Annotated in this window: 48 protein-coding genes, 1 other RNA gene and 2 pseudogenes (1 of these 51 only partly in view); 29 read left to right on the top strand and 22 right to left on the bottom strand. The window is 71.2% G+C overall.

Annotated features, from left to right (window positions below; all coding sequences use genetic code 11):
* The 3 genes in view from ACFVXA_RS26590 to ACFVXA_RS26580 are tightly spaced (each overlapping or abutting the next) and all read left to right on the top strand, a layout consistent with a single transcriptional unit that may run on beyond the window.
* A protein-coding gene (locus ACFVXA_RS26590; protein ID WP_390026972.1) for a glycosyltransferase family 4 protein crosses the window boundary here: on the top strand, positions 1 to 1453 show its 3' portion. The gene continues 89 nt to the left of window position 1, outside the view; only the last 1453 of its 1542 coding nucleotides appear in the window; its start codon lies beyond the left edge, outside the window; its stop codon occupies positions 1451 to 1453.
* Positions 1447 to 2181 (top strand): class I SAM-dependent methyltransferase, encoded by a 735-nt coding sequence (locus tag ACFVXA_RS26585; protein ID WP_362028946.1) that lies wholly within the window; start codon positions 1447 to 1449, stop codon positions 2179 to 2181. Before ACFVXA_RS26590 ends, ACFVXA_RS26585 begins: the two co-directional genes overlap by 7 nt.
* Entirely contained in the window at positions 2178 to 3248 is a 1071-nt protein-coding gene (locus ACFVXA_RS26580) for a prenyltransferase/squalene oxidase repeat-containing protein (protein ID WP_362028949.1), read from the top strand. Before ACFVXA_RS26585 ends, ACFVXA_RS26580 begins: the two co-directional genes overlap by 4 nt.
* Before the next feature lie 79 nt (positions 3249 to 3327).
* Here the strand turns inward: ACFVXA_RS26580 and ACFVXA_RS26575 are convergent, their stop codons facing one another.
* On the bottom strand, positions 3328 to 3621 hold the full coding sequence (locus ACFVXA_RS26575; protein ID WP_362028952.1) for a hypothetical protein: 294 nt from the start codon (positions 3619 to 3621) through the stop codon (positions 3328 to 3330).
* A gap of 206 nt (positions 3622 to 3827) precedes the next feature.
* On the opposite strand from ACFVXA_RS26575, the gene ACFVXA_RS26570 reads away from it, so the two are divergent.
* From ACFVXA_RS26570 to dhaK, 5 genes are all read left to right on the top strand, one after another.
* Positions 3828 to 4409: a hypothetical protein gene (locus tag ACFVXA_RS26570; protein ID WP_383908967.1), complete on the top strand. Its 582-nt coding sequence runs from the start codon at positions 3828 to 3830 to the stop codon at positions 4407 to 4409.
* 206 nt (positions 4410 to 4615) lie between these two features.
* Entirely contained in the window at positions 4616 to 5476 is an 861-nt protein-coding gene (locus ACFVXA_RS26565; protein WP_362028957.1) for a class II fructose-bisphosphate aldolase, read from the top strand.
* Between the two features lie 4 nt (positions 5477 to 5480).
* The gene (locus ACFVXA_RS26560; protein WP_390026970.1) at positions 5481 to 6545 is read left to right on the top strand and encodes an HAD-IA family hydrolase; all 1065 of its coding nucleotides are present in this window, start codon (positions 5481 to 5483) and stop codon (positions 6543 to 6545) included.
* Between the two features lie 22 nt (positions 6546 to 6567).
* Positions 6568 to 7224, top strand: coding sequence for a dihydroxyacetone kinase subunit DhaL (gene dhaL / locus ACFVXA_RS26555; RefSeq protein WP_362028963.1), 657 nt, complete (start codon positions 6568 to 6570; stop codon positions 7222 to 7224).
* A gap of 73 nt (positions 7225 to 7297) precedes the next feature.
* Positions 7298 to 8293, top strand: a complete 996-nt coding sequence (gene dhaK / locus ACFVXA_RS26550) for a dihydroxyacetone kinase subunit DhaK (protein ID WP_383908972.1) — start codon at positions 7298 to 7300, stop codon at positions 8291 to 8293.
* Positions 8294 to 8327: 34 nt separating this feature from the next.
* Here dhaK and ACFVXA_RS26545 read toward each other — a convergent pair whose 3' ends face one another.
* The 5 genes from ACFVXA_RS26545 to ACFVXA_RS26525 all read right to left on the bottom strand — a co-directional run bounded on the left by ACFVXA_RS26545 (position 8328) and on the right by ACFVXA_RS26525 (position 13995).
* Complete coding sequence (locus tag ACFVXA_RS26545) at positions 8328 to 9338, bottom strand: LLM class F420-dependent oxidoreductase (protein ID WP_362028969.1); 1011 nt, start codon at positions 9336 to 9338, stop codon at positions 8328 to 8330.
* 113 nt (positions 9339 to 9451) lie between these two features.
* A complete protein-coding gene (locus ACFVXA_RS26540; RefSeq protein ID WP_362028972.1) occupies positions 9452 to 10270 on the bottom strand; it encodes a hypothetical protein in 819 nt (272 codons plus the stop codon).
* Between the two features lie 158 nt (positions 10271 to 10428).
* Positions 10429 to 11391: an N-acetylmuramoyl-L-alanine amidase gene (locus ACFVXA_RS26535; protein WP_390026967.1), complete on the bottom strand. Its 963-nt coding sequence runs from the start codon at positions 11389 to 11391 to the stop codon at positions 10429 to 10431.
* A gap of 22 nt (positions 11392 to 11413) precedes the next feature.
* Complete coding sequence (locus ACFVXA_RS26530) at positions 11414 to 12064, bottom strand: class I SAM-dependent methyltransferase (protein WP_362028977.1); 651 nt, start codon at positions 12062 to 12064, stop codon at positions 11414 to 11416.
* Positions 12065 to 12255: 191 nt separating this feature from the next.
* A complete protein-coding gene (locus ACFVXA_RS26525; RefSeq protein ID WP_390026965.1) occupies positions 12256 to 13995 on the bottom strand; it encodes an MFS transporter in 1740 nt (579 codons plus the stop codon).
* Positions 13996 to 14242: 247 nt separating this feature from the next.
* On the opposite strand from ACFVXA_RS26525, the gene ACFVXA_RS26520 reads away from it, so the two are divergent.
* From ACFVXA_RS26520 to ACFVXA_RS26500, 5 genes are all read left to right on the top strand, one after another.
* Positions 14243 to 16732, top strand: a complete 2490-nt coding sequence (locus tag ACFVXA_RS26520) for an acyl-CoA dehydrogenase (protein WP_390026963.1) — start codon at positions 14243 to 14245, stop codon at positions 16730 to 16732.
* An 11-nt stretch (positions 16733 to 16743) separates the two neighbouring features.
* Entirely contained in the window at positions 16744 to 17937 is a 1194-nt protein-coding gene (locus ACFVXA_RS26515) for a lipid-transfer protein (protein WP_390026960.1), read from the top strand.
* A 167-nt stretch (positions 17938 to 18104) separates the two neighbouring features.
* Positions 18105 to 19532: an MFS transporter gene (locus ACFVXA_RS26510; protein ID WP_384023091.1), complete on the top strand. Its 1428-nt coding sequence runs from the start codon at positions 18105 to 18107 to the stop codon at positions 19530 to 19532.
* 51 nt (positions 19533 to 19583) lie between these two features.
* Positions 19584 to 20123, top strand: a complete 540-nt coding sequence (locus ACFVXA_RS26505; RefSeq protein WP_390026958.1) for a SigE family RNA polymerase sigma factor — start codon at positions 19584 to 19586, stop codon at positions 20121 to 20123.
* Positions 20123 to 20947 carry a hypothetical protein gene (locus ACFVXA_RS26500; protein ID WP_384023094.1) on the top strand — a complete coding sequence of 275 codons (825 nt, stop codon included), beginning with the start codon at positions 20123 to 20125 and terminating at the stop codon, positions 20945 to 20947. Before ACFVXA_RS26505 ends, ACFVXA_RS26500 begins: the two co-directional genes overlap by 1 nt.
* A 95-nt stretch (positions 20948 to 21042) precedes the next feature.
* On the opposite strand, the gene ACFVXA_RS26495 is transcribed toward ACFVXA_RS26500, so the two are convergent.
* The 3 genes and pseudogenes from ACFVXA_RS26495 to ACFVXA_RS26485 form a co-directional block, all read right to left on the bottom strand.
* Positions 21043 to 21675: a response regulator transcription factor gene (locus ACFVXA_RS26495; protein WP_362029110.1), complete on the bottom strand. Its 633-nt coding sequence runs from the start codon at positions 21673 to 21675 to the stop codon at positions 21043 to 21045.
* Between the two features lie 103 nt (positions 21676 to 21778).
* Positions 21779 to 23155, bottom strand: coding sequence for a sensor histidine kinase (locus ACFVXA_RS26490; RefSeq protein ID WP_390026956.1), 1377 nt, complete (start codon positions 23153 to 23155; stop codon positions 21779 to 21781).
* Positions 23156 to 23172: 17 nt separating this feature from the next.
* A pseudogene (locus tag ACFVXA_RS26485) lies at positions 23173 to 23310 on the bottom strand (ABC transporter permease); the annotation flags it as partial.
* Between the two features lie 414 nt (positions 23311 to 23724).
* On the opposite strand from ACFVXA_RS26485, the gene ACFVXA_RS26480 reads away from it, so the two are divergent.
* Genes ACFVXA_RS26480 through ACFVXA_RS26470 form a run of 3 tightly spaced genes read left to right on the top strand, consistent with a single transcriptional unit; the run spans position 23725 to position 26671 of the window.
* Entirely contained in the window at positions 23725 to 24582 is an 858-nt protein-coding gene (locus ACFVXA_RS26480; protein WP_383739366.1) for a MaoC/PaaZ C-terminal domain-containing protein, read from the top strand.
* Between the two features lie 34 nt (positions 24583 to 24616).
* On the top strand, positions 24617 to 25693 hold the full coding sequence (locus ACFVXA_RS26475) for a Zn-dependent alcohol dehydrogenase (RefSeq protein ID WP_390026954.1): 1077 nt from the start codon (positions 24617 to 24619) through the stop codon (positions 25691 to 25693).
* 39 nt (positions 25694 to 25732) lie between these two features.
* Positions 25733 to 26671: a 3-oxoacyl-ACP reductase gene (locus ACFVXA_RS26470; protein ID WP_384401710.1), complete on the top strand. Its 939-nt coding sequence runs from the start codon at positions 25733 to 25735 to the stop codon at positions 26669 to 26671.
* A 166-nt stretch (positions 26672 to 26837) separates the two neighbouring features.
* Here ACFVXA_RS26470 and ACFVXA_RS26465 read toward each other — a convergent pair whose 3' ends face one another.
* The 3 genes from ACFVXA_RS26465 to ACFVXA_RS26455 form a co-directional block, all read right to left on the bottom strand.
* Complete coding sequence (locus ACFVXA_RS26465; protein ID WP_390026951.1) at positions 26838 to 27953, bottom strand: helix-turn-helix transcriptional regulator; 1116 nt, start codon at positions 27951 to 27953, stop codon at positions 26838 to 26840.
* 336 nt (positions 27954 to 28289) lie between these two features.
* Positions 28290 to 28457: a hypothetical protein gene (locus ACFVXA_RS26460; protein ID WP_362029011.1), complete on the bottom strand. Its 168-nt coding sequence runs from the start codon at positions 28455 to 28457 to the stop codon at positions 28290 to 28292.
* A 50-nt stretch (positions 28458 to 28507) separates the two neighbouring features.
* Positions 28508 to 29926 carry a hypothetical protein gene (locus ACFVXA_RS26455; protein WP_390026949.1) on the bottom strand — a complete coding sequence of 473 codons (1419 nt, stop codon included), beginning with the start codon at positions 29924 to 29926 and terminating at the stop codon, positions 28508 to 28510.
* Positions 29927 to 30191: 265 nt separating this feature from the next.
* On the opposite strand from ACFVXA_RS26455, the gene ACFVXA_RS26450 reads away from it, so the two are divergent.
* Genes ACFVXA_RS26450 through ACFVXA_RS26440 form a run of 3 tightly spaced genes read left to right on the top strand, consistent with a single transcriptional unit; the run spans position 30192 to position 33346 of the window.
* Positions 30192 to 31052, top strand: coding sequence for a Nif3-like dinuclear metal center hexameric protein (locus ACFVXA_RS26450; RefSeq protein ID WP_362029016.1), 861 nt, complete (start codon positions 30192 to 30194; stop codon positions 31050 to 31052).
* The gene (locus ACFVXA_RS26445; RefSeq protein WP_390027002.1) at positions 31049 to 31792 is read left to right on the top strand and encodes a zinc ribbon domain-containing protein; all 744 of its coding nucleotides are present in this window, start codon (positions 31049 to 31051) and stop codon (positions 31790 to 31792) included. The genes ACFVXA_RS26450 and ACFVXA_RS26445 overlap by 4 nt, the downstream gene beginning before the upstream one ends.
* Positions 31793 to 31825: 33 nt before the next feature.
* Entirely contained in the window at positions 31826 to 33346 is a 1521-nt protein-coding gene (locus tag ACFVXA_RS26440) for a bifunctional RNase H/acid phosphatase (RefSeq protein WP_390026947.1), read from the top strand.
* Positions 33347 to 33466: 120 nt separating this feature from the next.
* Here the strand turns inward: ACFVXA_RS26440 and eda are convergent, their stop codons facing one another.
* Positions 33467 to 34117, bottom strand: coding sequence for a bifunctional 4-hydroxy-2-oxoglutarate aldolase/2-dehydro-3-deoxy-phosphogluconate aldolase (gene eda, locus ACFVXA_RS26435; protein WP_362029021.1), 651 nt, complete (start codon positions 34115 to 34117; stop codon positions 33467 to 33469).
* 207 nt (positions 34118 to 34324) lie between these two features.
* Positions 34325 to 35125: a peroxide stress protein YaaA gene (gene yaaA / locus ACFVXA_RS26430; RefSeq protein WP_390026944.1), complete on the bottom strand. Its 801-nt coding sequence runs from the start codon at positions 35123 to 35125 to the stop codon at positions 34325 to 34327.
* Between the two features lie 333 nt (positions 35126 to 35458).
* Here yaaA and ACFVXA_RS26425 point away from each other — a divergent pair, with 333 nt between their 5' ends.
* The 5 genes and pseudogenes from ACFVXA_RS26425 to rnpB all read left to right on the top strand — a co-directional run bounded on the left by ACFVXA_RS26425 (position 35459) and on the right by rnpB (position 39940).
* Entirely contained in the window at positions 35459 to 36889 is a 1431-nt protein-coding gene (locus ACFVXA_RS26425; protein WP_390026942.1) for an RNB domain-containing ribonuclease, read from the top strand.
* Positions 36890 to 37017: 128 nt separating this feature from the next.
* On the top strand, positions 37018 to 37596 hold the full coding sequence (locus ACFVXA_RS26420; protein WP_383909009.1) for a Uma2 family endonuclease: 579 nt from the start codon (positions 37018 to 37020) through the stop codon (positions 37594 to 37596).
* 130 nt (positions 37597 to 37726) lie between these two features.
* Entirely contained in the window at positions 37727 to 38557 is an 831-nt protein-coding gene (locus ACFVXA_RS26415; protein WP_390026939.1) for an AraC family ligand binding domain-containing protein, read from the top strand.
* 49 nt (positions 38558 to 38606) lie between these two features.
* Positions 38607 to 39386: pseudogene (locus ACFVXA_RS26410) on the top strand (DMT family transporter); the annotation flags it as partial.
* Positions 39387 to 39534: 148 nt separating this feature from the next.
* Positions 39535 to 39940: RNase P RNA component class A (gene rnpB / locus ACFVXA_RS26405), an RNA gene on the top strand.
* A gap of 22 nt (positions 39941 to 39962) precedes the next feature.
* On the opposite strand, the gene ACFVXA_RS26400 is transcribed toward rnpB, so the two are convergent.
* Positions 39963 to 40421: an ATP-binding protein gene (locus ACFVXA_RS26400; RefSeq protein ID WP_390026937.1), complete on the bottom strand. Its 459-nt coding sequence runs from the start codon at positions 40419 to 40421 to the stop codon at positions 39963 to 39965.
* 136 nt (positions 40422 to 40557) lie between these two features.
* Here ACFVXA_RS26400 and ACFVXA_RS26395 point away from each other — a divergent pair, with 136 nt between their 5' ends.
* Together ACFVXA_RS26395 and ACFVXA_RS26390 are read left to right on the top strand one after the other, a co-directional pair.
* Positions 40558 to 41415: a Scr1 family TA system antitoxin-like transcriptional regulator gene (locus ACFVXA_RS26395; protein ID WP_390026934.1), complete on the top strand. Its 858-nt coding sequence runs from the start codon at positions 40558 to 40560 to the stop codon at positions 41413 to 41415.
* Entirely contained in the window at positions 41412 to 41609 is a 198-nt protein-coding gene (locus ACFVXA_RS26390) for a DUF397 domain-containing protein (RefSeq protein ID WP_390026932.1), read from the top strand. Before ACFVXA_RS26395 ends, ACFVXA_RS26390 begins: the two co-directional genes overlap by 4 nt.
* Positions 41610 to 41853: 244 nt before the next feature.
* Here ACFVXA_RS26390 and ACFVXA_RS26385 read toward each other — a convergent pair whose 3' ends face one another.
* On the bottom strand, positions 41854 to 43758 hold the full coding sequence (locus tag ACFVXA_RS26385) for a DNA/RNA helicase domain-containing protein (protein ID WP_390026930.1): 1905 nt from the start codon (positions 43756 to 43758) through the stop codon (positions 41854 to 41856).
* A 335-nt stretch (positions 43759 to 44093) separates the two neighbouring features.
* Here ACFVXA_RS26385 and ACFVXA_RS26380 point away from each other — a divergent pair, with 335 nt between their 5' ends.
* The 3 genes from ACFVXA_RS26380 to ACFVXA_RS26370 all read left to right on the top strand — a co-directional run bounded on the left by ACFVXA_RS26380 (position 44094) and on the right by ACFVXA_RS26370 (position 50428).
* Complete coding sequence (locus tag ACFVXA_RS26380; protein WP_390026928.1) at positions 44094 to 47828, top strand: S8 family serine peptidase; 3735 nt, start codon at positions 44094 to 44096, stop codon at positions 47826 to 47828.
* 137 nt (positions 47829 to 47965) lie between these two features.
* A complete protein-coding gene (locus ACFVXA_RS26375) occupies positions 47966 to 48973 on the top strand; it encodes a helix-turn-helix domain-containing protein (RefSeq protein WP_362029039.1) in 1008 nt (335 codons plus the stop codon).
* A 582-nt stretch (positions 48974 to 49555) separates the two neighbouring features.
* Positions 49556 to 50428 (top strand): trypsin-like serine protease, encoded by an 873-nt coding sequence (locus ACFVXA_RS26370; protein WP_362029042.1) that lies wholly within the window; start codon positions 49556 to 49558, stop codon positions 50426 to 50428.
* 81 nt (positions 50429 to 50509) lie between these two features.
* Here ACFVXA_RS26370 and ACFVXA_RS26365 read toward each other — a convergent pair whose 3' ends face one another.
* From ACFVXA_RS26365 to ACFVXA_RS26340, 6 genes are read right to left on the bottom strand one after another with little or no spacing between them, the layout of a single operon-like run.
* Positions 50510 to 51331, bottom strand: coding sequence for a hypothetical protein (locus ACFVXA_RS26365; RefSeq protein ID WP_384023124.1), 822 nt, complete (start codon positions 51329 to 51331; stop codon positions 50510 to 50512).
* 47 nt (positions 51332 to 51378) lie between these two features.
* Entirely contained in the window at positions 51379 to 51951 is a 573-nt protein-coding gene (locus tag ACFVXA_RS26360) for a hypothetical protein (RefSeq protein ID WP_390026925.1), read from the bottom strand.
* An 8-nt stretch (positions 51952 to 51959) separates the two neighbouring features.
* Positions 51960 to 53267 carry an MlaD family protein gene (locus ACFVXA_RS26355; protein ID WP_362029051.1) on the bottom strand — a complete coding sequence of 436 codons (1308 nt, stop codon included), beginning with the start codon at positions 53265 to 53267 and terminating at the stop codon, positions 51960 to 51962.
* Entirely contained in the window at positions 53264 to 54571 is a 1308-nt protein-coding gene (locus ACFVXA_RS26350) for an MCE family protein (protein WP_383747543.1), read from the bottom strand. The genes ACFVXA_RS26355 and ACFVXA_RS26350 overlap by 4 nt, the downstream gene beginning before the upstream one ends.
* A complete protein-coding gene (locus ACFVXA_RS26345) occupies positions 54568 to 55689 on the bottom strand; it encodes an MCE family protein (RefSeq protein ID WP_390027000.1) in 1122 nt (373 codons plus the stop codon). Before ACFVXA_RS26345 ends, ACFVXA_RS26350 begins: the two co-directional genes overlap by 4 nt.
* A gap of 17 nt (positions 55690 to 55706) precedes the next feature.
* Positions 55707 to 56687, bottom strand: coding sequence for an MCE family protein (locus tag ACFVXA_RS26340; RefSeq protein WP_389936492.1), 981 nt, complete (start codon positions 56685 to 56687; stop codon positions 55707 to 55709).
* Positions 56688 to 56862: the final 175 nt, after the last annotated feature.

Here is a 56862-nt window from a genome sequence, read left to right as displayed (position 1 = left end):
GGGAAACCCGTTCTGCGGCGGTCAGGGTGTGTACGTACGACACCTCTCGCGCGAACTCGCCCGCCTCGGCCACCGGGTCGAGGTCATCGGCTCCCAGCCCTATCCCGTGTTGGACGAAGGACTCCCCGAGCTGAGCCTCACCGAGCTGGCCAGCCTCGACCTGTACCGCCAGCCCGACCCCTTTCGCACCCCCGGGCGCGAGGAGTTCCGGGACTGGATCGACGCGGTCGAGGTCGGCACGATGTGGACTGGCGGCTTCCCCGAGCCGCTGACCTTCTCGCTGCGCGCCCGGCGCCATCTGCGCGCCCGCCGCGGCGAGTTCGACGTCATCCACGACAACCAGACCCTCGGATACGGCCTGTTGGGGGATGTCGGGGCCCCGCTGGTGACCACCATCCACCACCCCATCACCGTCGACCGGCAGCTGGAGCTGGACGCCGCCGAGGGCTGGAAGCGCCGCGCCTCGGTACGCCGTTGGTACGCCTTCACGCGCATGCAGAAGCGCGTCGCGCGCCGGCTGCCGTCCGTGCTCACCGTCTCCGGCACCTCACGCCAGGAGATCGTCGACCACCTGGGCGTCCGCGACGACCGCATCCACGTGGTGCACATCGGCGCGGACACCGACCTCTTCTCGCCGGATCCGGCGGTACGGCAGGTGCCGGGCCGCATCGTCACCACCTCCAGCGCGGACGTGCCGCTCAAGGGGCTCGTCTTCCTCGTCGAGGCGCTCGCGAAGGTGCGTACCGAACACCCGGGCGCGCACCTCGTCGTCGTCGGCAAGCGCGCCGAGGACGGGCCCGTCGCCCAGGCCATCGAGCGGTACGGGCTCGAAGGCGCCGTCGAGTTCGTCAAGGGGATCTCCGACGCGGAACTGGTCGACCTGGTCCGCTCGGCCGAGGTCGCGTGCGTGCCTTCCCTGTACGAGGGGTTCTCTCTCCCGGCGGCGGAGGCCATGGCGACCGGCACGCCGCTGGTGGCCACGACCGGCGGAGCGATCCCGGAGGTCGCCGGACCCGACGGCGAGACCTGCCTCGCGGTGCCGCCCGGCGACTCGGGGGCACTGGCCGTGGGCCTGAGCCGGCTCCTCGGCGACCCGGAACTGCGGGCCCGGCTCGGCTCCGCCGGGCGCGCGCGGGTACTGGAGCGCTTCACCTGGGCCCGAGCCGCCCAGGGCACGGTGGCCCACTACCGCGAGGCCATGGCCCGCTCCGCGGGCACCCACGCGGACTCCCGCCGCTCCGCGCCGACCCCCGACCGCTCCGCGGCAGCAGCTCCCGACCGCTCCGCGGCAGCCCTCGACCGCTCCGCGGCCACGCTTCCCGACCGCTCCGCGGCCACGACGGGTGCCGAAGCGCCCTCCACGGGCGTTGCCGCGACGGGTGCCGAAGCGCCCTCCACGGACGCTGCCAAAGAACTAGTTGTAGCCAATCGCGAAAGCAGGGCCACGTGCTGACCGTCGACTTCTCCCGGTTCCCGCTCGCCCCGGGCGACCGTGTCCTGGATCTCGGCTGCGGTGCCGGCCGGCACGCGTTCGAGTGCTACCGGCGCGGCGCCCAGGTCGTCGCCCTGGACCAGAACGCCGAGGAGATCCGCGAGGTCGCCAAGTGGTTCGCGGCGATGAAGGAGGCGGGTGAGGCCCCCGCCGGCGCCACCGCGACGGCGATGGAGGGCGACGCGCTGGCGCTGCCCTTCCCCGACGAGTCCTTCGACGTGGTGATCATCTCCGAGGTCATGGAGCACATCCCGGACGACAAGGGCGTCCTCGCGGAGATGGTCCGGGTGCTGAGGCCGGGCGGCCGTATCGCGATCACCGTGCCGCGCTACGGCCCGGAGAAGGTCTGCTGGACGCTCTCCGACGCCTACCACGAGGTCGAGGGCGGCCACATCCGCATCTACAAGGCGGACGAACTGCTGCGCAAGATCAAGGAAGCCGGGCTCAAGCCGTACGGCACCCACCACGCGCACGCGCTGCACTCGCCGTACTGGTGGCTGAAGTGCGCGTTCGGCGTCGACAACGACAAGGCGCTGCCCGTGCGGGCGTACCACAAGCTCCTGGTCTGGGACATCATGAAGAAGCCGCTGGCCACCCGCGTCGCCGAACAGGCGCTGAACCCGCTGATCGGCAAGAGCTTCGTGGCGTACGCGACCAAGCCGCACCTCCCCCTGGCGGACGCCGCGTGACCACCCCCCGGACAGAACACCTCGTCCTGCCCGGGGTCCTCACCGCCGAGCAGGCTGCCGCCACGGTGCGCGGGATCCTCGGGGTGCAGCGCCCGGACGGTGCCATACCGTGGTTCCGCGGTCACCACCTCGACCCGTGGGACCACACCGAGGCCGCGATGGCCCTCGACGCGGCGGGCGAGCACGAGGCGGCGGAGCGCGCGTACGAGTGGCTGGTCAGGCACCAGAACGCGGACGGTTCCTGGTACGCGGCGTATGCCGACGGGGACTTCGAGGATGTCACCGACCGGGGGCGGGAGACCAACTTCTGCGCGTACATCGCCGTCGGCGTCTGGCACCACTACCTGGCCACCGGTGACGACACCTTCCTGGACCGGATGTGGCCGGCCGTCTACGCGGCCATGGAGTTCGTGCTGCGGCTGCAGCAGCCGGGCGGCCAGATCGGCTGGAAGCGTGAGGACGACGGGACGGCCGTCAACGACGCGTTGCTGACCGGGAGTTCGTCGATCCACCACGCGCTGCGCTGTGCGCTCGCCATCGCCGAACAGCGTGAAGAGCCGCAGCCCGACTGGGAGTTGGCGGTCGGCGCGCTGCGCCACGCGATCCGGCTGCACCCCGAGCGGTTCCTCGACAAGGACCGCTACTCGATGGACTGGTACTACCCGGTGCTCGGCGGCGCGTTGACGGGCGCCGAGGCCAAGTCCCGTATCGAGGAGGGCTGGGACCGCTTCGTGGTCCCCGGGTCCGGTGTCCGCTGTGTGGTTCCCAACCCGTGGGTGACCGGCGGGGAATCGGCCGAACTCGCCCTCGCCCTCTGGGTGGTGGGCGAGTCCGACCGTGCCCTGGAGATCCTCCAGTCCATCCAGCACTTGCGCGACCCGAAGAGCGGCTTGTACTGGACGGGCTATGTCTTCGAGGACCAGGCCGTCTGGCCCGAGGAACTCACCACGTGGACCGCCGGCTCGCTCCTGCTGGCCGTCGCCGCGCTGGGCGGCGACGAGCCCACCTGTGCGGTGTTCGGCGGCGAGCGGCTGCCGAGGGGCCTGGACCCCGACTGCTGCGGTTAGGGACCGTCCGCGGCAGGTCGGTGTCCAGGGACTGTCCGCGGCAGGTCGCTGTCCAGCGTCTGTCCGCGGCAGGCCGATGTCAGTGGCGGTGCATGCGGTTGGCGATCGCGTGGCCGATGAAGAGGTACACGACGGCCGCCAGGCCGTAGCCCGCGACGACGCGTGCCCATGCCTTGTCGAAGGTGAACAGGTCGCGTGACCAGCCTGCCAGCCAGGCTGCCACATTGTGGACGAACTGCACCAGATCGTTGGCGCGGTTGGCGTCCAGCAGATACATCAGGATCCAGAGACCGAGGATGACGGCCATCACGTCCGCGACGATCGCGATGACCGTCCCAGCCTGATTCGATCCGTTGCGATATCGAGGGGACATGTCCTGCGAGTTGCCGCTCAATCCTGGATGAAACCCGAACGGATTCGCTCGGGTGGCGCGGTCGCGGACACCGGGTGAGGCTGGGAGTTGAGCCGTGTTCTCCCGTCACCGGGAGAACCATCTCCCTGTCCAGGGAGAACTGTGCCCCTGCCCAGGGAGAAGTGCGCCCCTGCCCAGGGAGAACCGTTCCTTTCCCGGAGGACCCCGTGGCTGTACCGATACGGCGCCTGATCATGGCGCTGACCCTCTGCTGCGCCCTGATCGGCGGCGCCGCCGCGTGTGGCAGCGGCACCACCACTCAGGACACCGCGGCCGCGATGCCTGCGGCTGCCACTCCGACCCCGACCGCCACTCCGCTCCCGTCCACCACCGTCGAGAAACAGAAGCTCGCGAAAACGCGGTTCGTGGCGAACGCGGGGCTCGCGGCCGGAGCCACCTATCAGTGGATCGTGAAGCCCTGGAAGGCCGGCAAGTTCAAGAAGGGCGCCAAGGGACGCAAACTCGCCCTGGTCAAGGCCGGCGTCGCGGGCGCGTTCGCGTACAACCGGCTGAAGGCCGCGAGCAGGAACGCCCAGGGCGACCCCACGCTCTCCAAGGCCCTCGCGCCGCTCACCGCGGGCATCGACGCGCTCAAGGACCTGCCCTCCAAGCTGCGCAAGGGCGACTCGACCGACTCCGTCGCGGGCACCTTCGACAGCCTCATCAACCAGGTGAAGGACGCCGGTAAGAGCGCGGGCGCCGAGGTCAAGGACCAGGTCCCGTCGGCCTCCCAGCTGTCCGGCGGCTAGCAGGCGTCTGAAAGCCCGTCACCGGGGCTGGGGTCACGGCCGGCCGCAGCCGTTCACGTTCCTCCCTGTCGGGCCGGTGGGGTCGGCCAGCCGGCTGGTGGGGTCGGCCGACCGACCGGTGGGGTCGGCCGGCCCGGGCCCAAAAGTGGCGGGGCGTGGTGCGCGGGCGTGGAATGGAGGGGCGGGGGCGGAAACATGGAGGCGACGTGGGTGTTGCACCGCTGACCGAGATCCTCTCCGGGCCCTTCCGCGAGCGCTACGCCGTACCGGCCATCAACGTGTTCAACGACCTCACGCTGGAGGCCGTGCTGGCGGCCGCGGTGGAGAACGCGTCGCCGCTGATCGTGCAGACTTCCGTGAAGACGGTCAAGTCCATCGGCAGCGACGTGCTCTACGCGATGTGGACCTCGATGACCGCCGGTATCGAGGTGCCCGTCGCCCTGCACCTGGATCACTGTCCGGAACGCGAGGTCATCACCGAGTGCCTGCGGCGGGGCTGGAACTCGGTGCTCTTCGACGCCTCCAAACTGCCGGTCGAGGAGAACATGCGGCAGACCGTCGAGGTCGTCGCGGAGGCCCGTGCGTACGGGGCCGCGGTCGAGGGCGAGATCGAGTCGATCACCGGCGTGGAGGACGGCATCGGCAGCGACACCGCCGCCGAGCAGCAGGACCTCTCGGTGGCGCTGGAGTTCCTGCGGACCACGCAGGTCGACGTCTTCGCGCCGGCGATCGGGAACGCCCACGGGTCGTACAAGCAGGCGCCGGTGCTCGACGCCCAGCGCGTGTCCGACCTGGTGGCGGCCTATCCGGTGCCGATCGCGCTGCACGGTGGCAGCGGACTGTCCGACGAGCAGTTCCACGACCTGATCTCCCGGGGGTGCGCGAAGGTCAACATCTCGACCGCCCTCAAGGAGAAGTTCATGAAGTCGAATCTGGCCTTCCTCGAAACGGCGGCGGAGCGGCAGAAATGGGATCCGCCGTCGCTCTTCCGGGCCGTCCGCCAGGACGTCATCGACATGACCGGTTCCCTGATGACGCTCTTCGGCAGCGCAGGCCGGGCGGGATGAGACCGTGCCCGCGCTGATCTTCGACTGCGACGGCGTCCTCGCCGATACCGAGCGCTACGGGCACCTGCCCGCGTTCAACGAGACGTTCGAGGAATTCGGCCTGCCGGTGCGGTGGAGCGACGAGGAGTACGCGGAGAAGGTGAAGGTCGGCGGCGGCAAGGAGCGGATGCGGACGCTGCTGACGCCCGACTTCGTCGCCGCCGCCGGTCTGCCCGCCGACCCGGCCGCGCTCGACGAACAGGTCGCCCGCTGGCACCGGCGCAAGACCGAGATCTACACCGGGATCATCCGCAGCGGGGCCATTCCGCCCCGGGACGGTGTACGGCGGATCGCCGCGGCGGCGCAGGAGGCCGGGTGGACGCTCGCGGTCGCCTCCACCTCCGCGGAGGCGTCCGTCCGCAGCGTGCTCGAACTCGCCATGGGCCCCGAACTGGCCGCGCGCTTCAGCGTGTTCGCCGGAGACGTGGTACAGCGGAAGAAGCCCGCCCCGGACATCTACGCGTTCGCCGTGCGCCGGCTCGGCCTCGATCCGGCGGCCGTCGTCGCGATCGAGGACAGTCGCAACGGGATGCTGGCCGCGCTCGGCGCCGGGCTGGCCTGCGCCGTCACCATCAGCGCCTACACCGGCCAGGAGGACTTCACCGGGGCCTCCCTGGTGGTCACCTCGCTCGGCGACCCGCCACCGGAGGAGACCGTCACCCAGGTGCTGAGCGATCCGCTCGGCGCGCACCCGGGGCCCTGGGTGGAGCTCGCGGACCTGGCCGTCCTGCTCACCACCGACGGCAACACCACCGACTCCACCCCATCCGGACCGCCCGCATCCGGACCACCCGCATCCGGGCCGCATCTTGCATCTGGGCCGCCTGGATCCGATCCGCCCGCATCCGGGCCGCCCGCATCCGGACCGCCTGGAACCGATCCGGCCGCATCCGGACCGCCTGCATCCGGACCGCCTGCATCCGGACCGCCTGCATCCGGGCCGCCCGCATCCGGGCCGCCCGCATCCCATCCACCCGCATCCGGGCCGCTCGACTCCGGGCCGCTCGGTCCTGGATCTCGTCGGAACTGACGTCGCGCCAGTCAGGAGAGTCATGTCATCGCCATCGACACCCGCCGGCGACCTCGCCTTCGTCGTCCGGACCATCGCCCGGACCGCGGTCGACAACGAAGGGGCCTTCGGTGACCTCGACGCCGTCGCGGGGGACGGGGACTTCGGGTACTCGCTCGCCCGCGGCTTCGAGATCGTGCTCGCCGACTGGGACACCCTCGACCCGGGCACGCCGGACGAGTTCCTGAAGAAGGTCGCCCTGGTGATCTCCAAGCGGGTCGGCGGCACGTCGGGGCCACTGTGGGGCACCGCCTTCCTGAGGGCCGCCGGGGCGGTGAAGGACCGGACGGAGTTGGACGCCGCGGACGCGGTGGCCATGCTGCGGGCCGCGGCCGAGGGGATCAAGGCGCGCGGCAAGTCCGACCTCGGCGACAAGACGCTGCTGGACGCGCTGATCCCGATGACCGACGCCCTGGAGCAGCGGCTGGCCGAAGGCGGTCCGGGGGCCGGCCCGGCGGAACTCGCCGCCCTGGCCGCCTCGACTGCCCGTACCGCGGCCGACGCGACGACGTCCATGCAGGCCAGACGCGGCCGCCAGAGCTACACCGGTGAGCGCAGCATCGGCTCGCCGGACCCGGGCGCGGTGGCGGTCGCGGTCATGGCGGAGCGCGTCGCCGCCGAGTGGGACGTACGCGACTGACAGCACGCGACGGGCTCGGCGCCCCGACCGTCTCCAGCACCCCGGACCGACGAGACCAGAAGGAGTCACCGGCATGAAGAAGTTCGTCAACGACCCGAAGGACTACGTCTCGGAGATGCTGGAGGGGCTGGCCCTGGCCAACCCCGACACGCTGAAGTACGTCCCCGAGTACAACCTGATCATGCGCGCCGACGCCCCGCAGGAGAACAAGGTCTCCCTCGTGCAGGGCTCCGGTTCCGGTCACGAGCCGGCGCATGTGATGACGGTCGGCAAGGGGATGCTCGACGCCGCCTGTCCCGGCGACGTGTTCGCCGCGCCGCCGGCCGACTTCGTCTACGAGACGGTCAAGCTGGTCGCCTCCCCGAAGGGTGTTCTGCTGCTGGTCAACAACTACACCGGGGACCGGATGGCCTTCGAGATGGCCGAGGAGCTGTCCCAGGCCGAGGGGTTGACCGTCCGTACCCTCTTCATCGACGACGACGTGGCCGTGCAGGACTCGACGTACACCGTCGGCCGGCGCGGAGTGGCCGGCAACTTCTTCGTGATGAAGGCCGTCGGCGCGGCCGCCGAGCGGGGTGCGGACCTCGACGAGGTGTACCGGATCGGCGAGAAGGTCAACTCCGTCACCCGCACCATGGGCATGGCCCTCACCGCCTGCACGCCGCCGGCGAAGGGCTCGCCGCTGTTCGACCTGCCCGAAGACGCGGTCGAGATGGGCGTGGGCATCCACGGCGAGCCGGGCCGCAAGCGGGAGAAGCTCCGGTCGGCGGACGCGATGGTGAGTGAGCTCGTCAGCGCGGTCGTGGACGACCTGCCGTACGTCTCCGGTGACTCCGTCGCATTGATGGTCAACGGCCTCGGCGGCACACCGATCGGCGAGCTCTACCTGGTGTACGGGCGGGCCCACAAGCAGCTGGCCGAGCGCGGTATCGAGATCCAGCGCAGCTACGTGGGTGAGTACTGCACCTCGCTCGACATGGCCGGTGCCTCCGTCACTCTGGTCCGCCTTGACGACGAGATCTCCGATCTGCTCGCCGCCCCCGCCGAGATCCCGATCCGCGTGTTCTGACGGGACGGCGACGCCGCACGCGCGCCGCCCCTTCCTAGGAGTTGAGCTCCGCCAGGACCCGTAGCGTGTGGGGGTCAGGGGACAGGACCAGCAGGTCGGTCACCGGGCCCTTGCGCCACAACTCCAGCCGCTCGGCGATGCGTTCGCGGGGGCCGACGAGCGAGATCTCGTCGGCGAAGGCGTCGGGAACGGCGAGGACGGCCTCTTGGCGGCGTCCGGCGAGGAACAGCTCCTGAATGCGGCGCGCCTCCTCCTCGTAGCCCATGCGTGCCATCAGATCGGCGTGGAAGTTGCGGGCCGCGTGCCCCATCCCGCCGATGTAGAAGCCGAGCATCGCTTTGACGGGCAGCAGCCCTTCGGCGATGTCGTCGCAGACGCGGGCGCGGGCCATGGGCGCGACCAGGAAGCCTTCTCGCAGGTCGGCAAGCGACGCCTCGTACGCCTGGGGGCGGGTCGGCGACCAGTACAGCGGCAGCCAGCCGTCCGCGATCCGGGTCGTCTGCGCGATGTTCTTCGGGCCCTCGGCGCCCAGCAGGACCGGCAGTTCGGCGCGCAGGGGGTGGGTGATGGGCCTGAGCGCCTTGCCGAGACCGGTGCCGTCGGCGCCACGATAGGGGTGGGAGTGGAAGCGGCCGTCCAGCTCGACGGGGCCTTCGCGCCTGAGGACTTGGCGGACGACATCGACGTACTCCCGGGTCGCGGTCAGCGGCGACTTCGGGAACGGCCGCCCGTACCAGCCCTCGACGACCTGCGGCCCCGACAGTCCGAGGCCGAGCATCATGCGCCCGCCCGAGAGGTGGTCGAGCGTGAGCGCGTGCATCGCGGTCGTGGTGGGGGAGCGGGCCGCCATCTGCGCGACGGCCGTGCCGAGTTGGATACGGGAGGTCCGTGCGGCGATCCAGGCGAGCGGGGTGAAGGCGTCGGAGCCCCAGGACTCGGCGGTCCACACGGAGTGGTAGCCGAGTCGCTCCGCCTCCTGGGCGAGCGGCACATGGTCCGCCGAGGGGCCGCGCCCCCAGTAGCCGAGTGCGAGACCGAGTCGCATGTCCCCTCCAGAAGCCGGTGCCTGACGAACCGTCAGTTATGTGCCGGCTGGCGACTGTACGACAACGGCCCCCCGCCCGGAAGGGCGAGGGGCCGTACGGGAAGCGTGGGGCGTCAGCCGCGCTGGATCCCCGACGTGTCCTGAAGCACACCACGACGGCCGTCCTGCGTCTGCGCCACCAGGGTGGCACCGCGCTGCTCGACGGCCAGGTACCAGGTGCCCGGCGCCAGTTCGGCGATCGGCGACGGCGAACCGTCCTCCCCGAACAGCGGACGCGGCACCGGCACGGCGAACCAGAACGGTGAGAAGTCCGCGGCGGGCTGCTGCGACTGCGGGGCCTGCGGCTGCGGCTGGCTGGGCTGCGCGCCGAACGGCTGACCCTGCGGCTGCGCGCCGTAGGGCTGGCCGGGCTGGCCCGGCTGGGCGCCCGGGTAGCCGTAACCACCCTGCGGCTGGGCGCCGTAGGGCTGCGGGGCGATGGGCTTGGGGGCGCCGACGAGGGCCGCGTTCAGGGCCGGGACCAGCGGGGTGGCGATCGCGGCGGCGGCCAGCACCAGGGCGGCGATCAGGCCGAGGATCAGGCCCGAGCCCGCGCCGACGTTCGCGCTGCCGAAGCTGTCGCTGAACGCGCCCAGCGGATCGATGATGGTCCAGAACGAGGTCCACAGGGCGAAGAGCGTCAGGGCCACCCCGAGCTGGCCGAGGTCGAGCCCGATGACCTTGCGCGGCTGCGGGAGCGCGCGGGCGACAACGATCAGGGCCGCACCGACGATGCCGCCGATGTACATGCTCATCACAAGGCCCAGGTTGTCCCAGGCGTTGAGGGAGTTGCTGCCCGACGGGTCGTATGTGCTGAGGAACGACGCGATGAACAGCAATACCGCTGCTCCGATCACCACGCCGTCGCCTCGAGTGAGGGAGCGGATATTCACTTCAGGTCCTTCGTCAGTCGTCTCGTCATCGGTGGAGGCGTCGCTGTCACCATGTCGCCGTCAAGCCCTGGTGTGAAGCGCGGGGGTGGCCCCTCATCGTACGGATGACACTATCGCCCGTCCGACCAGGGTGTCCGTCGGGATCAACCCGCCGATCCCTACCCGCGCAGGAAACTCACGATTCCCTCAGAGATCCCACGCGCCGCCTTCTGCCGCCACGCGCCGCTGGTCAGCAGCGCCGCGTCCTTGCTATCGCGCATGTTGCCGCACTCGATGAACACTTTCGGAACCGTTGACAGATTGAGACCGCCGAGATCCTTTCGGACCACGAGACCGGTGCCGTCGCCGATGTAGTTGGAGGGCGCGCTGCCCGTCTCGCGGACGAACAGGCCCGCGATGCGCTCGCCCAGACCGCGGGAGGAGGTGACGATCGGACGGGTGTCCGCGGCACCCGCGTGCACCGCTGCCGGCAGGATCACATGGAATCCGCGGTTGCCGGCCGCCGAGCCGTCCGCGTGCACGGAGACGACGGCGTCGGCGTGCGCCGCGTTGCCGATCCGCGCCCGCTCGTCGACGCACGGCCCCCAGGACCGGTCGCCGTCCTGGGTGAACTTCACCGTGGCGCCCTGCTGTTCGAGGATCGTGCGCATCCGGCGCGCGACGTCGAGCGTGAACTGGGCCTCCGTGTACCCCGCGTTGGTCGACGTGCCGGTGGTGTCGCACTCCTTCCAGTTCGTCCCGATGTCCACCTTGCGGTTGATCTCGGACGCGTGCTGGAAGTTGTGCGGGTTGTGCCCCGGGTCGATGACGACCACCTTGCCCTTGAGCGGGCCGGAGGCTGCGGGCCGGGACGAGGAGGGTGTCGGGGCCGGTGACGAGGCGCCCGGTTTGCCGTCGTCCGTGGCGGAGGCGGATGCCGTGGGCGAGGTGGGCGCGGACGCGGAGGTCGGTGCCGCTCCCGCCTTGTCGGACCCGCCCCCCGAGCCGCCGCCGTCCACCGCCTGCCACACCAGCCAGCCGGCCAGCGCCCCCGGTACGAGCGCGGCGATCGCGACGGTGAGCGGACCGCGCAGGGAGCGGCGCGGCTGGGGCGGATCGAAGTCAGGGCCTACGTACGACACGTCAGCGACTCTAACCGTGCCCTCAGATCCCCGCTCCCGTTCGCCGCAGGACGCGCAGCGAGTCGGTCACCGAGACCTCGGTGAAGGCGCCGGACTCCAGAGCCCTGAGGTAGACGCGGTACGGGGCCTGGCCGGTGAACTCGTCGGCCGGGTCCGGGAACACGTCGTGGATCAGCAGCAGGCCGCCCTCGGCGACGTGCGGTGCCCAGCCCTCGTAGTCGCCGTTCGCGTGCTCGTCGGTGTGGCCGCCGTCGATGAAGACGAAGCCGAGGGGCGTCCGCCAGAAGGCGGCGATCTGCGGGGAGCGGCCGACGACCGCGACCACGTGGTCCTCCAGGCCCGCGTTGTGCAGGGTGCGGCGGAAGGTGGGAAGCGTGTCCATCCGGCCGATCTCCGGGTCGACCGTGGCCGGGTCGTGGTACTCCCAGCCGGGCTGCTGCTCCTCGCTGCCCCGGTGGTGGTCGACCGTGATCGCGGTGACCCCGGCCTCGCGCGCCGCGTCGGCGAGCAGGATCGTGGAGCGCCCGCAGTACGTGCCGACCTCCAGCAGCGGCAGCCCGAGCCGGCCCGCCTCGACGGCGGCCTCGTACAGCGCGAGCCCCTCACGGAGCGGCATGAACCCCTTGGCGGACTCGAAGGCGGCGAGAATGTCCGGCTTGGGTGCCGCGGGCATGGGGTTTCCTCCAGCTTGTACGGGTGCTTGTACGGGTGCGCGCGGGTGCTTGTACGGGCGCTGTACGGGTCCCGGAGCTCGTGCGTGTGCTCGTGCAGCGCGTGCGCGTGCTCGTGCGGGTCCCCGGGCGCCCCATGGTGCACCACACCCCCGCCGCGCGGGCGACGGGGGTGTGACGGACGGCGGGGGTGTTACGCCCGGACGGTCTCGCCCGGCAGGGCGAGGTCCACCTCGACCGGGCGGTCGTCGCCGGCGTGCGTCGCCGAGGAGGCGAGCGGGCCGTGGCCCATGGCCTTGGCGGCCAGGACGTACGCGCCCTCGGCGGGCACGGCCAGTACGTATCTGCCGTCCTCGGCGGAGAGCGTGGCGCCCGCCTGGCGGCCGCGACGGTCGATCAGGGTGACCTTGGCGCGGGCGACCGGGGCGCCGTCGGCGTTCAGGACGCGGCCGTGGAACCCGCCGAGCAGCTCGTGCGCCCGCTCCAGGGCGGCGTCCTCCTCGCTGCTGGCGCGCAGCTGGGGCTTGGTCGCCTGGGGACGGCGCGGCAGGAAGAGGGCCATGAGCAGGCCGACGGCCACCGCGCCCGTCGCGATCAGGAAGGAGACGCGGAAGCCGTGCATGGTCGGGACGGCGACGCCGCCGACGTGGTTCGCGGTGTTGGCGAGCACCATGCCGATCACGGCGCTGGACACCGAGGTACCGATGGAACGCATCAGGGTGTTCAGACCGTTGGCCGCGCCCGTCTCCGAGGCCGGGACCGCGCCGATGATCAGCGCGGGCAGCGAGGAGTACGCGAGCCCGATGCCCGCGCCCAGGACCACCGCGATGACGAGGCTCTGCCAGGCGGCGCTCATCAGGCCGAGCCCCGCGCCGTAGCCGATCGCGATGATCAGCATGCCGAGAATCAGCGTGACCTTGGGGCCGTACTTCGCCGACAGCCGGGCGTAGACCGGCGCGGTGACCATCATCGTCAGGCCGAGCGGCGCCACGAGCAGACCGGCGGTGACCATCGACTGGCCGAGGCCGTAGCCGGTGGCCTTCGGCAGCTGGAGCAGCTGCGGCAGGACCAGCGAGACGACGTAGAAGGAGACGCCGACCATGATCGAGGCGAGGTTGGTGAAGAGCACCGCCGGGCGGGCCGTGGTGCGCAGGTCGACCAGCGGAGCCTTCAGGCGCAGCTCCATCACGCCCCACAGGAGGAGCGCGACGGCCGACGCGGCGAACAGCCCGAGCGTGGTGACCGAGGTCCAGCCCCAGTCGCTGCCCTTGGTGATCGGCAGCAGGAAGAGGACGAGGCCCACCGAGAGGCCTATCGCGCCGAGCACGTCGAAGGTGCCCTCGGCGCGCATCGGGGACTCCGGTACGACGAGGAGGGTGAGGACGATCGAGAGGACGCCGAGGCCGGCGGCGCCGTAGAACAGGGCGTGCCAGTTCGCGTGCTGCGCCACCAGGGCCGCGGCGGGCAGCGCGAGTCCGCCGCCGACGCCGATCGAGGAGCTCATCAGGGCCATCGCCGAGCCGAGCTTCTCGCGGGGCAGCATGTCGCGCATCAGACCGATGCCCAGCGGGATCGCGCCCATCGCGAAGCCCTGGAGCGTACGGCCCACGATCATCGGCAGCAGGGTGCTGGTCAAGGCGCTGACCAGGGCGCCGACCACCATCACGGCCAGGCTGGTGAGCAGCATGCGCCGCTTGCCGAAGAGGTCGCCGAGGCGTCCCATGATCGGCGTGGCCACGGCACCCGAGAGCAGGGTCGAGGTCAGGACCCACGTGGCGTTGCTGGGCGCGGTGCTCAGCAGCGTCGGCAGGTCCTTGATGACCGGGACGAGCAGGGTCTGCATCACCGCGACAACGATGCCCGCGAAGGCGAGCACCGGCACGGTCGCGCCGCTCGGCCTCCGCGTGGGCTGGTCGGGCGTCGTGTGCGTCATCGCGTGGGGCCTCCAGGCCGGAAGAAGAGGGGGCGTCCGCGGGGTGTGCGGAGAGGGAGTCGGTGATCCGTGCGGGATGTTCGGTGATCCGTGCGGGATACGTGTCATGCGAACCCGTGCGCCTGGGCAACTATTCCGATGCTTCGGCGTACTAACGAATTCTTGACCTTCCCATGAGTATCTGACCTACCGTCAGAATGGAACGTGTTCTAGTCTGGCGCGGACCTTGGGGCTTGGGGAGGCGCGCATGGGCATCGGGACCACGCCGGAGCAGCGGGAACTGGCTGAGGCCGTACGCGGCTGGATCGCGCGAGCCGTGCCACCCGAGGAGGTCCGCAAACTGCTCGACGCGCCGGGCGGCGGCAGACCGGCGTACTGGGACGCGCTCGCCGCGCAGGGGCTGCTCGCCGTGCACCTCCCGGAGGGGTACGGCGGCGGCGACCTCGTCGACCTCGCGGTCGTCGTGGAGGAGGCCGCGCGGGGCGCGTTACCGGGGCCGTATCTCGGGAGCGTGCTGGCGTCGGCGGTCCTGGTGAGGGCGGGAACAGGGGCGGGAGCGGGCGATCGTGTGCTCGCGACGGGGGCGAGCGACGGTGCGCTCCCGGCGGGGGCCGGCGATCGCGTGGTCCCTGCGGGGGTGGGCGATCGCGTGGTCCCGGCGGGGGTGGGCGATCGCGCGGTCCCTGCGGGGGTGGGTGATTCCGTGCTTCCGGCGGGGGCGGGCGATCTCGTGCGGGGCCTGGGGAGCGGGGAGTGCGTCGGGGCCGTCGCGTTCGGCGCGGGGTCGCTGACCGCCGTGGAGGTGGACGGCGGGTATGTGATCGACGGGATGGCGCCGCCCGTGCTGTCGGGGGCCGACGCGGATGTGCTCGTACTGGCGGCGACGGTGTCGGGGTCGGGCTCGGAGGCCGCGTCGGGGTCCGGGCCGGCGTTGAGGTCGGGGTCGGGGTCGGGGGCGGAGGCCGCGTCGGGGTCCGGGCCGGCGTTGAGGTCGGGGTCGGGGTCCGGGCCGGCGACGGGGGCGGGGGCGGGGTCGGCGTCGGGGTCGGCGTCCGGGGTGGACGGCGGCATCGTGTGGCTGGCCGTCGACGCCGTCGATCTCGTCGTACGGCCGCACGAGGGCGCCGATCCGACGCGGGGGACCGCCGAGGTCCGGGCGGAGGGAGTTCGGGTCCCCTCCGTCCGTGTCCTCTCCGTCGACTCCGCCCTGGTCGGCGACCTGGCCGCCGTGCTCCTCGCGGCGGACGCCTGTGGCACCGCCGCGTGGGCGGTGGAGACCGCCGCCGAGTACGCCAAGGTGCGAGAACAGTTCGGCCGGCCCATCGGCCACTTCCAGGGCGTGAAGCACCTGTGTGCCGACATGCTCGTACGGCTCGAACAGGCGCGGGCGCTCACGTGGGACGCCGCCCGGTCCGCCGAAGCGGTGCCCGCTGTACGGGAGTTGGTGTCATCCCTCGCCGCCGGGGCCGCGCTCGACGCCGCGTACTCGTGCGCCAAGGACTGCGTCCAGATCCTCGGTGGCATCGGATTCACCTGGGAGCACGACGCCCATCTGTATCTGCGCCGGGCGGTGGTGGCACGGCAGTTGCTCGGGGCCGGGGACGTACATCTGCGGCGGGCCGCGCGGCTCGCGCGAGACGGCGTACGGCGGGAGCTGCGCCTGGAACTGCCGGAGGAGGCGTCCGTACACCGGGCGCGGGCCCGTGAGGTGATCGAGGGCGCGCGCGGGCTCGATCCGGCGGCCGTACGCCGGCTGCTGGCGCCCACGGGGTACGCCGCCCCGCATCTGCCCCCGCCGTACGGGCTCGGCGCCGGCCCCGTCCAACAGCTCGCCGTGCAACAGGAGTTGGCGGCGGCGGACGTACGGATCAGTGATCTCGGGATCGCCACCTGGGTCGTACCGTCCCTCCTCGCCCACGGAACCGACCGGCAGCGGGAGCGCTATCTGCCGCCCACCCTGCGCGGAGACCTGCTGTGGTGCCAGCTCTTCTCGGAGCCGGGCGCCGGGTCCGACCTCGCCTCGCTGCGGACGCGCGCCGAGCGGACCGCCGACGGGCGCTGGCGCGTCAACGGGCAGAAGGTGTGGACGAGCGCGGCGCAGTGGGCCGACCACGGGATCCTCCTGGCGCGCACGAATCCGGCGGCGCCCAAGCACAAGGGGCTCACGTACTTCGTCGTCGACATGAAGAACACGGACGGCATCGACATCCGCCCCCTGAAGGAGATCACCGGGGACTCCCTCTTCAACGAGGTCTACTTCACCGACGTGTTGCTGCCCGCGGACGCGGTCGTCGGCGAGGTCGACGACGGCTGGCGCGTCGCCCGCGACACGCTCGGCAACGAACGCGTGCACATGGCCGACCAAGTGACCTTCGACACGGGCCTGGAGGCGTTGATCGCTCGGGCGGACGAGATCGACAGAGCGCGTCTGGGAGCGCTGCTCGCCGAGGCACACGCACTGGCCTGTCTCGGGTTGCGCTCCACCTTGCGGCAGGTGTCCGGTGTCGAACCGGGCGCGGGCGCCTCCGTGCGGAAGCTGGTGCAGACCGTCCACCAGCAGAAGATCGCCGAGCTGGGTCTCGAACTCCTCGGCCCCACAGGCGCGTTGTGCGAGGAAGCCGGCGAACGCGCCCTGCACGGCTTCCTGCTCTCCCGCTGTCTGACCATCGCGGGCGGCACCACCCAGGTCCAGCTCAATGTCGTCGCCGAGCGCATCCTCGGCCTGCCCAGGGACTGAAGAGGGACACGATGAAGACGTACGTCGTCGGGGTCGGCATGACGAAGTTCGAGAAGCCCGAGACCCGGGAGTGGCAGTACTGGGACATGGTGAGGGAGGCGGGGACCCACGCCCTCACGGACGCGGGCATTTCCTACTCCGCCGTGCAGCAGGTGCCCGTCGGCTACTGCTTCCAGGCCTCCACCGCAGGCCAGCGCGCCGCCTACGAACTGGGCCTGACCGGTGTGCCCGTCTACAACCTCAACAACAACTGCGCGACCGGGTCGAGCGCGTTGATGCTGGCGCGCCAGTTCGTCGAGGGCGGCATCGCGGACTGCGTACTGGCGTTGGGCTTCGAGAAGATGAAGCGGGGCGCGCTGGGCGGGGGATCCGACGGCGGTGACTTCGCCACCTCCCCCGTCGCCCGGCACTACGGCATCATGGCCGCCCGGCACGGCTTCGAGATGTCCCCGCCCACCGCGCAGATCTTCGGCGACGCGGCACGTGAGCACATGGAGGCGTACGGGACGACGGAGGCGCAGTTGGCGGCCGTCGGCGCCAAGAACCACCGCCACTCGGCGCACAACCCGTACGCCCAGTTCCAGGACGTGTACTCCGTGGACGAGATCCTCGCCGCCCGCGTCGTGCACCGGCCGCTCACCAAACTCCAGTGCTCGCCGACCTCGGACGGAGCGGCGGCGGCCGTCGTCGTGTCCGAACGCTTCGTCGAGCGGCACGGGCTGGCGGACAAGGCGGTCGAGATCGTCGCCCAGGCGATGACCACTGACACCGAGGAGTCCTTCGCCTCCGGCTCCTGCCTCGACGTCGTCGGCCGCCCGATGTCGCGGGAGGCCGCGCGCCAGGTCTACGAGCGCTCCGGACTCGGCATCGACGACGTGGACGTCATAGAGCTCCACGACTGCTTCTCCATCAACGAACTCCTGACGTACGAGGCCCTCGGCATGTGCGAAGAGGGCGAGTCAGGCAAGCTCGTCGAGTCCGGCGCCACGACGTACGGCGGACGCTGGGTCGTGAACCCGTCCGGCGGTCTGATCTCCAAGGGGCATCCCCTGGGAGCCACGGGGATCGCGCAGGTGGCGGAGCTGGTGTGGCAACTGAGGGGCGAGGCGGGCGCCCGGCAGGTGGCCGACGCGCGCGTGGGGCTCGCGCACAACATCGGCCTGGGCGGAGCGGCGGTGGTGACGTTGCTGCGGGGCGTCGAGTGAGGAACCAGGCCGCGGCCTGGCTGCTCAGCGGCCGGTCGTCGTACGTGACCGGCACGGTTCTCCGGGTGGACGGCGGGATCCGGACCTGGGTCTGAGGTCCTCGGTCGCCGGACGCGGGCAGGCGTAGGGCGAAATCCCGATGCCAGGGACGTAGGCCGGTTGAGAGCATGACACCCATGCTCCGAGCCGCAGAAGACACCCGAATATCCGGACGTAGCGCGCCTCCCACGTGGGTGGTGGTCGCGCTCGTGTGCGCCGGGCAGTTCCTGGTCGTCCTTGACGTGTCCGTCGTCAACGTGGCGTTGCCCTCCATGCGGACCGACCTGGGGCTGAGCGCGCCGGGGCTCCAGTGGGTCGTGAACGCGTACGCGATCGCCTTCGCCGGGTTCATGCTGCTCGGCGGGCGGGCCGGCGATCTGTACGGACGCAAGCGGATGTTCCTGGTGGGGCTGGCCCTCTTCACACTGGCCTCGCTGGGCGGCGGGCTCGCGCAGGAGGGCCGGCAGCTGCTGGTCGCGCGGGCCGTGCAGGGCCTGGGAGCCGCGGTGCTCGCGCCCTCGACGCTGACCATCCTGACATCGGCCGTCCCGGAGGGCGCCGCACGCGCGCGAGCCATCGCGACCTGGACGGCGGTCGGCGCCGGGGGCGGCGCGGCGGGCGGACTCGTCGGCGGACTGCTCGTCGACGGGCTGTCGTGGCGGTGGGTGCTCCTCATCAACGTGCCGATCGGCGCCGTGCTCCTCGCCGGGTCCGCGCGGTGGCTGGTCGAGAGCCGCGCCGGTGACGGGCGACGCCTCGACCTGCCGGGCGCGCTGCTGGTGACAGCGGGGCTCGCGACCCTGGCGTACGGGATCGTGCAGACGGAAGCAGAGGGGTGGACGGCGGCCGCGACGCTGGTGCCGCTGCTCACCGGTCTCGCCCTCATCGGGCTCTTCCTGGTCGTCGAGGCACGCACAAAGGCGCCCCTGATGCCGTTGAAGCTGCTGCGGCTGCGGTCCGTGTCGTCGGCGAACGCGGCCATGTTCATCTCCGGCTCCGCGATGTTCTGCATGTGGTTCTTCATGACGCTGTACGAGCAGAACGTGCTCGGCTACTCGCCGCTGGGCGCCGGGCTCGCGCTGGTGCCCAGCTCACTCGCGGTGGTCATCGGCTCGAAGCTCGCGCCGCGGTTCATGCCGGTGGTCGGGGCGCGCAACGTGGCGTCGCTCGGCACGCTGATCGCCGCGGCGGGCTTCGGCTGGCAGTCCACGATGACGGCGGACGGCTCCTACCTGACGGCGATCATGTTCCCGGGGATCCTGATGATGGCGGGCGCGGGCCTGGCCGCGACACCGCTCGCCGCCCTCGCGACCTCGGGCGCGGCGCCGGGGGACGCCGGGCTGGTGTCGGGGCTGGTCAACACCTCGCGGGTGATGGGCGGATCACTCGGACTCGCGATCATGTCCACGATCGCCGCGGCCCGCACGGGGAGCGGCTCGTCGGCGGCGGCCATGACCGCCGGGTACGCGCTGGCGTTCCGTACGAGCGGGGTACTGCTGCTGGTCGGGGCGGTGTTGATGCTGGTGTGGCTGCCGAAAAAGATTTCTCGGGCGTGAGGCAACGAAATCCGGTCCTCGTGGACTCCTTCAGACATCTTGGAGGTGCCCATGGGGGATCGGAAACAGGCTCGGGACGAGGAGTTCCAGAGCTTCGTCATCGGCCGCTGGCCGCGGCTGATGCGTACGGCATTTCTCCTGACGGGGGAGCAGCACGCCGCGGAGGACCTGGTCCAGTCGACGCTGGAGCAGGTCTACGTGGCCTGGCGCAGAGTGGGCGCGGCCGACGACCCGGAGGCGTATGTACGGCACGTGATGATCAACGCGCACGCCCGCAAACACCGCAGAAAGCTCAAGGAGTTTCTCGCCCCGAAGGACGATTCGGGCCTTACGTACGAGCTGCCCGACAGCGGTGACCGGATCGCCCAGGCCGACGACCGCAGCGCGCTGCTGAAGGCGCTCTCCGAACTGCCCGCGCGACAGCGCGAAGCGGTGGTCCTTCGCTACTGGGAGGACCTGAGCGAGAGCCAGACGGCGGAGGCGATGGGCTGCTCGGTGGGCGCGGTGAAGAGCAACGCGGCCAAGGGGATCGCGAAGCTCCGCGCCATACCGGGCCTGGCCGAGATGGTGACGCACGGAGGGCAGAAGTGATGAGCGCGGACCGGGAGACGAACCACGACATGGCGACACACAGGGACATCGCCCTCCTGCTGGCCGAGGCCGCGGACGAGGTCGAGATCGGTATAGCCCCCTACCAAGCGGTGGTCCGCGGCGGCCGGCGCCGCAAGGCCCGCCGCTGGGCGATCGCGGCCGCCGCGGCACTGGTGATCGCCGGCTCGACGGGGACGTTGGCGCTGGCCGGCGGACCGGGCGGTGACGGGGGGCGGGTCGCGCCGGCGGCGACGCAGCCCGCGACGGCCAAGGAGCGGCATGTGTACGCGCCGCAGCGCAGCACCCTGGCCATGGGAACCGACCACGGAAAGAACTGGCAGGTGAGCATCGATGTCTGGGGAGCGCCGCGGGACGGGTCCGAGGCACGTCGCCAACTGGACAGGATGCGCGAGTACGGAGCCCACCCGCCGGGCGTCCGCGCCGCCTCGGACCTGATCGGCGCGAGCTGGTTCTTCGTGCACCGGTTGGTGGGCGACACAGATCTGACGACGGTCATGGAGGGGGAGGGCGAGTCGCTGTCGGGCACGGACATGCAGGCGGCCGCGATGTCCTTCGGAAGCGGTACGTCCGCCAAGAAAGGCGCCTCCCGCCTCGTGGTCGGACAGGTCGCCCCGACCGCCCAGCGTGTCACGTGCACCTGGGACGACGGCACGACCTCCGTCGCCCGCAGGGGACTCGAGGGCGATGGCCTCCTGGACTACCGCGAGCCCAAGATCCTCCCGGTCAAGGGCTCCCGGTCCGACTGGTTCGTCTGCCTGGCACCGGAGGGGAAGAGCAACCAGTCGGCGAAGGTGACGAAGTGACGGGAGAGGCGGCGGGGCGGACTCTCGGAGCCGGCCCCGGGTGCGTCGAGTCACCCCTGCCGGGGACGAGCTGCCGCGGGACGGCCGGGGTCCGGCTACAGCCACCCCTGTTGGCGGGCCTCCCGCATCGCCTCCATGCGGTTGCGGGTGCCCGTCTTGCCGATGGCGGAGGAGAGGTAGTTGCGGACGGTCGACTCGGAGAGGTGGAGCTTGCCGGCGATGTCGGCGACGGTGGCACCGTCCACGGAGGCCTTCAGCACGTCGCACTCGCGGGCGGTGAGCGGATTGGGCCCGGCGCTCAGCGCCGCCGCGGCGAGCGCCGGGTCGATGACGGTCTCCCCGGTCAGCACCCGCCGGACCGCCTCGGCCAGCTCCTCCACGGGCCCGTCCTTGACCAGGAACCCCGCGGCCCCCGCCTCCATGGCCCGTCGCAGATACCCGGGCCGCCCGAAGGTGGTGAGGATCAGCACCCGGCAGTCGGGCGCCTGTTCGCGCAGTTCGGCGGCGGCGTCCAGGCCGCTCATGCCGGGCAACTCGATGTCCAGCAGCGCCACATCAGGCCGGTGCAGCAACGCCGCGTCCACGATCGCGTCCCCCGCGGACACCTGCGCGACCACCTCGATGTCGGCCTCCATCCCGAGCAGCAGAGCGAGCGCCCCTCGCATCATTCCCTGATCCTCGGCGAGCAGGACACGAATGGACTTGGCGGGCCGGTGGTCCCGGGGCATCTCGTTCACGGGGCAAGGGTATGAGCAAACCGAACCCGCCCGATGTGCGCGGGCGGCGCGACTCCGGGGACCTGCCTCCCGAGCCGGGCCACCCCGGCCACGCTCACGTCAGACGTGCCACTCGGCCCGCTCGGGTTCCAGGGAAGCCTGGTGTTCTCCGCAGGTCGGTGGCTTCCGCCAAGTCACCGGAGTCCACCGGGAGTTCGGCCCGCACCCGGAAGCCGCCGCCGGCGGTCGGGCCCGCCGACAGTGAGCCGCCCGCTGTCGCCAGGCGTTCGGTGAGGCCCTTGAGGCCGGTGCCGCCTGTGCCGGGTGCGGGTGCGGGTGCGGGCCCGGACGGGGGCGCGGAGCCGGCCGCCGTGAACGCGGGGGCGGGCGCGGACGCGGGGTCGGGGATGGACGCGCCCGGGCCGTTGTCGGTGACGGTCAGGCTGACGCGTTCGGGAGTGCCGTCGACCGTGATGTCGCAGCGGGTCGCGCCGCTGTGGCGTACGACATTGGTGACGGCCTCACGGACCACCCAGCCGAGCAGGGCCTCGGTCTGGGGCACGAGGGGTGTCCCCGACTGCCGTACGAGCGGCTCGACGCCCGCGGCGGACAGCGCGGAGCGGGCGCGGTCCAGTTCCGTGGCGAGGCTGCCCTCGCGGTAGCCGGTGACCGCCTCGCGGATCTCCGTGAGGGCCTGGCGGCCGACCGACTCGATGTCCGTGACCTGGACGAGGGCCGCGTCCAGGTCACGGTGGGCCAGCCGGCGCGCCGCCTCCGACTTCACCACGATGACGGAGAGCGTGTGGCCCAGCAGGTCGTGCAGGTCGCGGGAGAAGCGCAGCCGTTCCTTCTCGACGGCGCGGCGCGCCAACTCCTCCCGGGCGGCGCGCAGTTCTCGTACGGCCTCGGAGAGGGAGAGGATCGCGGCCGTCACCATCGTGGACAGGAAGGTGCCGTACGCGACGTTCACCGCGTCCCAGCCCGCCCGGAAGAAGGAGACCACCGCCGCGAGCGCGGTCACGCCGAGGCCGATCTGGCCGAGCCACGGGCCCCGCAGGACGGCCCCGGTGGCCAGGCCGAGCAGCGGGAAGAAGTACAGCCAGCTGCCGCCGTACCCGATGGCGAGCCCGCAGGTGAGCAGGCCCATCACGGCGAGCGCCACCCGTGTGGAGCGGGACTCGCGCTTCTCCTTCACGAACGCCCGGAACGTCACATAGATGTAGAGCGAGTTGAAGGCGAGCAGGCCCACGCCGCCGATCCACGGATTCGGGGTCTTGCCCTGGAAGATGTTGGAGAAGGCACCCATGCCCATCAGCAGCCACGGCAGCAGGGCGAAGCCGGTGGGCGGCGGCCCCGGGTTCTCGGGCATCCTGCCGCCGCTCTTGCGGGCGGCCCGCTGCTCGGTCTTGAACCGCTCCATGTCGGCCTTCCAGCGCGCCCGCTCCGCCTGCCACTCGCGCACCCGGCAGGTCACCCCGCTCATCCAGGACATGTCCCGCTCCCCCCGGCTCAGACGGTCCGTGCGGACCGACGGTACGAGACCACAGCGTACGAACCGAACGCCGGCAGCCAGGCCGTCAGGACGGCCACCGCGCCGAGCCCCGGAGCATGGCCGTCCGCGACGGACACACCCAGTTGACCAGGCCGCCGGCCGCCAGCACCGCCGGCAGTGTGCGGCGATCGCGCTGTTGCTCTTGTCCCCGTCGTCCGTGTCCGGTGGATCCTGCGGGTCCCGTCTGCCCTGTCAGCCCCGTCAGCCCCGTCAGCCCTGCGTGTCATGAGTGCGCCCCCGTCGTCCGTCCCATGACCATCACGCTATGAGCCGCGAGCCCGGCCCGGCAGATGCATATGTCAGCAATGGGCCGGGACAAATGTCACGGCCGACGGATCTGACATGGTGTCAGTAGTCTTCACAAGTGCTGGACGCTGGGCTATACAGGGGTTCGCCGGACTGGAACGCGTTCTAGAACGGGCGGGTTCCGCGGCCCAGTGTCGACCTCGGTGCGGCCGACGGTGCGGACGGCCGCACCGAGGTCTCAGGCCCTAGTGATCAGGAGCCCCATGCCCATTGACGCCGCCAAGGCCGTCGCCGCCGAGCCCCGGACCGCGGAGATCGCCTGGAGTCACAAGGACGTCCAGCTCTACCACCTGGGCGTGGGCGCGGGCGTCCCCGCGACCGACCCCGACGAGCTGCGCTACACCCTGGAATCCCGGCTGCATGTCCTGCCGAGCTTCGCCACCGTCGCCGGCGCGGGCTCACCAGGCGTGATCAGCGGCCTCTCCATGCCGGGCGTCGACGTCGACCTCACGCACGTCCTGCACGGCGGCCAGACCGTCGCACTGCACCGCCCGATCCCCGCCGAGGGCACGGCGCTCGCCACCGGGCGCATCGCGGCGGTGTACGACAAGGGCAAGGCCGCGATCCTCGTCATGCGCACCGAAGTCGCCGACGCCGAGGGCCCGCTCTGGACCAACGACGCCCAGATCTTCGTACGGGGAGAGGGCGGCTGGGGCGGCGACCGCGGCCCCTCCACCCGCCTCGACGCTCCCTCCGGGCCGCCCGACAAGACCGTCGAGCGGCCGATCCGCGAGGACCAGGCCCTGCTCTACCGGCTCTCCGGCGACTGGAATCCGCTGCACGCCGACCCCGAGTTCGCCAAGCTCGCCGGGTTCGACCGGCCGATCCTGCACGGGCTGTGCACCTACGGCATCACGCTCAAGGCGGTCGTCGACACGCTGCTCGGCGGGGACGTGGCCCGCGTCCGCTCGTACACCACCCGCTTCGCCGGTGTCGTCTATCCCGGCGAGACCCTGCGCATCCGGATGTGGCGGCGGGACGGCGGGGTCCAGGTCGCGGTGAGCGCGGTGGAGCGGGACGAGGCGCCGGTCCTCGCCGACACGATCGTTGAGCACGCCTGACTGTCGTACGTACCGTCCTGAGGGGAGCCGCACCATGCGCGCAGCCGTACTGCACGAGATAGGCCAGGACAAGCTCGAAGTCTTCGACGACGTCGAGGCGGTGGGCTTCGGGCCCGGCAAGGTGAGGATCCGGGTGCGGGCCACCGGGCTGTGCCACTCGGACCTGTCCGCGATGAACGGCGTGCTGCCGCAGCCCGCGCCGTTCGTGCCCGGACACGAGGGCGCCGGCGAGATCACCGAAGTCGGCGACGGAGTGAGCCACTTGAAGCCCGGCGACCGGGTCGTCGTCTGCTGGCTGCCGGCCTGCGGGGTCTGTCCCGCGTGCAAGCGCGGCCAGACCGAACTGTGTCTGGCCGGGTTCATGAACGCGGGCACCCCCAACTTCAAGCGCCCCGGCAAAGACGTCTTCGGCTTCGCCGGCACCGGTACCTTCACCGAGGAGGTCGTCGTCGACGCGGGCTGCGCGGTCCCCATCCCCGACGACGTGCCCTTCGACATCGCGGCCCTCATCGGCTGCGGGGTGACCACGGGCCTGGGCGCGGCCCTCAACACCGCCGACCTGGAGGCCGGCTCGTCGGTCGCCGTCATCGGCTGCGGCGGTGTCGGCATCTCCGCGATCCAGGGCGCGCGGCTCAAGGGCGCCGCCGAGATCATCGCCGTCGACCCGGTCGCCTCGCGCCGCGAGGCCGCACTCAGGTTCGGCGCGACGAAGGCGGTCTCGCCGGACGAACTCGCCGGCCTCAAGCAGTCGGTGACCGGCGGCGAAGGCTTCGACTACGTCTTCGAGGTCGTCGGCAAGTCTGCCACCGCCCGCACCGCGTACGAGACCACCCGCCGCGGCGGCACACTCGTCGTCGTCGGCGCGGGCGCCATGGACGACTTCCTCCAGCTCAACATGTTCGAGCTGTTCTTCGACGAGAAGCGGATCCTGCCCTCGATGTACGGCGGCGGAGACGTCCTGCGGTCCTACGAGCGGACCGTCGCCCTGTGGCGCGCGGGCCGTATCGACCTGGAGGGCCTGATCACCCACCGGGTGCCGCTCGCCGGGATCAACGAGGCCCTCGACCAGATGCGGACGGGCACCGCTCTGCGCACGTGCATCGAGATCTGACTCCACAGCCGCTTGGCCCCCTCACTGTTAAGGACGCTGATGTCACTGCCACTTGAAGGGCTGACCGCGATCGTCACCGGCGCGGGGCGCGGGCTCGGACGGGCCGAGGCGCTCGAACTCGCACGCCTGGGCGCGGCCGTCGTCGTCAACGACTACGGTCAGCCCGGGCGGGACGGCTCCGGCGAGGCGTCGGCCACGCCCGCCGAGGAGGTCGCCGCCGAGATCCGTACGGCGGGCGGCCGGGCCGTCGCCCACACCGGGGATGTCGCCGACCACGAGCAGGCCCGCGCACTGGTCGAGTCGGCGGTCGGCGAGTTCGGGAAGCTGGACATCCTGGTCAACAACGCGGGCATCCTGCGTGACCGGATGGTCTTCTCGATGTCCGAGGACGAGTGGGACTCGGTCATCCGGGTGCACCTCAAGGGCCACTTCAACACGACGCACTTCGCGTCCGTGCACTGGCGGGCGCGCTCCAAGGCGGCCGACGGGCCCGTGTACGGGCGGATCGTGAACACCTCGTCGGAGGCGTTCCTCGCGGGTTCGGCGGGACAGCCCAACTACGCGGCGGCGAAGGGCGGGATCGTCGGCCTGACCACCTCGACCGCGGCGGCGCTCGCCAAGTACGGCGTGACGGCGAACGCCATCTGCCCGCGCGCTCGGACCCGGATGACGGAGGACGTCTTCGCCGGTTTCGGCAAGCCGGACGACGGTCTGGACCCGCTCGCGCCCGAGCATGTCGCCCCACTCGTGGGCTACTTGGCCTCACCCGCCGCCGCACATGTCAACGGCCAGCTCCTCGTCGTGCACGGCGGCATGGTCGCGATCGTCGAACGCCCCCGGGTGACCGCCAAGTTCGACACCAAGCAGGACGCCTTCACCTACGACGAACTGGACGCGCTGCTCACCGCGCACTACGCCGAGCGCCCCGAGGGCGAGACGTTCGCGGCGGTGGAGGTGCTCGGGCTCAGACACGGGTAGCTTTCGGGGCTTCGGACTCCAGGCCTCGGGCCGTGCCTTCGGACTCCAGGCCTCGGGCCTTCGGACTCCAGGACTCGGGGCCTTGCCTTCGGACTCCGGGCCTCGGGTTTTCGGACTCCAGGCCCCGGCCTTTCGGATTCCGGGCCTCGGGCCGTTCGGTCGGCGGCTACCGGTCCTCGGGGCTCAGCAGCCGCCCGTCCGTCGACAGGGGTGGGTGCGCCAGCTGCGGCAGATAGTGCCGGAAGAACAGTTCGGCGACCAGTTCGCGGCGGCTGCGCACCCCCACCTTGTCGAAGATCTGCTTGAGATGGTCCTGCACCGTGTACGCGGAGACGCCGAGATGCTGGGCGATCTCGCTGGTCGAGCGGCCGAGCAGCAGATGCTGGGCGATCTGCCGGGCGCGCGGCGACAGCCCGTACACGTCGAGGACCAGCGCGGTCAGTTCGGCGGGATCGGTGGGGCCCACGGAGATCACGGTGGTGGGTTCACCGCCCTGGTCGACGGGCCAGGCCCGCAGCGAGATCCAGCGGCCCGCGCCGGTCGGCGCCCGCAGGTGCGCCCCGGGGCCGGCCACCTCGCCGCGCGCCTGCATCGCCAGCGCGCGCAGCAGATACGGGGCTTCCTCGGCGCGGCCCGGCGCGTGCCGTTCCTGAAGCTGGTCGATCCAGTGGTGTGCCGTCGGCGACATCGACCGCACACCGAGGTCACCGTCGAGGACCACCCAGCCCGGCGCGTCCGGCAACGGCCCGGAGTCCACGCCGGACAGCAGCAGTGAGCGGCGCAGCGCGGCACAGGCCGGCACGCTCACGGCCTCGGCCACGGCGAGCTCGGCGGCGGAGAAGGGGCGGGTGTGCGCGTCCCGGCACAGCACGAGCAGGCCCCAGGTGCGCCGGCCGTCCCGCAGCAGGATGCGTAACTCGTCTGCCAGGTCGAGGGGTTGGAGGATCTCCCGGTAGTACTTGCTCTCGTCGAGCCGCCCGTGCGTCGAGCGGCTGAGCAGGCTCACCTTGCCGGGGCGCCGGGTCAGCGCCCGCAGATTGTCGACGTCGTCCTGCTCGACGTGCTCGATCTCGAAGAGGCGGCGCATGCTCGACTCCGGGAATCCGGACTCGTGCTGCCCGCCGGTGTCGAGGAGCGTCGAGGGGTCCAGGACCACTCCGCACCAGATGTCCGCCGGTACGGCGTCCAGCAGGACGCGGGTGGTGTGGTCGAGCACGGCGAGGGCGCTGAGCTCGCCCCTCAGGCCGCGTTCGAGGCGGGCGGTGGTCTCGGACAGGATCATCGGCTTGTCCCCGGAATATCAGTCCGTCATATCCCAGGAATCTGGGATACCCCCGCGGATGTCAGCTCCGTACCGTGGGTCTCGATTGTGGAGGTCGGTTCCCGCCCGGACAAGGGGGAGTTGAGCCGCGACGGGCGGAGGGACGGGGGGACTGGACGCGGGGGACTGGACACGGGGGTTGGACGTCCCGCGCGTGGGGCCCGGGGGAGCCCCGCACAGAACGGCCCCGCTCGCCATCGCGCGAGCGGGGCCGTGATGCCGGTCGGACGTGCCGTCAGACCGTGGTGTTCCGGTTGGACGTGCCGTCAGACCGTGGTGTTCCGGTTGGACGTGCCGTCAGACCGCGGTGTTCTGGTCGGACGGCCTGCGGTGGCGGCCCTGCGGGGTCGCCGCGTCGTCCTGGCCGGAGACCGGGCCCCGGTGCTTGCCGTGGCCTTCGGCCTGCTGGGCGGTGGCCTCGTGGGCGTCAGTGCCCCGCGCTTCCATGGTGTTGGTGTCGCTCATCTGATGTGTTCACCCCGTATGCAAGATCCTTCTTTTACAGCCGGGGGATTCTAACTGGCGGTCATGGCGGGGGTGTCGGTGGGTGACGTTTCCTCGTCCCCGCCGCTCCTGCCCTCCCCGCCCATGCCCTCCCCGTACCTGAAGGCTGCGCCCCCGGACCCCTCTTCGGCCCGGACGGCCCCGTCCCCGAACGCCGGACGGGCCGAAGCGCGTAACCGTCCCTTCAAAGGCGCCTGTTGGAGAGGTACCGGGCGGGCCGGGGGGACCGGGATGTGTCTCGGGGGAGCCGGATCGGTGGGGCGGTCCGGCTCCCCCTTCCCCCTCGGTGCTCCCACCCGCGCCACGCCGCACGGCACCGCCCCCGTCGCGTACGGCAGTTGGAGCACCCCCTCTCTGGTCCACAGGCCGGTCCCCGCCAGCCAGCCCTCGGGGGCCGGGAGGTGGTGGACCTGGCGTTCGGCGGGACGCCAGATGCCCAGCCAGGTGCCGGCCGGCCCGTCGATGCGCAGGGCGACGGCGCAGGTCTCGGGGGTGAGGACCTGGCCCGGCTGGATCGCGAACGGCGTGACGGCACAGTCCGTCGCGCGCAGGCACTCCGGGAAGCGGATCGGCAGGGTGCTGCCGAGGACGCCCCAGCCGAGACGGGCGTGGCCCGGCGACGGGGCGTCCGAGCGGATGAGGAGGAGTCCGCTGTCGGCGTCCGCGAGGAGCAGGCGGTCGTTGCTGTGCTCGGCGATCTGGAGGAGCGGTGAGACCTCGCCGCCGCGCTCCAGGTCGACGACGACCGTCTTGGTGCGGCCGTCCTGGAAGCGGTCGAGGGCCAGCAGACGGCCGGTGCCGTCCAGCCACACCCCGCCCGCGCAGTGGCCCGGCACCTCGGCCAGGTGTTCGGGGCCGAACGCGCCGCCCGCCACCAGCCACACCGCCGTGGAGCCGCGGCCCACGGCGAGGGCGTACGCACGCTCCCCGCCCGGCGCGGGCGGCAGCAGCCGCAGCCGGGTGCCCGCGTCGGGGCACTCGACGGCGCCGAGCGGCAGCTCGCCGGTGCCGGGCCCGGTCGGGTAGAGGAGGGAGAAGACGTGCCGTCCGTCCGCCACGCGGTGGATCAGCACCCTCCCGTCGGTCAGCGGCAGCACCTCGGTGCCGGGCTCCTCCGGCTGGTGGGTGGGCAGCGGGACGGCGTACGGCTCGGGGCCGTCCAGCGTCCAGCGCTCGGGGTACCAGGACTCGCCGGCGAGGGCGAGGCGTGCCGCGTACGTGCCGTCGGCGGTGATCACACAGCCGGGGCGGCCGGTCCACTCGCGCGCGTCCTCGTACGCGAGCCCTCTGGTGCCCTCGCTCTCGACCCCGTCCACATCGTCGCTCGCGTCTTCCTCCGCGCCCCGGCTTTCGCCCTGGTTCCCACCCCGGTCCACGTCTTTGCGTTCGTCTTTGTTCTCCGCCACGGGCTCCGTCGCACAGGCCGTCATCGTTCGGTCACCTCCGGCGACGAAGCTAGTTTTCGTACGCACAGACGTGGGACCGACGGGCGGCCGCTTCACACATAAGGGTGGCCATGTCGGGATTCGCCTGAGGAAACGGGGGCGGATGTGCTGAACGGTGGTGAGGAGGCGAGGGTGGAGGACAGGTGGCCGGGGGGCCGGCGGGGGTCACCAGGGGCCGCCCGTCGCCGGTGTGCTGGTCGAGTGGCTCTCGACCGGTCGGGCACCGACATAAGGCAGGTAGCCTTTCCCCGTGCCCCGTCTGTCTGAAGTCATCGCCGCGCTGGACGTCCTCTGGCCCCCCGAGAGGGCCGAGGGGTGGGACGCGGTCGGCACCGTCTGCGGTGACCCCGACCAGGAGATCGCGCGCGTCCTGTTCGCCGTCGACCCGGTGCAGGAGATCGTCGACGAGGCCGTGAAGCTGGGCGCCGACCTGCTGGTCACCCACCACCCGCTCTATCTCCGCGGTACGACGACGGTGGCGGCCACCAGCTTCAAGGGCCGCGTCGTGCACACCCTGATCAAGAACGACATCGCGCTGCACGTCGCCCACACGAACGCCGACCGTGCCGATCCGGGCGTCTCGGACGCCCTCGCGGGCGCGCTCGACCTCCGAGTCGTACGCCCCCTCGTGCCGGACCCGACCGACCCGGAAGGCCGCCGGGGCCTGGGCCGTGTCTGTGAGCTGGACCACCCGCTGACCGTCCGCGACCTCGCCGCGCGCGCCGCCGAGCGGCTGCCCGCCACCGCGCAGGGCATCCGTGTCGCGGGCGACCCCGAGACGCTCGTACGGACCGTCGCGGTCAGCGGTGGCTCCGGCGACAGCCTCTTCGACGACGTGCGCGCCGCCGGGGTGGACGCCTTCCTGACCGCGGACCTGCGCCACCACCCGGCCTCGGAGTTCATGGCGGATCACGCCCGCAGTCCTCTCGCGCTGCTCGACGCGGCGCACTGGGCCACCGAGTGGCCCTGGTGCGAGCTGGCCGCCGCCCAGCTCGACGAGATCTCCGACCGTCACGGATGGGACCTCAGGGTCCATGTCTCGAAGACGGTCACCGACCCCTGGACCGCCCACGCGGCCTCGAATACCGACACATCAGGAGCCCCCAACTGAACGCCGCGCCCGCCGACCAGATCCGACTCCTCGACGTCCAGGCCCTCGACGCCCGCCTGCAGCAGCTGGCGCACAAGCGGAGGTCGCTGCCCGAGCACGCCGAGATCGAGTCGCTGAACAAGGACCTCACGCAGCTGCGCGACCTGCTCGTCGCCGCGCAGACCGAGGAGAGCGACTGCGCCCGCGAGCAGATCAAGGCGGAGCAGGACGTCGACCAGGTGCGCCAGCGCGCCGCCCGCGACCAGAAGCGTCTCGACTCGGGTGCCGTGTCCTCGCCCAAGGACCTGGAGAACCTCCAGCGCGAGATCACCTCCCTCGCCAAGCGCCAGGGCGACCTCGAGGACGTCGTCCTGGAGGTCATGGAGCGCCGCGAGTCCGCGCAGGAGCGCGTCGCCGAGCTGACCGAGCGGGTCTCCTCCGTCCAGTCGAAGATCGACGACGCGACGGCCCGCCGGGACGCCGCCTTCGAGTCCTTCGACGGCGAGGCGGCGACGGTGACCAAGGAGCGCGAGGTCATCGCCGGCACCATCCCCGCCGACCTCCTCAAGCTCTACGACAAGCTGCGCGAGCAGCAGGGCGGCGTCGGCGCGGCCCGGCTCTACCAGCGCCGCTGCGAGGGCTGCCGCCTGGAGCTCAACATCACCGAGGTCAATGACGTGAAGGCGGCCTCCCCGGACACCGTGCTGCGGTGCGAGAACTGCCGCCGCATCCTGGTGCGCACGTCCGAGTCCGGCCTGTAAATCTGTAAGTCTGTTCTCTGAGGGGCTTGACGCGTGCGGGAGTTCATCGTCGAGGCCGACGGCGGTTCCCGGGGCAACCCGGGGCCCGCGGGCTACGGCTCCGTGGTCATCGACGCGGCCAGCGGGGAGACGCTGGTGGAGCGCGCCGAGTACATCGGCATCGCCACCAACAACGTCGCGGAGTACCGGGGCCTGGTGGCGGGCCTGCGCGCCGCCAACGAACTGGACCCGACCGCCTCGGTCCGGGTCCGTATGGACTCCAAGCTCGTCGTCGAGCAGATGTCCGGCCGCTGGAAGATCAAGCACCCGGACATGAAGCCCCTGGCCGCCGAAGCCGCGCGGATCTTCCCGCCCGCGCAGGTCACCTACGAGTGGATCCCCCGCGAGCAGAACAAGCACGCGGACCGGTTGGCCAACGAGGCGATGGATGCGGGGAAGCGCGGGGAGCAGTGGTCAGCGTCGGCGGAGCTGGACGCGAGGGCCGCGCGGTCGGCGCGGTCGGCGCGGTCGGCCGCGCCGGAGCCGTCCGGCCCGCCGGGGGACGCGACGGCTGGCGCGGCGAAGGCTCGCGCGGCACTGGCAGCGTCGGGTTCGGGAGCGCCCCTCAAGGGGCGCGGGGAACTGCGCGACGAGCCCCACACAGCCCGCAGTCTGACGACTTCCGGCCCCGGCTCGTCCTTGTCACCCGGCGCCACAGCCGCGAAGGCCGAAGCAGATGCGCGGGCCGCGCGGAACGTGGCGGCAGGGGCGACTGGAGCGACCCCGGCAGCCGGGGCTGGATCGAGCCCGGCAGCCGGGGCAAGCGGGGTTGGATCGAGCCCGGCAGCCGGGGCAACCGGGGTTGGATCGACCCCGGCAGCCGGGGCAACCGGGGCTGGATCGAGCCCGGCAACGGGCCCGACCGTCGGCTGGGGCGCGGCCCCCGACCTCGGCGCCCCCGCCACCTTCGTCCTCCTCCGCCACGGCGAGACCCTTCTGACCCCCCAGAAGCGATTCTCGGGCAGCGGAGGCAGCGACCCGGCGCTGTCGGACGTGGGCCGGGAACAAGCGGAACGGGTCGCCGCGGCGCTCGCCGCACGCGGCACCATCCAGGCGATCGTGGCGTCCCCGCTGACCCGCACCCGGGAGACCGCGGGGGCCGTCGCCGCCCGCCTCGGGCTCGACGTCGTCATCGAGGACGGGCTGCGCGAGACGGACTTCGGCGCCTGGGAAGGGCTGACGTTCGCCGAGGTGCGGGAGCGCTACCCCGACGACCTGAACGCCTGGCTCGCCTCGCCGAAGGCCGAACCGACTGGCGGCGGCGAGAGCTTCGCGGCCACCGCCCGCCGTATCGCCGCCACCCGCGACAAGCTGGTCGCGGCGTACGCGGGCCGCACCGTCCTGCTCGTCAGCCATGTCACCCCGATCAAGACCTTTGTGCGCCTCGCCCTCGGGGCCCCGCCGGAGTCCCTGTTCCGCATGGAGCTGTCCGCGGCCTCGCTCTCGGCGGTGGCCTACTACGCGGACGGCAACGCGAGCGTCCGCCTGTTCAACGACACCTCTCACCTCCGCTGAGGCGGTCGCCACCGCGTGGCGGTGCGCTGTGCGCCGGCGCAGCAACTCCCGCGCGTAGGGCGGGAGTTGTACGAGGCATTCCGCGCTAGTGCGAGAGTGGCGTGGCGTCCGGCAAGGTCGTCATCCGCGCGGCCTGAGCGCGGCCGCCTCGCGCGCGAGGCTCTCGACCCGCGCCCAGTCCCGCGCCGCGATCGCGTCCGCCGGGAGCATCCAACTCCCGCCCACACAGCCGACGTTGGGGAGAGCCAGATACTCCGGCGCGACGCCTGGGCCGATGCCGCCCGTTGGGCAGAACCGTGCCTGGGGGAGCGGTCCCGCGAGCGACTTCAGATACGCCGTGCCCCCCGCCGCCTGCGCCGGGAAGAACTTCATCTCGCGCACCCCGCGCTCCAGCAGCGTCACGACCTCCGACGTGGTGGACACCCCCGGCAGGAACGGCACCCCGGACGCTTGCATGGCTTCGAGCAGTACGTCCGTCCAGCCCGGGCTGACCAGGAAGCGGGCGCCGGCCGCCACCGACTCCGTCACCTGCGCCGGCGTGAGGACCGTACCCGCGCCGACCACCGCGTCCGGCACCTCCGCCGCGATCGCCCGGATCGCGGCCGACGCGGCCGGGGTCCGCAGCGTCACCTCGATCGCGGGCAGCCCGCCCGCGACCAGGGCCCGCGCCAGCGGTACGGCGTCGGCGGCGTCCGTGACCACGACGACGGGGACCACGGGGGCGAGGTCCAGCACGGAGGCAGGCGGGGACGAGGGCAGGGGCGAAGTCATACGCCTCATCCTGCCCGCGGTGTGCAGCATGCGCAAAGGTCGTTGCGCATGCTGCAATGGCGGCGCTTGGCTGTGCGGTGTGCCCGTGCCCCTTGCCCACAGGCAACTGGCCAGCAGCGAGTGGCCAGTAGCCGCCAGCTGCTGGTCACTGGTCACTAGAGGATCGGCCACCGTCGAGCCGCGCTCGCGGCCCGCCCGAAGGCGTCGTCAGTGAATCTCCGTCACCACCACGTCCAGCGCCCACGGCCTGCCCGCCCTGCCGGGCGCCTCCGCCTCCACCACGTACCCGAGGTCCCGCAGCGCCTCCACCAGTTCAGCCGGGCTCTTCGGCGCCGCGCCCGCGGTGAGCAGGCTGCGCACGATCTTGCCCTTGGTCGCCTTGTTGAAGTGGCTGACGACGGAGCGCTTCTCGATCCCGTTCACGATCTGGGAGTGCAGCACCCGCACGCTCGCCGTCCGCCCCGCGACCTCGCCCTTCGGCTTCCATGCCGACGCGTACGCCGAGGACCGCAGGTCCAGTACGAGTCCGTCGCCGGCCGCCTCGGGCAGCGCGGTGGCCATCGGCGTACGCCAGTGCGCGCCCAGCGCCCCGAGCCCGGGCAGCTTCACCCCCATCGAGCAGCGGTACGAGGGGATCCGGTCGGTCACCCGGACGGCGCCCCACAGCCCCGAGAACACGAGCAGCGAGCGCCCCGCCCGTCGCTTCGCCGCCGTGTCCAGGGAGGCCAGGTCCAGGGCGTCGTACAGGACACCCGTGTAGATCTCCCCGGCCGGGCGGGCGCCCGCCGTCCGCAGCTCGGTGTTCTTGGCGACCTCGCCCCGCAGGCCCTCGCTCAGTCCAAGCAACTCGCGGGCCTTGTCCTCGTCGGCCGCGCACAGCTCGACCAGCTCGTCGAGGACCGCCTGGCGCGTCCCGGTGAGACCGGGCAGGGACAGCGACTCCAGCTTCACGGGGGCGCCGCGGCCGGAAGAGGCCTTGCCTTCGGACGGCGGCAGCAGCACGAGCACGGTGGATCTCCTTCATGGTGGGGTCGGCCCGGCGCCAGCCTAAGGGGTGCCGCCGGGCCGACCGGCCCTGTCCCCGGGCTCCGCCCCCGCCCCCTCCGCTGCGACCGGCTCCCGGTTTGAACCCTTGTGCTGACCGGTACCGCAGGGGTGCTGCCCGGTACCGGAGCTGTGCTGCCCGGTACCGGAGTCGTGCGGGTTGGTGGCCGGAGGTGCGGGGCGGCGTCCGGAGCTGTCCGGAGTGGTAGCTGAAGTCGCCGAAGTCCCCGAAGCCGCCGAAGCCGGCCGCTGTCGTCCCGGAGTGCCGCCCGCAGGACGGCGATCTACGCTCGACCCATGCCTCGCCGTCACCTCCGCGTCACGGGCGCAGCCGAGGCCCCCTTGCGGGCCGCCCTCCGCGCGCTGCGGACCGAGCTGGGCGTGTCCGAGAGCTTCCCGCCCGACGTCCTCGCCGAGGCCGCGCGGCCACCCCGCCTGCCCTCCTACGACGCGACGGACATCCCCCTCTTCACCATCGACCCCCCGACCTCCACCGACCTCGACCAGGCGATGCACCTGTCGCGGCGCCCCGGCGGCTACCGCGTCCGCTACGCCATCGCCGACGTCGCCGCCTTCGTCGCACCTGGCGGTGCCCTGGACGCCGAGGCCCACCGCCGCGTGACGACCCTCTACTTCCCCGACGAGAAGATCCCCCTCCACCCGACGCGCCTTTCCGAAGGCACCGCCAGCCTGCTCCCCGACCAGACCTGCCCGGCGGTGCTGTGGACGATCGACCTCGACACGGACGGCCGTACGCAGGCGACCGACGTACGCCGTGCCCTCGTCCGCAGCCGCGCCAAGCTCGACTACGCGCACGTGCAGCGGCAGATCGACGAGGGGACGGCGGAGGAGCCGCTGGTCCTCCTCAAGGACATCGGCGAGGCGCGTGAACGACTGGAGGTCGAGCGGGGCGGTATCTCCCTCAACGTGCCCGAGCAGGAGATCGTGGAGCGGGACGGGACGTACGAACTGGTGTACCGCGCCCCGCTCCCCGCCGACGCCTGGAACGCACAGATCTCCCTGCTCACGGGCATGGCGGCGGCCGAGCTGATGATCGCGCACGGCACCGGAGTGCTGCGCACCCTCCCCGCCGCCCCCGACGGCGCGGTCGGCCGCCTCCGCCGTACGGCCAAGGCCCTGCGCATCAACTGGCCGCACCATGTCTCGTACGCGGAGCTCATCCGAGCCCTCGACCCGCACTGGCCGCACCACGCCGCCTTCCTGCAGGAGTGCACGACGCTGCTGCGCGGCGCGGGCTACACGGTGTTCCGGGACGGGGTCCTCCCGGAGGTCACCTCCCACGCCGCCGTGGCCGCGCCCTACGCGCACTGCACGGCGCCGCTGCGCCGCCTCGCCGACCGCTACGCCTCGGAGATCTGCCTCGCCGCCGTCGCCGGCGAGGCACCACCCGAGTGGGTGCTCGCCGCCCTCGACGGCCTCCCCAAGGAGATGGCCGACGGCAGCCGGCGCGCGGGCACCGTCGAGCGCGAGTGCGTCGACATCGTGGAGGCCGCGCTGCTCAAGGACCGGGTCGGCGACCTCTTCGAGGCCTGCGTGGTCGACGTACAGGAGCATGAACCCACCGTGGGAACCGTCCAGTTGGAGTCCCCGGCGGTCTTCGCCCGCATCACGGGAGGCACGACCCCCCTCCCCCTGGGCGAGCGCCTACGGGTCCGCCTCACCCAGGCGGACCCGGCATCGGCGAAGGTGCAGTTCGCCCCCGCGTGAGTGCCCGGCGGGCCGACCCTGACGGCGCCCTTGATCGTGTGCCACGATCGAGGGAACAGTTCCCGATCTCATGGACGGGTGATCCCCCGATGTCCCAGCCTGGCGATCGACCGAAGGAGGGGCGTGACATGACTGCCATGGCACACGAGCCGCTCACGCAGGCGGAGGTCCTGCTGGAGGGCTTTCTCGCCCTGGACACCCCGGAGGGTTTCCGGGCGGAACTGATCGAGGGGGAGATCGTCGTGACGCCGCCGCCGGACGGGGACCACGAGGACTACATCGGCCTGATCGTGAACCAGGTGATCAGGCGGTCCACGACCGACATGCAGTTCTCCGGGAACAAGGGTCTGAAACTGAAGAGCGGGGGCGCCTGCCCGAAGAACCACGCGATCCCGGACGGCACTTTCGCCCCCCAGGAGCTGCGTCTCTTCCGAGGCGCCGACTCCTGGATGCCCTGTGACGGCGTCGCCATGGTCCTTGAGGTCACATCCACCAGGCCGGGGGCCGACCGAGAGGCGAAGCGCCGCTGCTACGCCCGCGGCGGCATCCCGCTCTACCTGCTCATCGACCGCGATGCCTCCTCACTGACACTCTTCAGCGACCCCGAGAAGGACGACTACCGGCAGCTCTGCACGCTCCCCTTCGGCAAGTCACTCGCCCTCCCGGAACCGTTCGCCTTCGACCTGGACACGACAGACTTCCTCTGAAACGCCCTCGCCCCCACAAAACCCCCTCGCCGCCCCCACCCGACCGGCGCCGACACCCGGCCGCGGCATGGAATCGGGCTACGTGGGCGTTGCACTCCTGAGAGGTCCCGAGAGACCGGGGGAGGCGACCGTGAACGCGACCGTACGGGAAGAGGCCCGATGGACCCGGGCCACCCTCGGCCGGGACGGCCGGCCTCTCGACCTGCTGACCGCCCGCTTCGACCGCCATCGCTACGCACCGCACGCACACGACGAGTTCACGATCGGCGTCTGCGTCGGCGGCTCCGAGATCATCGACTACCGCGGCGGCCGCATCCACACCGGCCCCGGCTCGATCGTCGTCCTGGCCCCGGGCGAGATGCACACCGGTGGCCCGGCCGCCTCCGACGGCTACGCCTACCGGGCCCTGTACGCCGAGCCCTCCCTGCTCACGGAAGGCACCCTCGGCGGCCTCCCGCACTTCCGCGACCCCGTCCTCGACGACCCCGAACTGGCCGCCGCCCTGCGAGCGGCGCACACCGAACTCAGCCGCTGCCCCGACCCGTTGGAAGCCGAGTCCCGTCTCCCCTGGCTGCTCACGGCCCTGGCCTGCCGCCACTCCACGGCTCGCCCGGCGTGCGACACGGTCCCGGGAGCGGCCCACATAGCCCACGCCGTACGCGACCGCCTGGCCGACGAACTCCAGGCGCCCCCTTCCCTCGCCTCCCTCGCCACCGACTTCGGCCTGTCCCGCTACCAACTCCTGCGCGCCTTCCGTACGGCGATGGGGATACCGCCGTACGCCTGGCTGGCCCAGCACCGGGTGCACCGGGCCCGGGGGCTGCTGGAGTCCGGGCTGCGACCGGCGGAGGTGGCGACGCTCGTGGGCTTCGCGGACCAAGCCCACCTCACCCGCTGGTTCCGACGGGTGCTGGGGGTGACCCCGGCGGCGTATCGCGCGAGCGTGTCCCCGTCGTCGTAGCGCAACAGCGTTCAAGACCCGGTACGCCGACGCGTCCGAAACTGCCCCCATGACTGCACGTGGCTGGTTCCTGTTCTCCCTGATGGGAGTGGTCTGGGGGATCCCCTACCTGATGATCAAGGTGGCGGTGGACGGCGTGTCCCCGTCGGTGGTGGTGTTCACGCGCTGCGCGGTCGGCGCCGCACTGCTGCTCCCCTTCGCGGTACGCCAAGGCGGCCTGACCCGGACCGTACGGACCCACTGGCGCCCCATGCTGGCCTTCGCCGGCATCGAGATCATGGTCCCGTGGTGGACCCTGACGGACGCCGAACGCCATCTCTCCAGCTCGACCGCGGGCCTGCTGATCGCGGGCGTGCCGATCGTCGGCGTGGCCGCGGCCCGCCTGTTCGGCGACACGGAACGGCTCGGTGCCCGCCGCATGACGGGCCTGGCCCTCGGCCTGTCCGGCGTCGCGGTCCTCACCGTCCCGCACCTGACCGGCGGCGACGCCCGCTCCCTGGCCGAGGTCCTGCTGACGGTCGTCGGCTACGCGACGGCACCGGTGATAGCGGCGCGCCACCTGAAAGACGTACCGACACTCCAGCTCACGGCCCCGTGCCTGACCCTGGCGGCGCTGGTCTACGCCCCCGCGGCGGCGGCCACCTGGCCGGACGAGATCCCGTCCGGACAGGTCCTGGCCTCCCTCGCGGGTCTCGGCGTCATCTGCACGGCGGTCGCCTTCGTGGCCTTCCTGGAACTGATCAAGGAGGCGGGCCCGGCGCGGGCGACGGTGATCACGTACGTCAACCCGGCCGTCGCGGTGGCGGCGGGCGCCGTCTTCCTGGACGAACGTCTGACCCCCGGCGTCCTCGCGGCCTTCGCCCTCATCCTGGCGGGCTCGGTCCTGGCGACGGCGAGTGCGACTACGACTGTGACTGCCACGCCGACGGCCGGACCGAGGCGGCCCGCACGCCCGGTACCATGGTCGACACGGCAGACGAGCCGGGCGGACGGCCGCGTGGAGGCCCTTGTGGACCTCCCCGAGGAACGTCCGGGCTCCACAGGGCAAGGTGGTGGCTAACGGCCACCCGGGGTGACCCGCGGGACAGTGCCACAGAAAGCAAACCGCCGGGGATTTCGGTCCCCGGTAAGGGTGAAACGGTGGTGTAAGAGACCACCAGCGCCTGAGGTGACTCAGGCGGCTAGGTAAACCCCACCTGGAGCAAGGTCAAGAGGAGCCGCTGTAAAAGGCGGCTCTGCGCGGACGTTCGAGGGCTGCCCGCCCGAGTCCGCGGGTAGACCGCACGAGGCCGACGGCAACGTCGGTCCTAGATGGATGGCCGTCTCCCGGCCGACCGCGAGGTCGACCGGCGACAGAACCCGGCGTACAGCCCGACTCGTCTGCCATTGGGGCTCCGAACAGGTCTTATGACCTGGTCGGGGCCTTTTCCCGTGCGGAAGCAGTGAGCACAAGGCGGGGAAGACCGATCTCCGCCCACACGACCTTGCCGGATGGTGGCCATGGCTCAGTGCCCCACCGGGCTGTCAGGGCGTCGACGAGGAGCAGCCCCCGCCCCGTCTCGTCGGCGGTACGACGGGCCAGGGGCCGGCGGTCGCCTCGCGGGTCGGCCACTTCGATACGGAGCGTGTCCGTGGCCCCGACAGCGAGCGTGAGCCGGAACCCACGCCCCTTCACACGCCCGTGCACGACCGCGTTCGCCGCCAACTCGGCGACGACCAGCGCCGCGGACTCGCTCGCCTCGCAGCTGGGCGGCCAGCCCCACTCGTCGAGTTGCTGCACAGTCAGCAGCCGCGCCAGGCGAGCGCCGCGAAGCGTGGCGCTGAGGAGTTGGGTGAAGTGCCGGGTGGAGATTTCTGACTTCATGTCACTGAGCGTGGCCGCCTCGCTCTACCCTGACCAGGGAATCCTTCGGTACGCAGGGTGTGTGTACCGGTACGGACGGTGTCCTGTATGGGGTGTCGGCCGTGACCTGGTGCGGGACGGCAGGGCGGGTGTGGGGATGACGGTCACGGAGTCGCAGGAGACGTACGACGAGGGTGAGCAGTCCAGCGACCTGAACCGTGCGATCGGCAAGCAGGTCAAGGTACTTCGGGAGCGGGCCGGGCTCACACAGAAGGAGCTGGGGGACCGGCTCGGCTACAGCGAGGACCTGGTCTCCTCGCTGGAGCGGGGGAGACGGACGCCGCAGAGGGAGTTCCTGGAGGCGGCGGATGAACTGCTGGATGCCGGTGGGCTGTTGACGGCCACGATCGAGGACGTGGAGAAGGCCAAGGCGCGGGGGAGGGTTCGGCATCCGGCTTGGTTTCGGGACTACGCGCGGCTGGAAGCGAGTGCGGTTGAGATCAACTTCTTCAGTACCCTCGCGCCGCCCGGATTGTTGCAGACCGAGGATTTCATCCGGACCCTGTTGAACGGTCGACAGCCGCTGTTGTCTGAGGAGACCATCGAGCAGCGGGTGGTCTCTCGGCTCGCGCGCCAGGAGATCCTGACGCGGTGGCCGCTGCCCATGGTGACGGCTGTCATCGACGAGTCTGTGCTGAGGCGCAAGCTCGGTGGACGCAGGGTGCGACAAGGGCAGTTGGAGCACCTGCTGAAGTTTGGTCGCCTGCGCAACATCACCCTGCAAGTGCTGCCGCTTGACTGCGAGGAGAACTCCGGGGTGGACGGCCCGTTCGTGCTGCTGACGCCCAAGGGAAAGCAGCAGGTTGCCTACCTGGAAGTGCAAGGCGTCGGCCAGTTGATCATGGACCCCGAGCAAGTGCGTATCCTGGCCGCGCGCTACGGAAGCATTCGTGGGCAGGCCCTTACCCCGCGTGAGTCCTTCGCCCTGATGCAGGAACTGTTGGGAGAGCCATGAGCACTGACGAAACCTCGCCCGAACTCGCCTGGTTCAAGAGCAGCTACAGCGGCGCGGAGGGCGGCGAATGCCTCGAGGTCGCCGCAACCCCAGGCGCCGTCCACATTCGAGACTCCAAGGATCCCGCCCGCGCCCAACTTGCTTTCCGGCCCTCGAAGTGGGCCGCGTTCGCGGACTTCGCGGCCGGACTTTGACGTACAACGGGGGGTTACGAGCGAGCAGTTCGTAAACCCTCCGTATGCCAACAGGTCAGCCGACAGGTCAGCCGAGTACGAACAGTTGAGGCACACCGTGCGTTCGCCGCGCGGCACGGGACGCGGTCACGGCTCCGGAGTCGCGTGCGCATGTCAACGCCAACCAGGCCGGTGGTTCGCTCGCAGTGTCAACCGCTCCGGGATTGGTGGAGGCTTCGGACCCTGCTACTTCGCGCACGAGGCACTACGTGCGGCCGTACGCGAGTGCCGGCGCCTCGACCCCCGACTCCGGGTGAATGAGCGACCGCAGCTTCTCGCGAGTCTCCGGGTCCGTCGAGTAGACGATCGTGCCGACCATGCCTCGCGTCAGTAGCACCTTGTAGGTGTTGCGGATGAGCCGGTCGATGTCCGCGTCCGGTGTCGCCTTCGTGAACGACGGGTCCTTTGACGCCGACCGGTCCACGACCCAGCGGTCCGTTCGCCACACCAGGTCGGGGCCGATGATCACGCCGGACCAGTCGTACTCGAAGCCCTGGGCGGTGTAGACGCAGCCGACCTGGCCGAAACCGGCCGGATCGGTGGCCCACAGGGGTGCGGGTGGTGCCCCGAGCAGGGAACGGTCGCCGTACACGTTCCAGGGGCGGGCCCACTGGCCGATGACGACGTCCGCGGGCAGCGCCGCCATGTCCGGGGTGACCTTGGTGGTCCACTTCCAGCAGTAACCGGCCGACATTCGGGCGCCGTAGTTCTCCTCGCGGCGCGCGACGAGGAAGTCCTCCAGCTCCTGGGGACTTCCGGCGGTCAGCAGCTCGAACTTGCCGTCCGGCTCCCACTGGCCGGGCGTGCCGCCTTCCAGGCCGAGCAGGTCGACGACCCACTTCTCGTACGCATCGCTGCCGCCGCACCGGAACTGGCTGTCCAGCTCCACCACCGTGCAGTCGAGGCCCTGTTCGGCGGCGGCCCGCTGGATCTGCTCCTTGGTCCCCATTTCGCCGGGCCGCACCACCTGGTGCTGGTCGAGCAGGAATACCGGTACTCGAGCCGCGTCGATCAGCTCGGCCACCTGGGGCCGGCCCGTGCGCAGCTCCGCCTTGGTGTAGCGGTTGGCGGAGGTCTTTCGGAGGCGGTGGGCCTCGTCGCAGATCAGTACGTCGAGGTCGTTCGGCTCTGCGTCCATGAAGCTGTTGAAGTACTTGAACAGCTGCTGGACTTCGCGCTTCTTGGCCCCTGCGACCCTGCGCATCGTCTTGGTGAACGACTGCGAACCGGTCGCGTGCAGGGTGGGCACCCCGCGCCGGTACAGCTCGCCCAGCAGCGACATCGCGATCACGCTCTTGCCGGAGCCGGGACCGCCGGTCACCACGATCACGTGCTTGTGGTTCGACCGCTTGGCCTTGCGTACGGCGGACATCACCTTCTCGTAGGCGACCCGCTGCTCGGCGATGAGTACGAACTGCTCGCGGTCGCGGATCTCGGCGGCCGCGACCGCCATCAGCTGCTTGGAGGGGCGGATCTTGGCGTCGCACAGTAGGTCCGCCGCCTCCGCTCCGGGCTTCGCGGCGAGCCGCGAGCGCAGGAAGTTCAGGAAGGCGCCGCGTTGTTCGCCGGTGTACAAGCGGCCGTGCTGGTCCTCGGTGACAGTGCGCAGACCGGCGACCCCGAACTCGGTCGCGTTGTGCAGGAAAGCCACACCGGCCAGCGACCTGGGCATTCGCTCCAGGGCCCCGTTGAACGACAGCAGGTACTCGCAGTAGCCCCGCACCTGTTCGATGGGGTTGAGGACCGGCTGCGCGTACGCGTCGATCCGGCACAGCAGCGGCTCGTCCTCCTCCGGGTAGGCCGCGCTCCACTGCTTCAACTCCACGACGACGTACGACGGCTCACCCGTCGTCGGGTGCACGCCGGCGAGTACGGCGTCCGCGCGCTTGCTGGTGAGGGGCAGGCTGTACTCGACCAGGACTTCGACGTCGTCGAGACCGGCCTCGATGAGGGCGTTGACGAGTGCGGGGAGGCTGCGCTCCCAGGAGCGTATCTCCGCCTGTGCGGGCTTCCGGCCGTGCTGGTGACGGAAGTTCTCGGTCAGATGCAGCGCCAGCGACCCTTCGAGGATGCGGGCGGCCACGGACGCCGCGGACTCACGGAACAGCAAGAAAATGCCCCCAGGCAGCACGAAGAAGACTCGTGCGGGTGGGGGCATGTCCTCCGATGTCCGCGCGCAGGCGGATCAGGAAGCCCGTCGGGCCGCTGAGATGGTTCTCGCCATCCTAGGTGAGTGTGTGGATCACGAGGAGGGGATGGGCGCGGTTTGGCTCTGCTCGGCTGAGGGCGTCAGCAGCCTCCATGGATGCTTCAAACCGGCGCTGGTCCGAAAAGTGCAACCTCGCCTGACTGCATGCGTTTTGCGGCTGGCAAGTCCTTGCCATGGCGAAGACCTGCCGTCGTCTGGTCTTCACGTCGGTGTGAACCGGCCGATAGACCCAGGGCATGTTCTCCCCCTCTCAGGTTTCCGCCTTCCGGCGCAGACGCTGGCAGCTGATATCGGCCGCCACCGCGGTGCCGCTGCTGGCGTCGGGGCTCGCAGTTCTGCAAGCGCCCGCACAAGCCGCTCCGAGCAAGCCCACCGTTCCCGCCAGGCCCTCGGCGACCCACAAGGTCACCCTGGTCACCGGCGACGTCGTCACGGTCACCACGATGGCCGACGGCAAGCAGACCGCCGAGGTCGACCGGCCGGACAGCGCCGTCGGCGGCGTAAAGATCCAGGAGATCAAGGGTGACCTGTTCGTCGTCCCGGACGAGGCGGCGCCGCTGCTGGGCACGGACAAGCTGGACCGGCGGCTGTTCAACGTCACCGATCTGATCGAGATGGGCTACGACGACGCGAAGTCGGCCGCGGTGCCGCTGATCGCGACGTACGCCCAGCCGAAGTCTCGCGCGGCCGTCGAGCCGACGGCCCCCCGCGGCAGCAAACTGATCCGCAAGCTCAAGGGCATCCACGGTGCCGCGCTCAGCACGCAGAAGCGGCAGGCCCGCACCTTCTGGACCACCGTCGCGCCGCAGGGCAGCGCGAAGTTGGGCGCGGGTGTGGCGAAGCTGTGGCTCGACGGTCGCGTGAAGGCCGACCTGAAGGAGAGCGTGCCGCTGATCGGCGCGCCCGAGGCCTGGGCGGCCGGCTACACCGGCAAGGGCGTCAAGGTCGCGCTCCTCGACACCGGCATCGACGTCAACCACCCCGACTTCGCCGGCCGGATCGACGGCACGGACAGCTTCGTGCCGGGTGAGGCCATCACCGACGTCAACGGACATGGCACGCATGTGGCCAGCACGATCGTCGGCTCGGGCGCCGCCTCCGGCGGTGACTACAAGGGCGTCGCCCCGGGCGCCGACCTGATCGTCGGAAAGGTGCTCGGCGGCGCGGCGGGCAACGGCCAGGACTCCTGGGTCATGGCCGGCATGCAGTGGGCCGCCGAGTCCGGTGCGGACGTCGTCAACATGAGCCTCGGCGACTCCTACCCGACGGACGGCAGCGACCCGATGTCGCAGATGGTCGACGCGCTGTCCGCGCAGTACGGCACGCTGTTCGTCATCGCCGCCGGCAACGCGGGCCCGGAGAGCATCTCCTCTCCGGGTGCGGCCGCCTCGGCGCTGACCGTGGCCGCCACGGACAAGGAGGACCGGCTCGCGTCCTTCTCCAGCACCGGCCCGCTGGCCTCCTCCGGCGGCATGAAGCCGGACATCGCGGCGCCCGGTGTGGACATCACCGCGGCCCGCTCGCAGGAGATGACCGACGGTGGTGAGGGCCTGTACCGCACCCTCAGCGGCACCTCCATGGCCACCCCGCACGTGGTCGGCGCGGCGGCGATCCTGGCCCAGCAACACCCGGACTGGACCGGCGCGCAGCTCAAGGAACACCTGATGAGCAGCGCGAAGGGCCTGGCCGACGGGTACTCGCCGTACGAGGTCGGCACCGGCCGTGTCGACGTGGCCGCCGCCGTGCACACCACGGTCCGCGGCACCGGATCGCTCTTCTTCGGCAACTACACATGGCCGCACGAGCCGGGCGACGTCGCCGTCACCAAGGTCCTGACCTTCACCAACTCCGGTTCCTCCGACGTCACGCTGAACCTGGCGCTGACCGACGACGGCGGCCCGTTCACGCTGGGAGCCACCACGGTGACCGTCCCGGCGGGCGGCACCGCCGCCGTCCCGGTGACCGGAGACCCGCAAGCCGTCTCGGCGGGCCGGCACGTCGGCTACGTGATAGGCACCGATGCGACCACGGGGAAGCCGGTGACCCGCACGTCCGTGGCGCTGCTCAAGGAAGAGGAGCGCTACGACCTGAACATCAAGCTGGTCGGCCGGGACGGCAGGCCCGCCGCCGGCTGGGTCACGATCAACCTGGCCGGCGACTTCTGGCCGTGGCAGGTCTACGTCGACGGCTCGACCACCATGCGCATGGCACCCGGCCTCTACACCGTCGCGGGTTACCTCGACGTGGCCGGCGAGAAGGCGGACCGCTCGGGTCTGGCCGTGCTGGTCGACCCCGAGACCGTACTCAAGGACGGCCCCGCGGACGTGGTGCTGGACGCGCGCAAGGCACGCCTGCTGCAGACCGAGGCGCCGCAGCGCACCGAGGACCGACAGCGCAAGGTCGACTTCAACGTCCACTACAAGGGCCTCGACCCGTACACGGACTACCGCAGCGCGTACGTGCTGCCGCCGACGTACGACGACGTCTACGTCGCGCCCACGAAGCCGATGAAGCAGGGCGAGTTCCTGCTGACCACCCGCTGGCGCAAGGGCGAGCCGCAGCTCAGCCTGAGCACGCCGGGCGGTCGGCTCCGCTTCGAGGCACTGGTGCAGGCCGGCAGCGCCCTGGGCGCCGCCACGGACAAGCTGGACGCCGTCTACGCGGGCAACGGCGCGGCGGCCGCATACGAGAAGGTCAGGGCCAAGGGCAAGGTCGTCGTCATCGAGCGCAGCGACGAGGTCTCGCCGCAGGAACGCGCCGAGGCCGCGGTCGCGGCCGGTGCGAAGGCGCTGATCGTGGTCAACGACGGGGTCGGTGCCCTGCTGGAGTACGTCGGCGAGTCGGCCATCCCGGTCGCCACCGTGCACCGCGACGCGGGCAGGACCCTTGTCGCGATGGCCAAGGCCGGCACCCTGAAGCTGACCGCACAGCAGACCGAGTACACGCCGTTCGTCTACGACCTCACCCGGGAGTACCCCGGCCAGGTGCCGGACCGGGCCCTGGTCTACAAGCCGACCAAGGGTGACCTCGCCCGGATCGATGCCCGCTACTACTCGGCCACGGACGGCAAGTTGGGGGAGGGCTACCGGTCCGACTTCACGCTCAGCCCGTCGTTCAACCTCCCCGAGGTCGAGTGGCATCCGGGCACCCGCACCGAATGGGTGACCCCGGGCCAGGTCTGGAGGGAGTTCCACGCGCAGGGCGTCGACGGTGACCTGCCGTGGGTGATGGTGTCGGGCGACAACACGTACGCCAAGGGCAGCACGACCCGTCTGGACTGGTTCGCTCCGGCGACCCGGCCCGGCCAGGGCGAGGCCTTCGGCGTGTACAACTCCCGCTGGCAGAACTACATGACGTGGAACGTGCAAGCGTGGGCCTCCGCCAGTGACAACATGCGGCTGGGCGGCTTCCTGCAGTGGGGTGAGACGCCGACCCACCTGCAGGTCTTCCAGGGCGACACGCTGATCCACGACAACCCGCACAGCACGGACATGCAGTGGGTGGAGGTGCCGGCGGGCAACCTGCCCTACCGCGCCGTCCTCGACGCGGAGCGGCCCGCCGACGTCTTCCGCCTGTCGACGCGCACCCACACCGAGTGGACCTTCATGTCCGACACCGTCGACTCGGACTTCTTCGAGCCGTTCTCGGTGCTGAACCTGAACTACAAGCTGGAGTCGGACCTGCACGGCGACGTCAAGGCCAATGCGACCCAGAAGATCGCGCTCAAGCCGGTGTCGATGGACGGCGGCACCGTGCCGGGCAAAGTCACCACGGTGAAGCTGGATGTCTCGTACGACGACGGCGCCACCTGGCAGAAGGTGATCGTGACCAAGGGCGCCGACGGCTACTGGACCGGCTCGTTCAGGACGGCGAAGAAGCCCGGCGGCTTCCTCTCGGTCCGCGCGAGCGCCCAGACGAACAGCGGCTTCGGCGTCAAGAACGACATCATCCGGGCGTACGGCCTGCGATGAACCGCACTGTCGGGCCCCGGGGAGGCGACTCTCCGGGGCCCTTCCCGTCACACCTGCTCCCACCAGGGACTATTCAGAGTCTGCCGCCATGGCACATACTCTCCCCGCTGCGGCAAGCGGAGGAGAGTCGGTCGCCGATGCTGGATGTTCTGGGCCTCGAACCCGATGACGAGCGCGTCTACCGGGCGCTGATCGGACAGCCGGACTCCACCGCGACGCCGCTGTCGGAACTGCTCGTCATGTCGCAGGCCCAGGTCGACAAGGCCTTGTCCCGCCTGGTCGGGTGGGGACTGGTGATCAGGTCGGCGGACGAGCGGTTCACCGCCGCGCCGCCGGCCATGGCGCTCGGCGCTCTCATCAGCCAGCGCCGGGACGGGCTGCGCGCGGCTGAGCATGCCCTGGTGACCTTCGCCGAGGAACACCGGGCGGCGATGACCGGGAGCAGCATCGTCGATCTGATCGAGGTCGTCACGGGCGTCGACGCCATCCGCCATCGCTACCTCCAGGTGCAGCAGGCGGCCCGCACACAGGTCCGCGCCTTCATCACCGCACCGTTCGTCGCCCTGCCTCCCGACGAGAACACGGCCGAACCCATGGCCATCGGCCGCGGCGTGCACTTCCGGGCGGTACTGGACCGGGCCGTGCTGGCGGAGCCGGGCATCGTCCACGACGCGATCGATTCCCTGCGCAACGGCGTGCAGCTGCGTGTCGCCGACCAGCTGCCCATGAAACTCATGCTGGCCGACGCCGAACTCGGCCTCGTCCCGCTCGCGACCACGCCGACCGGAGAGCCCGGCGCGGTGCTGCTGCACCGCAGCGGCCTGCTGGACGCGATGGACGCGCTGTTCGAGACGGTATGGCGCACCGCCCACCCGCTGGAGCTGGCGGGCACCGGCGGAGAAGCCGAACCCCCCGTCGAACTCGGGGCGGAGGGCCCGACCGACCTCGACCGAAGGATCCTCGCGCTCCTGCTGGCCGGCGTGACCGACCCGACAGCCGCGACACAGCTCGGCCTGTCACCGCGCACGCTGCACCGACGCCTGCGCCACCTCATGGACATAGCCGGAGTTCGGACCCGGATGCAGCTCGGCGGCCACGCCGTCCGACACGGCTGGGTAGAACCACCGGTGCGGAGACAGATATGACTGCAGGCCAACCGGTCCCCGACGCCGTCGCCCTGCGTCGCGGCCACTTCGGCGCCCGCCGTTCCCTGCTCGCGTACCAGCGGCTTCGCGCCGCCGCGCGGGCCGCCGACTGTTGGCCGGTCGAGCACGAGGGAGCACTGGCCCTGCTACGCGCCGACGCGGGGCGGTGGCAAGGGGGCTGGTACGGCGGCCCGGTCCTGGTTGACGCGCTGCTCACGCGGGATGATGCCACGTGGGGCGGGCTTGCGCGGCGTCCCGTGGCGGCGTGCAAGCAATGTGCACGGCCTCTCCGGTCGCGGGGAGCGTCCACGCAGCTGAGAGACCATTCCCGCGACCACGAGCTATCCCCGGCGTACAGCCCGACTCGTCTGCCTTTTCCGGGCTCTGGCCTGGCGTGGCCGGACGGTGGGCAGCCTCCTGCGCCGGGGCGTCTGATCTGGCTGACAGTGCTGCTCTTGCCTGGACGACCCGACTTCTCCGCTGTGTGGGCGACCCGCTCTTGCCGCGCACCGCCCCAGGCGCTTCAATTCCCTTCACCCCCACAGGAGAACGCCTGTCCCACACCCATCGAAGGGGTTCTTCTTGACCGCCGTACGCGCCACCGCCGTCACCGCAGCGGCCTGCGCCGCCGTGCTCGCGACCGCGCTGCCCTCCTCCGCCATCAACTCCTACAACGCGACACCGGCGCCCGAACGCACCGAAGTCGGCGCGCTCGTGGCCACCTGGGACAACGACAACGACCCGGCGACCCCGGATCGGGTCGACTGGGTCTGCTCGGGCACGATGATCGACGCGGACACATTCCTGACCGCGGCGCACTGCACCACGGACTGGCCGGACAACGTGAGGTTCTACGTCTCGCTCGACCAGGACGTGCAGGCGGGACTGGACGCCGCGGCGAAGAAGTACCCCGGTGATCCGGCCGCCCAGGCAAACGCCGTCGGCGTCCAAGGCACGGCCCACAGCCACCCCGACTACCCGGGCCCCGCCTCGGACCCGCACGACATCTCGGTGATCGAACTGCCCGCCGCGAAGGTCAAGAGCCGCTGGTCCTTCACCCCGGCTGCGCTGCCGACCGCGAACCAGCTGGGCGCACTCGACCAACAGGCGCTGAACTCCACCGACTGGCTCGTCGCCGGATACGGCACTCAGGAAGCAGTCAACGGCCCGGGCGGACAGACGCATCCGGGCGGCGGTGTCCGCATGAAGGCGCCCGTGACCTTCAACGCCCTCAACAACGCCTGGGTGCGTCTGGGCATGACCGAGCCACAAGGCAACGGCGGTGCCTGCTACGGCGATTCCGGCGGCCCCAACTTCGTGGTCGTCGGCGGCAAGAGCATCCTTGCGGCGACGACCATCACCGGCGACACCCCGTGTTACGCCACGAACGTTTCGTATCGGCTGGACACTGCGGGTGCGAGGGCCTTCCTGTCTCCGTTCGTGAAACTGCCGTAGGTTCTCAAGAGGGTCGGGGACTGGCGCGATGGCTGACCCTCCGCGTCCAGTCCCCACCGCTTCAAGCTCGGAGAGTGCCTGTCAGAGCGCATCGACCCCGCTCACCTTCCAGCCGTCGGACGTGCGCGTCAGCGTCATCCGCACCCGGTTCAAGTCCACGCGCGAGCCCGCGACCTGGGTGCTCGTGGTCACCTGGTTGACGAAGAGGAGGACCACGGCGCGGTCCGGCGACGTCGAGGTCACAGAGGCTGCCGGGGAGCCGCCGGTGGGCTGGGCGACCGTCGCCTTCACCACGCCGTGGTACTTCCTGGCCGTTGGACCGACCACCGTCGCGGTGGTCTTCCTGTACTCGTCGCGGAAGTGGCCGGTGAGCCGGGCGCGGGCGGCGGCGAAGTCGCGATCCAGGTGGCGGTAGTCGTACGACAGCACGACGGGTGCCGCTTGGCGCGCGGCCGCGAGTGCCTGCGTCCGGGACTGTTCGGCCCGTACGCCCTCCCGGTAGCGCCAACCGAGCACGGCGGCCGCGACAAGGACCGCCATGAGCAGGACGCACAGGGCGGCCGTGAACAGCCGACGTCGACCGTGCCGCCTCCCCGTACCGGGACCCGGCTCGCCCTCCTCCTGCGGCGCGTCCTCCTCGAAGCACTCCGGCGAGGGCTCCGGCGGGTCGTCCCAGCCGTCCTCATCGGGGGCCTCGATGAGCACGGTGCGGCCGGCGGTCAGTGTCTCCGGACGCACCGGGGCGTCCTCGTCGGTGGCCCCCGGCCCCGGCTCGCGGTGGCCGCGTTCCGCGCGCTTGGCCGCCGCGCGGGTGGCCGCGGTCATGGTGCGCCGGGCGCCGGATCCGGAACCGGATCCGGAACCGGATCCGGCGCCACGGCCTCGGGTGGTCGTCTTCGTCACAGGTTTGCTCCTCAAGTCCTCATGGGCGTACGGCGGTCAGGGCGCGGTCAGCCGACGAACTCGACGTCCGAGGTCAGCCAGTGGCCGTCCCGGCGCACCAGGTCGAGCTGTAGGCGGTAGGTGCGCGCCTCGCCCTTCGGGGCGGCTGTGTTCGTCACCTTGCTGTCGGCTACCACCAGGACGCGGGCCGAGTGTGCGTCGGAGAGGACGATGCCCGCGTCGAGGACCTGGCCCTGGGACACGGACTTGTTCGCGGCGACGAGCTTGGTCAGCTGCTCGGTCTGCGCGGCGAACTGCTTCTTGAAGTCGCCGGTGGCACCCTCGAGGACGTTCGCGCTGTCCCGGTCGTAGTGCCGGTAGTCGAGCGAGGTGAAGTTCAGCGCCGACTGGCGGGCCGCGGCCAGGATGTCCTGGCGCCGCTGCTCCCTGTCGTGCTGGTCGTGGAGCCCAAGGCTCAGCCAGATCGTCAGCGCGGTGGTGAGGACGGTCGCCACCACCAGTCCCACCGACCGCGCCTTGCCCGACAGGGCCCTGCCCGGCCACGCCCTGCCCGACCACCCCCTGCCCGACAGAGCCCCGCTCATGGCCCCGCGCATGGTCCTGCTCAAGGCCCTGTTCATGACCCCGCTCATGCCATCGGCCCGACTAGCAGCCATTGCCACGACTCCCTTCCGAACACCGCCTGTTGGCCGCCCGTCGAGCCGATCTCGACGGGTCTTCCGTCCGGACCGGTGGCGGTGCCGGTCTCCGGGTCGTACGGCGTGATGTACGGCGTCACGTACGCCGCCTGGTCCGCACCGCCGGAACCGGTCGATGCGCCGGAACCGGTCGACGCGCCAGGGGCGTTCTGCGCGCCCCGTACCGACGTCTTGCTTCCGCGCGGGGCCGTGCAGCGCGCGTCGGTGTTCGCCTCGCGCGGGCTGGTGTCCGAGGGGTCGCGCCGCGTCGTCCCGTATCCCTGGGTGCACGGCGGCGGGTCGTCGGCGTTCACCACCAGGCCGAAGTGGGTGGTGCCGTCGCCCGGGACGACCGTGTAGCTGCCCGCGACCAGAGCCGGGAAGGTGACCAGGGACTGCTCCACACCGGGCAGGTGGGCCAGCGTGACCTGGCCGCCGCTGATCAGGTTGGCCAGCAGGACCGACAGTCGCGGTGAGATGTTCTTCAGCAGCGAGTTCACCTGCTGGGCGGCCGGCGTCGCGTTGCCGATCAGCTTGCGGACGTCTCCGTCGCTCGACTTCAGCTGTGCCGTGAGCGTCGCCAGGTCGTGCGCGAACGATTTGATGGACGAGCCCTGGTCGGCCTGCGTCTTGAGGACCTTTCGCGAGTCCTCGATCAGCGAGATCGTCTGGGGGAGGGAATCGGACGCCGACTCCACGAGCGCGTTGCCCGAGTCCACCAGCCGGCTCAGGTTCGGGCCTGTGCCGGAGAAGGCCTTGCCCAACTCGTCGACCGTGACCCGTAGATCGTCCTTGCCGACCGAGTTCACCAGCCGGTCCAGGCTGAGGACCAGGTCCGTGGTCGGCAGCGGCACGCGCGTGCTGCCGCGCGGGATGGCGCTGCCGTCGAGGAGGTAGGGGCCGTGGGAAGTGCGTGGCTGAAGGTCGACGTACTGCTCTCCCACCGCCGAACGGTTCGCCACCACGGCGAGCGTGTCCGCCGGGATGTGTGGCGTGCCGTCCTTGATGTCGAGGGAGACCGAGACCCCGGCGGAGCCGGTCAGGCGCAGTGCGCCGACGCGGCCCACCGGCACCCCGCGGTAGGTGACCTCGGCGCCGGGAAAGATGCCCCCGGAGTCGGCGAAGTCCGCCCGGACGGTGTAGCCGCGACCCAGGACGTCGTCCACCAGGCCGGTGTACTCGGCGCCGACGTACGACACCCCGACGGCGGTGACGGTGGCGAAGGCGAGGAGTTGGGCCTTGACCGTACGGGTGATCACGGCTGGACTCCCTTCAGCATCAGCTCCGCGAGCGCGAGGTTGATCCCCTCGGGCAGCCCGCCTCGGGTGGTGTAGCTGCTGGTGCACACCGGCGGGCACAGGGGCCCGCCGCCGCCCGACGAGCCCGACGAGCCCGGCGGGGCCGACGGCACCGAGGGGGACGACGGCAGGCTCGGTGTGCTCGGCAGCGCGGTGGGTGTCGGCACGCTCGGCAGACCGGGGACATCGGGGAGATCGGGGAGATCCGGTACGTCGGGTGTGCCGGGCTTCTGGGAATCGCCCTTGCCCCGGCCGGAGTTGCCGTCCGTCACGTTCCCGTAGATGCCGGCCAGGTCCAGATCCGCGGTGATGTCGAGGTTGACGTAGTCCCCCTTGACGGCGTCCACCGCGTTGCGCGGGAACGGGTAAGTGGTCAGCAGCTCGAGGGAGTTGGGCAGGTCGGCGCCCGCCTTGTTCAGCTGCCGCAGGATCGGCCGCAGTTGTTCGAGGTTCGCGACCGTGTCGTCGTGCGAGGCCGTGACCACCTTGGTGCCCGTCTTGCCGAGCTTCGAGAGGGCGGTGAGCATTCTTGTCAGATCGCGCCGCTGGTCGGCGAGGACCTTCAGGGCGGGTGGCATCGTGTCGACGGCCTGGGCGATCGTCTTCTTCTCCTTGCCGAGCCGGCCCGCGAGCCGGTCCACGGCCTCGAGGGCGTGGACGATGTCCTTCCGCTGGTCGTCCAGGCCGCCGATGAAGGTGTTCAGCTCCTTGAGCAGCGACCTGACCCGGTTCTCCCGGCCGTCGAGGGCCTTGTTCAGCTCGACGGTGATCGTCTTGAGCTGGGCCACTCCGCCGCCGTTGAGCAGCGCGGACAGTGCGGAGAGCACCTCCTCGATCTCCGGGTTGCGGCCGCTGCGGGACAGCGGGATGCGGTCGCCGTCGCCGAGCCGGCCCACCGGGGCCGTGCCGGTCGGGGCGGAGAGGGCGACGTATTTCTCGCCGAGCATGCTGGTCTGCCGCAGCTCGGCGACCGCGTTGGCGGGCAGTTTCACCGAGTCGGCGACCCGTAGCCGTACGCGCGCGTGCCAGCCATCCAGCTGGACTTTCTCGACCGCGCCCACGGTGACGTTGTTGACCTTCACCGCCGACTGCGGCACCAGGTCGAGGACATCGCGGAACTCGACGGTGACGTGGTACGCGTGGCCGTCCGCGGCGGCGCCGCCGGGCAGCTGGACGTCGTACCAGCCGTTGAACTCGCAGCCGGACAGCAGCAGTGAGCCGACCGCGGCCCACGCGACCGCCCCGACCTTGCGCAGTGCGCTCATGCGCTCGCCCCCAGAATTCCGCCGAGCGTCCGGTCGACGGTTCCCGTCACCGCGGAGCCCTGGGGCACCTTCGGCAGGGAGTCGAAGAGGTCCTTGAGCTCCTTGCAGTCGGGGTTCTTGCCGCCTTGGTCGTTCTTTCCGCCTTCGTCGCCGGTCGTCTTCAGTACGGAGCACAGCAGCGAGGCCGGATCCTGTGCCTGCTGCGCGTTGTTGCGGGTGTCGAGGGTGCCCGAGGACGGGTTGTAGGCGTTGTTCAGGTTCGACAGACCTGTCGGAGCGACCTCCAACAGCTCCTGCAGCGCGGCCCGTTGGGTGACGAGCACCTTGGTCACCTTGCTGAGGCCCTTCACGTTCGAGGTCAGCGACTTCTTGTTGTTCTTCACGAAGGCGGACACGTCGCCGAGCGCCGTCCCCAGGTTCTTGAGCGCGTCCGCGAGGTCCTTGCGCTCGCCCGCGAGCTGGCCGGCGACCTCGGCGAGGCTGGTGTTGAACGACCGCACGCTCTTGTCGTCGGCGGCCAGCGCCGCCGTGAAGACTTGCAGGTTCCGTACCGTGCCGAAGAGGTCCGTGCGGCCGTCCGACAGCGTGGTGACGGCCTGCGAGAGGTCCTCGACCGTCCGGTTGAGGTTCTCGCCCTGGCCGTCGAGGTTGGCCGCGCTCACCCCGAGCAGCCGCGACAGCGAGCCGTCCTTGTTGGCGCCCTTGGGGCCGAGCGCGTCGGCCGTCGTGTGCAGACTGTCGAAGATGCGGTCCAGTTCGACCGGCACGGCCGTCCGCGTCTCGGGGATGACGGCGCCGTTCCGCAGTACCGGGCCCTTTCGGTACACCGGCAGCAGTTGTACGTAACGGTCGCTGACCACCGAGGAGTTGATGATCGCGGCCTTGGCGTCCGCCGGGACCTTGCGGCCTTCGTCGTACTTCAGCTCCACCCGCACCCGGTCGCCCTCCGGCGTGATCTTCTCGACCTCGCCGATCCGGACACCGAGGACGCGGACGTCCGAGCCGGGGTAGATGCCGACGGTGCGCGGGAAGTACGCCGTGACGTGCACGGACTCGGGGCGCGGCCACAGCACGTAGGTGAGGGCGGCGACGAGGGCGAGTGCGGTGACCACGGCCATGCGCTTCTTCAGGTTCTTCACCGCGTGCCTCCCGTGCGCGGCACCACCGGAGCGGCGACCAGGTTCTGGACGTAGCTGTCGAACCAGCGGCCGTTGCCGAGGGCGTTGGTGAAGACCCGGACGTACGGCGCGAGCAGCTTGACGCTCCGGTCGAGGCTGGACTGGTTCCGTTCGAGCATCCGCACCACGCTGTTCAGGCCCTTGAGCGCGGGCCCGATCTCCTTGTCGTTGTCATCGACCAGGCCGGAGAGCTCGATGCCCAGCGCGGCGGAGCTCTTCAGCAGCTTGTGGATCGCCTTGCGGCGCTTGCTGATCTCCTTGAACAGCTTGTCGCCGTCCTTGACCAGCCCGGTGAAGTCCTCGGAGTGCTCGGCCAGTACGCCCGTGACGCCGTTCGCGTGGTCGAGGAGCTCGCCCAGCGCCTTGTCGCGCGAAGCGACCGTCCGGGAGATCCTCGACAGGCCCTTGATGGAGGCCCGTACCTCGGCGGGCGAGTCCTGGAAGGTGGTGGAGATGGTGTCCAAGGCCTTCGCCAGCCGATCGGTGTCGACCTTCTCCGTCGTCGTGGTCAGATCGCTGAACGCCTGCACGACGTCGTACGCCGGAACCGTCCGCCTGAGCGGTATCTCGCTGCCGGGCTTCAGCCGACCCGGCCCCTTGGGGTGCAGCGCGAGGTACTTCGCGCCGAGGATCGTCTTGACCCGGATCGAGGCGCCGGTCTCGGTGCCGAACCCCGGATCGCCCTTGATCTTGAAGGTGACCTTGACGTGGTCGCCGTCCAGATCGACGTCCTCGACCTTGCCGACCTTGACGCCGGCGATCCGCACCTCGTCACCGGGCTTGAGGCCGCCCGCCTCCGAGAAGGCCGCGCTGTACGTCTCGCCGCCGCCGATCAGCGGCAGGCTGTCGGCGTTGAACGCGGCCACGGTCAGCAGCCCGAGGATGGTGAGACCGACGGCTCCGATCACCACGGGATTGCGCTCACGGAACGGAATCAGGCGCGGACGGCGGATCCGTGGAAGCCGTATCCGAGGCGGGTCGATGCGGACCTTCACCAGGGGTTCGGGGCGGCGGGGGCGGGGAGCCCGGCGCGGCAGGAGCCGTATCTTCGGGAGCCTGGGCGGGTCGATGCGGACCTTCACCAGGGGTTCGGGGCGTCGAGGGCGGGGTGCC

The organism is Streptomyces sp. NPDC058246, assembly GCF_042881985.1.
Classification (GTDB): domain Bacteria; phylum Actinomycetota; class Actinomycetes; order Streptomycetales; family Streptomycetaceae; genus Streptomyces.
The sequence above is the reverse complement of the archived record's forward strand: the minus strand, read 5'-3'. Positions and strand labels throughout refer to the sequence as shown.

Excerpts from the sequence above, each read along its gene's own strand:
- ACFVXA_RS26575 (WP_362028952.1), bottom strand. The coding sequence starts at position 3,621 with ATGTCCCCTCGATATCGCAACGGATCGAATCAGGCTGGGACGGTCATC.
- dhaL (WP_362028963.1), top strand. The coding sequence starts at position 6,568 with ATGTCATCGCCATCGACACCCGCCGGCGACCTCGCCTTCGTCGTCCGG.
- dhaK (WP_383908972.1), top strand. The coding sequence starts at position 7,298 with ATGAAGAAGTTCGTCAACGACCCGAAGGACTACGTCTCGGAGATGCTG.
- ACFVXA_RS26545 (WP_362028969.1), bottom strand. The coding sequence starts at position 9,338 with ATGCGACTCGGTCTCGCACTCGGCTACTGGGGGCGCGGCCCCTCGGCG.
- ACFVXA_RS26530 (WP_362028977.1), bottom strand. The coding sequence starts at position 12,064 with ATGCCCGCGGCACCCAAGCCGGACATTCTCGCCGCCTTCGAGTCCGCC.
- ACFVXA_RS26525 (WP_390026965.1), bottom strand. The coding sequence starts at position 13,995 with ATGACGCACACGACGCCCGACCAGCCCACGCGGAGGCCGAGCGGCGCG.
- ACFVXA_RS26520 (WP_390026963.1), top strand. The coding sequence starts at position 14,243 with ATGGGCATCGGGACCACGCCGGAGCAGCGGGAACTGGCTGAGGCCGTA.
- ACFVXA_RS26515 (WP_390026960.1), top strand. The coding sequence starts at position 16,744 with ATGAAGACGTACGTCGTCGGGGTCGGCATGACGAAGTTCGAGAAGCCC.
- ACFVXA_RS26510 (WP_384023091.1), top strand. The coding sequence starts at position 18,105 with ATGACACCCATGCTCCGAGCCGCAGAAGACACCCGAATATCCGGACGT.
- ACFVXA_RS26505 (WP_390026958.1), top strand. The coding sequence starts at position 19,584 with ATGGGGGATCGGAAACAGGCTCGGGACGAGGAGTTCCAGAGCTTCGTC.
- ACFVXA_RS26500 (WP_384023094.1), top strand. The coding sequence starts at position 20,123 with ATGAGCGCGGACCGGGAGACGAACCACGACATGGCGACACACAGGGAC.
- ACFVXA_RS26495 (WP_362029110.1), bottom strand. The coding sequence starts at position 21,675 with ATGCCCCGGGACCACCGGCCCGCCAAGTCCATTCGTGTCCTGCTCGCC.
- ACFVXA_RS26490 (WP_390026956.1), bottom strand. The coding sequence starts at position 23,155 with ATGTCCTGGATGAGCGGGGTGACCTGCCGGGTGCGCGAGTGGCAGGCG.
- ACFVXA_RS26480 (WP_383739366.1), top strand. The coding sequence starts at position 23,725 with ATGCCCATTGACGCCGCCAAGGCCGTCGCCGCCGAGCCCCGGACCGCG.
- ACFVXA_RS26475 (WP_390026954.1), top strand. The coding sequence starts at position 24,617 with ATGCGCGCAGCCGTACTGCACGAGATAGGCCAGGACAAGCTCGAAGTC.
- ACFVXA_RS26470 (WP_384401710.1), top strand. The coding sequence starts at position 25,733 with ATGTCACTGCCACTTGAAGGGCTGACCGCGATCGTCACCGGCGCGGGG.
- ACFVXA_RS26465 (WP_390026951.1), bottom strand. The coding sequence starts at position 27,953 with ATGATCCTGTCCGAGACCACCGCCCGCCTCGAACGCGGCCTGAGGGGC.
- ACFVXA_RS26460 (WP_362029011.1), bottom strand. The coding sequence starts at position 28,457 with ATGAGCGACACCAACACCATGGAAGCGCGGGGCACTGACGCCCACGAG.
- ACFVXA_RS26455 (WP_390026949.1), bottom strand. The coding sequence starts at position 29,926 with ATGACGGCCTGTGCGACGGAGCCCGTGGCGGAGAACAAAGACGAACGC.
- eda (WP_362029021.1), bottom strand. The coding sequence starts at position 34,117 with ATGACTTCGCCCCTGCCCTCGTCCCCGCCTGCCTCCGTGCTGGACCTC.
- ACFVXA_RS26425 (WP_390026942.1), top strand. The coding sequence starts at position 35,459 with ATGCCTCGCCGTCACCTCCGCGTCACGGGCGCAGCCGAGGCCCCCTTG.
- ACFVXA_RS26420 (WP_383909009.1), top strand. The coding sequence starts at position 37,018 with ATGACTGCCATGGCACACGAGCCGCTCACGCAGGCGGAGGTCCTGCTG.
- ACFVXA_RS26400 (WP_390026937.1), bottom strand. The coding sequence starts at position 40,421 with ATGAAGTCAGAAATCTCCACCCGGCACTTCACCCAACTCCTCAGCGCC.
- ACFVXA_RS26395 (WP_390026934.1), top strand. The coding sequence starts at position 40,558 with ATGACGGTCACGGAGTCGCAGGAGACGTACGACGAGGGTGAGCAGTCC.
- ACFVXA_RS26390 (WP_390026932.1), top strand. The coding sequence starts at position 41,412 with ATGAGCACTGACGAAACCTCGCCCGAACTCGCCTGGTTCAAGAGCAGC.
- ACFVXA_RS26380 (WP_390026928.1), top strand. The coding sequence starts at position 44,094 with ATGTTCTCCCCCTCTCAGGTTTCCGCCTTCCGGCGCAGACGCTGGCAG.
- ACFVXA_RS26375 (WP_362029039.1), top strand. The coding sequence starts at position 47,966 with ATGCTGGATGTTCTGGGCCTCGAACCCGATGACGAGCGCGTCTACCGG.
- ACFVXA_RS26360 (WP_390026925.1), bottom strand. The coding sequence starts at position 51,951 with ATGAACAGGGCCTTGAGCAGGACCATGCGCGGGGCCATGAGCGGGGCT.
- ACFVXA_RS26350 (WP_383747543.1), bottom strand. The coding sequence starts at position 54,571 with ATGAGCGCACTGCGCAAGGTCGGGGCGGTCGCGTGGGCCGCGGTCGGC.
- ACFVXA_RS26345 (WP_390027000.1), bottom strand. The coding sequence starts at position 55,689 with ATGGCCGTGGTCACCGCACTCGCCCTCGTCGCCGCCCTCACCTACGTG.